At 74.1% G+C, this 57,671-nt stretch carries 44 protein-coding genes (2 of these 44 running past the window's edge); 36 read left to right on the top strand and 8 right to left on the bottom strand.

Annotated features, from left to right (window positions below):
- The 20 genes from ACIGXM_RS02125 to ACIGXM_RS02030 all read left to right on the top strand — a co-directional run.
- Positions 1–105, top strand: partial view of a hypothetical protein gene (locus tag ACIGXM_RS02125; RefSeq protein WP_396555869.1) — the 3' portion only. It extends 96 nt beyond the left edge of the window; 105 of the gene's 201 nt are visible here — the last part of the coding sequence; its start codon lies off the left edge, out of view; its stop codon occupies positions 103–105.
- A 59-nt stretch (positions 106–164) separates the two neighbouring features.
- Positions 165–950, top strand: coding sequence for a thioesterase II family protein (locus tag ACIGXM_RS02120; RefSeq protein ID WP_396555867.1), 786 nt, complete (start codon positions 165–167; stop codon positions 948–950).
- Between the two features lie 48 nt (positions 951–998).
- Positions 999–1,844 (top strand): isocitrate lyase/phosphoenolpyruvate mutase family protein, encoded by an 846-nt coding sequence (locus tag ACIGXM_RS02115; protein ID WP_396555865.1) that lies wholly within the window; start codon positions 999–1,001, stop codon positions 1,842–1,844.
- On the top strand, positions 1,841–2,782 hold the full coding sequence (locus tag ACIGXM_RS02110; protein WP_396555863.1) for a 3-oxoacyl-ACP synthase: 942 nt from the start codon (positions 1,841–1,843) through the stop codon (positions 2,780–2,782). Before ACIGXM_RS02115 ends, ACIGXM_RS02110 begins: the two co-directional genes overlap by 4 nt.
- Positions 2,783–2,809: 27 nt before the next feature.
- Positions 2,810–4,987: an iron-containing redox enzyme family protein gene (locus tag ACIGXM_RS02105; RefSeq protein ID WP_396555861.1), complete on the top strand. Its 2,178-nt coding sequence runs from the start codon at positions 2,810–2,812 to the stop codon at positions 4,985–4,987.
- Complete coding sequence (locus ACIGXM_RS02100; protein ID WP_396555859.1) at positions 4,987–6,237, top strand: acyl-CoA dehydrogenase family protein; 1,251 nt, start codon at positions 4,987–4,989, stop codon at positions 6,235–6,237. Before ACIGXM_RS02105 ends, ACIGXM_RS02100 begins: the two co-directional genes overlap by 1 nt.
- 46 nt (positions 6,238–6,283) lie before the next feature.
- On the top strand, positions 6,284–7,411 hold the full coding sequence (locus ACIGXM_RS02095) for a cytochrome P450 (RefSeq protein WP_396555857.1): 1,128 nt from the start codon (positions 6,284–6,286) through the stop codon (positions 7,409–7,411).
- A gap of 52 nt (positions 7,412–7,463) precedes the next feature.
- Positions 7,464–8,528, top strand: a complete 1,065-nt coding sequence (locus ACIGXM_RS02090) for a saccharopine dehydrogenase (protein WP_396555855.1) — start codon at positions 7,464–7,466, stop codon at positions 8,526–8,528.
- A complete protein-coding gene (locus ACIGXM_RS02085; RefSeq protein WP_396555853.1) occupies positions 8,521–9,687 on the top strand; it encodes a saccharopine dehydrogenase family protein in 1,167 nt (388 codons plus the stop codon). Before ACIGXM_RS02090 ends, ACIGXM_RS02085 begins: the two co-directional genes overlap by 8 nt.
- 98 nt (positions 9,688–9,785) lie before the next feature.
- Positions 9,786–11,105 carry a lysine N(6)-hydroxylase/L-ornithine N(5)-oxygenase family protein gene (locus ACIGXM_RS02080; RefSeq protein ID WP_396555851.1) on the top strand — a complete coding sequence of 440 codons (1,320 nt, stop codon included), beginning with the start codon at positions 9,786–9,788 and terminating at the stop codon, positions 11,103–11,105.
- Positions 11,106–11,110: 5 nt separating this feature from the next.
- Entirely contained in the window at positions 11,111–12,178 is a 1,068-nt protein-coding gene (locus ACIGXM_RS02075) for an NAD(P)/FAD-dependent oxidoreductase (RefSeq protein ID WP_396555849.1), read from the top strand.
- Positions 12,165–14,426, top strand: a complete 2,262-nt coding sequence (locus tag ACIGXM_RS02070) for a class I tRNA ligase family protein (protein ID WP_396555847.1) — start codon at positions 12,165–12,167, stop codon at positions 14,424–14,426. The genes ACIGXM_RS02075 and ACIGXM_RS02070 overlap by 14 nt, the downstream gene beginning before the upstream one ends.
- Complete coding sequence (locus ACIGXM_RS02065) at positions 14,423–17,785, top strand: amino acid adenylation domain-containing protein (RefSeq protein WP_396555845.1); 3,363 nt, start codon at positions 14,423–14,425, stop codon at positions 17,783–17,785. Before ACIGXM_RS02070 ends, ACIGXM_RS02065 begins: the two co-directional genes overlap by 4 nt.
- Positions 17,782–19,308 (top strand): AMP-binding protein, encoded by a 1,527-nt coding sequence (locus ACIGXM_RS02060; protein WP_396555843.1) that lies wholly within the window; start codon positions 17,782–17,784, stop codon positions 19,306–19,308. Before ACIGXM_RS02065 ends, ACIGXM_RS02060 begins: the two co-directional genes overlap by 4 nt.
- Complete coding sequence (locus ACIGXM_RS02055) at positions 19,298–19,564, top strand: phosphopantetheine-binding protein (protein ID WP_396555841.1); 267 nt, start codon at positions 19,298–19,300, stop codon at positions 19,562–19,564. Before ACIGXM_RS02060 ends, ACIGXM_RS02055 begins: the two co-directional genes overlap by 11 nt.
- Positions 19,565–19,566: 2 nt before the next feature.
- Entirely contained in the window at positions 19,567–20,181 is a 615-nt protein-coding gene (locus tag ACIGXM_RS02050) for a GNAT family N-acetyltransferase (protein ID WP_396555839.1), read from the top strand.
- Entirely contained in the window at positions 20,178–21,242 is a 1,065-nt protein-coding gene (locus tag ACIGXM_RS02045) for a C45 family autoproteolytic acyltransferase/hydolase (RefSeq protein WP_396555837.1), read from the top strand. Before ACIGXM_RS02050 ends, ACIGXM_RS02045 begins: the two co-directional genes overlap by 4 nt.
- Positions 21,239–21,943: a 4'-phosphopantetheinyl transferase family protein gene (locus tag ACIGXM_RS02040; protein ID WP_396555835.1), complete on the top strand. Its 705-nt coding sequence runs from the start codon at positions 21,239–21,241 to the stop codon at positions 21,941–21,943. The genes ACIGXM_RS02045 and ACIGXM_RS02040 overlap by 4 nt, the downstream gene beginning before the upstream one ends.
- 27 nt (positions 21,944–21,970) lie before the next feature.
- Positions 21,971–22,912: a hypothetical protein gene (locus ACIGXM_RS02035; RefSeq protein ID WP_396555833.1), complete on the top strand. Its 942-nt coding sequence runs from the start codon at positions 21,971–21,973 to the stop codon at positions 22,910–22,912.
- Between the two features lie 36 nt (positions 22,913–22,948).
- Positions 22,949–24,307 carry an aminotransferase class I/II-fold pyridoxal phosphate-dependent enzyme gene (locus ACIGXM_RS02030; protein ID WP_396555831.1) on the top strand — a complete coding sequence of 453 codons (1,359 nt, stop codon included), beginning with the start codon at positions 22,949–22,951 and terminating at the stop codon, positions 24,305–24,307.
- A 51-nt stretch (positions 24,308–24,358) separates the two neighbouring features.
- Here the strand turns inward: ACIGXM_RS02030 and ACIGXM_RS02025 are convergent, their stop codons facing one another.
- Entirely contained in the window at positions 24,359–25,081 is a 723-nt protein-coding gene (locus tag ACIGXM_RS02025) for a maleylpyruvate isomerase family mycothiol-dependent enzyme (RefSeq protein ID WP_396555829.1), read from the bottom strand.
- A gap of 27 nt (positions 25,082–25,108) precedes the next feature.
- Positions 25,109–25,960: a polysaccharide deacetylase family protein gene (locus ACIGXM_RS02020; protein WP_396555827.1), complete on the bottom strand. Its 852-nt coding sequence runs from the start codon at positions 25,958–25,960 to the stop codon at positions 25,109–25,111.
- A 483-nt stretch (positions 25,961–26,443) separates the two neighbouring features.
- Between ACIGXM_RS02020 and ACIGXM_RS02015 the strand changes: the two genes are divergently transcribed.
- From ACIGXM_RS02015 to ACIGXM_RS01975, 9 genes are all read left to right on the top strand, one after another.
- On the top strand, positions 26,444–28,390 hold the full coding sequence (locus tag ACIGXM_RS02015) for an ATP-binding cassette domain-containing protein (RefSeq protein ID WP_396555825.1): 1,947 nt from the start codon (positions 26,444–26,446) through the stop codon (positions 28,388–28,390).
- Between the two features lie 387 nt (positions 28,391–28,777).
- A complete protein-coding gene (locus tag ACIGXM_RS02010; protein ID WP_396555823.1) occupies positions 28,778–30,493 on the top strand; it encodes an ABC transporter transmembrane domain-containing protein in 1,716 nt (571 codons plus the stop codon).
- Positions 30,490–32,250 (top strand): ABC transporter ATP-binding protein, encoded by a 1,761-nt coding sequence (locus ACIGXM_RS02005; protein WP_396555821.1) that lies wholly within the window; start codon positions 30,490–30,492, stop codon positions 32,248–32,250. Before ACIGXM_RS02010 ends, ACIGXM_RS02005 begins: the two co-directional genes overlap by 4 nt.
- Before the next feature lie 208 nt (positions 32,251–32,458).
- Entirely contained in the window at positions 32,459–34,240 is a 1,782-nt protein-coding gene (locus ACIGXM_RS02000; RefSeq protein WP_396555819.1) for a beta-galactosidase family protein, read from the top strand.
- A gap of 116 nt (positions 34,241–34,356) precedes the next feature.
- Complete coding sequence (locus ACIGXM_RS01995) at positions 34,357–34,923, top strand: methylated-DNA--[protein]-cysteine S-methyltransferase (RefSeq protein WP_396555817.1); 567 nt, start codon at positions 34,357–34,359, stop codon at positions 34,921–34,923.
- Positions 34,924–35,144: 221 nt separating this feature from the next.
- Positions 35,145–36,572 (top strand): family 2B encapsulin nanocompartment shell protein, encoded by a 1,428-nt coding sequence (locus ACIGXM_RS01990; protein WP_396555816.1) that lies wholly within the window; start codon positions 35,145–35,147, stop codon positions 36,570–36,572.
- A 131-nt stretch (positions 36,573–36,703) separates the two neighbouring features.
- Positions 36,704–37,885, top strand: a complete 1,182-nt coding sequence (locus tag ACIGXM_RS01985) for a family 2 encapsulin nanocompartment cargo protein polyprenyl transferase (protein ID WP_396555814.1) — start codon at positions 36,704–36,706, stop codon at positions 37,883–37,885.
- 78 nt (positions 37,886–37,963) lie between these two features.
- Positions 37,964–38,722: a hypothetical protein gene (locus tag ACIGXM_RS01980; RefSeq protein ID WP_396555812.1), complete on the top strand. Its 759-nt coding sequence runs from the start codon at positions 37,964–37,966 to the stop codon at positions 38,720–38,722.
- A gap of 229 nt (positions 38,723–38,951) precedes the next feature.
- Positions 38,952–40,460, top strand: a complete 1,509-nt coding sequence (locus tag ACIGXM_RS01975; RefSeq protein WP_396555810.1) for a DUF1254 domain-containing protein — start codon at positions 38,952–38,954, stop codon at positions 40,458–40,460.
- Between the two features lie 153 nt (positions 40,461–40,613).
- Here the strand turns inward: ACIGXM_RS01975 and ACIGXM_RS01970 are convergent, their stop codons facing one another.
- Positions 40,614–42,611, bottom strand: coding sequence for a sigma-70 family RNA polymerase sigma factor (locus tag ACIGXM_RS01970; RefSeq protein ID WP_396555808.1), 1,998 nt, complete (start codon positions 42,609–42,611; stop codon positions 40,614–40,616).
- 126 nt (positions 42,612–42,737) lie between these two features.
- Between ACIGXM_RS01970 and radA the strand changes: the two genes are divergently transcribed.
- Together radA and disA are read left to right on the top strand one after the other, a co-directional pair.
- Entirely contained in the window at positions 42,738–44,243 is a 1,506-nt protein-coding gene (gene radA / locus ACIGXM_RS01965; protein WP_396555806.1) for a DNA repair protein RadA, read from the top strand.
- Between the two features lie 168 nt (positions 44,244–44,411).
- Positions 44,412–45,470 (top strand): DNA integrity scanning diadenylate cyclase DisA, encoded by a 1,059-nt coding sequence (gene disA / locus ACIGXM_RS01960; protein WP_396557334.1) that lies wholly within the window; start codon positions 44,412–44,414, stop codon positions 45,468–45,470.
- Between the two features lie 42 nt (positions 45,471–45,512).
- Here the strand turns inward: disA and ACIGXM_RS01955 are convergent, their stop codons facing one another.
- The gene (locus ACIGXM_RS01955; protein WP_396555804.1) at positions 45,513–46,373 is read right to left on the bottom strand and encodes a hypothetical protein; all 861 of its coding nucleotides are present in this window, start codon (positions 46,371–46,373) and stop codon (positions 45,513–45,515) included.
- Positions 46,374–46,566: 193 nt separating this feature from the next.
- Between ACIGXM_RS01955 and ACIGXM_RS01950 the strand changes: the two genes are divergently transcribed.
- Positions 46,567–47,484, top strand: coding sequence for an A/G-specific adenine glycosylase (locus tag ACIGXM_RS01950; RefSeq protein WP_396555802.1), 918 nt, complete (start codon positions 46,567–46,569; stop codon positions 47,482–47,484).
- Positions 47,485–47,627: 143 nt separating this feature from the next.
- Here ACIGXM_RS01950 and ACIGXM_RS01945 read toward each other — a convergent pair whose 3' ends face one another.
- Positions 47,628–49,232 carry an MDR family MFS transporter gene (locus ACIGXM_RS01945; protein WP_396555800.1) on the bottom strand — a complete coding sequence of 535 codons (1,605 nt, stop codon included), beginning with the start codon at positions 49,230–49,232 and terminating at the stop codon, positions 47,628–47,630.
- 244 nt (positions 49,233–49,476) lie between these two features.
- Between ACIGXM_RS01945 and ACIGXM_RS01940 the strand changes: the two genes are divergently transcribed.
- On the top strand, positions 49,477–50,154 hold the full coding sequence (locus ACIGXM_RS01940) for a TetR/AcrR family transcriptional regulator (protein WP_396555798.1): 678 nt from the start codon (positions 49,477–49,479) through the stop codon (positions 50,152–50,154).
- On the opposite strand, the gene ACIGXM_RS01935 is transcribed toward ACIGXM_RS01940, so the two are convergent.
- Positions 50,121–50,768 carry a M23 family metallopeptidase gene (locus ACIGXM_RS01935; protein ID WP_396555796.1) on the bottom strand — a complete coding sequence of 216 codons (648 nt, stop codon included), beginning with the start codon at positions 50,766–50,768 and terminating at the stop codon, positions 50,121–50,123. The genes ACIGXM_RS01940 and ACIGXM_RS01935 overlap by 34 nt on opposite strands.
- A 306-nt stretch (positions 50,769–51,074) precedes the next feature.
- Between ACIGXM_RS01935 and ACIGXM_RS01930 the strand changes: the two genes are divergently transcribed.
- The 3 genes from ACIGXM_RS01930 to ACIGXM_RS01920 all read left to right on the top strand — a co-directional run bounded on the left by ACIGXM_RS01930 (position 51,075) and on the right by ACIGXM_RS01920 (position 56,291).
- Entirely contained in the window at positions 51,075–52,217 is a 1,143-nt protein-coding gene (locus ACIGXM_RS01930; protein WP_396555794.1) for a threonine aldolase family protein, read from the top strand.
- 76 nt (positions 52,218–52,293) lie between these two features.
- Positions 52,294–52,620 carry a trypco2 family protein gene (locus ACIGXM_RS01925; RefSeq protein ID WP_396555792.1) on the top strand — a complete coding sequence of 109 codons (327 nt, stop codon included), beginning with the start codon at positions 52,294–52,296 and terminating at the stop codon, positions 52,618–52,620.
- Complete coding sequence (locus ACIGXM_RS01920) at positions 52,617–56,291, top strand: tetratricopeptide repeat protein (protein WP_396555790.1); 3,675 nt, start codon at positions 52,617–52,619, stop codon at positions 56,289–56,291. The genes ACIGXM_RS01925 and ACIGXM_RS01920 overlap by 4 nt, the downstream gene beginning before the upstream one ends.
- A gap of 16 nt (positions 56,292–56,307) precedes the next feature.
- Here ACIGXM_RS01920 and ACIGXM_RS01915 read toward each other — a convergent pair whose 3' ends face one another.
- Together ACIGXM_RS01915 and ACIGXM_RS01910 are read right to left on the bottom strand one after the other, a co-directional pair.
- Complete coding sequence (locus ACIGXM_RS01915; protein WP_396555788.1) at positions 56,308–57,117, bottom strand: DUF3050 domain-containing protein; 810 nt, start codon at positions 57,115–57,117, stop codon at positions 56,308–56,310.
- A gap of 164 nt (positions 57,118–57,281) precedes the next feature.
- Positions 57,282–57,671: the final stretch of an ATP-dependent Clp protease ATP-binding subunit gene (locus ACIGXM_RS01910; RefSeq protein ID WP_396555786.1), read on the bottom strand. Its footprint extends 2,127 nt past the window's final position; only the last 390 of its 2,517 coding nucleotides appear in the window; the start codon falls outside the window, past its right edge; its stop codon occupies positions 57,282–57,284.

Raw genomic sequence — 57,671 nt, 5'->3', positions numbered from 1 at the left:
GGCCTCGGTGGCGCGTCGACCGCCCCTAACTCTCAGGTGCACCGGGTGGCCGGTGACGTCGGCTGGAACAACGTGCCCCCGCAGTCCACGGTTCCCGGCGTCTGATCGGCGCCCGCCGCGCCAGGACCGCCCATCGCAGATCGTCGGAGAGAGCGAGTACCCGCATGCTGGACTCACCGTGGTTCGTCTCCCGGGCCGCAGGCGACCGCCGGGACCCCAGGATCTTCTGTTTTCCGCACGCCGGAGGCAACGCCCGCACCTTCCTCGGCTGGCAGCGCCTCCTCGAGCCCGACGCCGAGCTGATCGGGGTCACCCTGCCCGGGCGGGGACGCCGAGCGGCCGAGCCCGGTCCGTCGACCGTCGCCGAACTCGCCGACCGCGCCGCCGAGGCCATCGCCGCCGTCGCGGACCGGCCCTGTTACCTCTTCGGGCACAGCTTCGGCGCGGTCGTCGCGTTCGAGGTCGCCCGCCGGCTGCGCGACCTGCCCGAGCTGCGCCACCTGGTCGCCTCCGGCTGCTCCGCGCCCGCCCTGCTGCCCACCGAGCGCGTGGTGCGCACCGCCCGGTTGGAGGGTCGCGACTTCACCGAGGCGGTGGGCTTCTTCGGCGGGCTGCCGCCCGAGGTGGTCGCCGACGAGGAGCTCCAGGAGCTGCTGCTGCCCGGCCTGCGCGCGGACTTCCGGCTGGTCTCGGGCTACGAGTACCGGCCCGCGGAGCCGCTGGCGATCGGTGTCTCGCTCATCAACGGCCGGACCGACCCGCACATCGGCGCAGCCGAACTGCGGCTCTGGGAAAGGGAATGCGCGGACGAGCCGCGCTACCACTGGGCCGAGGGCGGCCACTTCTACTTCGACCCCGATCCGGCCCCGGCCGTGGACCTGCTGCGTCACCTCGTTCGGAGTGACTCCGGCGCGTCCCAGCAGCACGCCGAGCACGTTGAACTTATCTAGGTTGTGCCGCACTTCGACGGCGTAGGCACAACAGAGAGGACCCCTCCGATGCTCCTGGCCGCAGAGGACCAGTACCGGCGTGGCGTCGCCTTCCGTGAACTCCACACCGGCCCGGGCGCGTTCGTCATCCCCAACCCCTGGGACGCCGGAACCGCCAAGCTGTTGACCGGACTTGACTACCACGCGCTGGCCACCACCAGCGCCGGCCTGGCCTTCGCGCTCGGCCGCGCGGACGGCGCCAACCTGGTGGACCGCGACGAGACGCTGGCCAACGCCCGGGCGATCGTCGGGGCCACCCACCTGCCGGTCGCCGCGGACCTGGAGAGCGGCTTCGGTCCGACCCCCGCCGACGTGGCCACCACCATCCGGCTGGCCGCCGAGGCCGGGTTGGTCGGCGGTTCCGTCGAGGACGCCACCGGCGAAGGGGACCGGCCCGTGCACGACTTCAAGGAGGCCGTCGAGCGCGTCGCCGCGGCCGTCGAGGCGGCCCGTGGCCTGGACTTCCCGTTCACCGTGACGGCCCGCGCCGAGAACTTCCTCTACGGGCGGCCGGACCTCGACGACACCATCCGCCGGCTGCAGGCCTTCGAGGAGGCGGGCGCGGACGTGCTGTACGCGCCGGGACTGCCCGACGCGGCGGCGATCCGCGCGGTCTGCGAGTCGGTCGGCCGCCCGGTCAACGTGCTCGCCGGCGGGGCGGGACCGCGGCTGTCGGTCGCCGAGTTGAGCGACCTCGGGGTGCGCCGGATCAGCCTCGGCTCGGCGTTCCCGAGGGCCGCCCTGGCGACCGTGCTGCGCGCCGCGCGCGAGATCCAGCAGGACGGCACCTTCGGCTTCGCCGCCGACGCGCTGCCGTACGCCGAGGCCAACCGACTGATGCGGAGGACGACATGAACCAGGCGAGCGTCCTGCTGCGGGAACCGCACTACGTGCTCGGTGAGGTGACGCAGCACCACACCGAGGTCGAGGGACTGGCCGACCGGGCCAGGGAGCTCGGCATGGTGCCCAAGGCCGCGCTGTGGGGCTGGGGATCCGTGCGCCGGACCGAGCGCGGCCTGGAGGAGCTCGCCGTCGAGGCCGGCACCGCCTGCCTGCGGGCCGCCGGTGTGGACCCGGCGTCGGTCGACGCCCTCGTGCTGTGCTCGACCCGGTTCCCGGGCGGCCCGCGGACCCACGGGCAGTTCGTGGAGCGGATCGCCACCGGGATCGGCCTGGCCCGGGCCGCCTTCCTGGGCCTCACGCTCAACCGCTGCACCAACCTGCTGGCCGCCATCGACACCGCCCGGGCGCTGGTGGCGGCCGGCCGGCACCGGCGGGTGCTGGTCGTCACCACCGACCGGGTGGAGGACGAGTCCGAGCGGATGGAGGGGTTCGCGCTCTTCAGTGACGGTGCCGCCGGCTGCCTGGTCACCGCCGCGGACGGGTCGGCGCCCGAGGACGGTTACGAGATCGTGTCCACCGCGAGCGCACAGGACACCGCAGCCCTGGACTGGTCGCACGAGATCAGCGCCGACCTGGCCCGCGAGGCCAACACCCGGCTGTTGGAGCCGGCCGGCCTGAAGGTCGGCGACATCGACGGCCTGATGCACGCCAACCTCTTCCTGCCCATCGTCTCCATGAAGGAGCGCCAGGCGGGCTTCACCGCTGAGCAGCTCTACACCGCGAACATCACCCGCTTCGGGCACTGCTTCGCCGCGGACCCGCTGATCAACCTGGTCGACCAGGAGGCCGACGGCCGGGTGAGGGAGGGCGGGCACTACGTCCTGGCGGTGAGCGTCCCGGGATCGCGGATCGCCGTGCTGCTCCGCCGCCTGCCCGCCTCCGGCCGCTGACCCCCGCCCACCGATGTGGAGTGCCCCGTGAACGCGTACCAGAGTCATCCCCATGCCGATCTGATCGTCTCACTGCCACCGCGCCCGTTCGAGGTCGGCCAGGCCGCGCAGGCCGAGGCGGAGCAGCTGCTCGGCGGGCCACCGACCGAGCTGTTCCAACGGTTACTGGCCGACCAGGAGTCCGAGACGGCGCTGCTCCTCGCCCGTCGCGTGCTCGCCGCCTTCCTCCCGGCCGACGACGCCGACCAGGAACTCCCCGTCGAGCAACTGGTCGCGGAGGTGGCCGCGGCCCGCGCGGAGCTCGCGGCGGCGGTCGGGCGGATCGCGCCCGAGCCGGGCGAGGTGCGCGAGGCGGTACTGAGCCAGCGCGCGCCGCTCGCCCTGCTCGGCGGTTGCTGGCTGGACACCCTCTCGCAGCCGGCCACCCAGCCGGCGGTCATCGTGAACCGCCTCTTCGCCCATCACTTCTCGCTCAAGGGCGCGGGCCAGCCGCCGCGTTCGCTCCACCACCTGCGGCGCCGGGCCCTGGAGGACGCCGGGGTCCTGCTCCCGGAGATCGAGGAGGCCGACTTCCTGCGCAAGGCCGGGGCCCGTCCGCTGACCGCCCTGCACGGCGCGTTCTACCTGGCGCTCTCCCGGCTGCCCGCCAGCCACCTGCCCGAGGTGGTCGGCGTCCACTACGCCTTCCACGCGCTCGGCGTCGACGAGCTGCTGACCGACGCGGCCGAATCGCCCCTCAGTGCGGACGAACTCCGTTCCGTACTGGCCGAGTTCGCCGAACTGTCCGGTGCGCCGGAGTGGCAGCGGCTGGTGCGGGCGGTCCGACTGGTCGTCCGGCTGGAGCGCGAGCAGGTGGCGCTGCTGGCCGAGCTGGCCGAGTGGCGGCGCGGCCTGTCACTGGACGCCAGGGTCGCCGAGATCGTCGAGCGCCACCGGCTCTTCGCGGGCCGGCAGCACCGTGCGGTCCGGATCGGCGGGCAGCTGCTCTCGGAGCTGCTGGCGGACCCGGACTTCGAACCGGCGGCCTTCGTCAAGGAGTTCCGCGCCTCCCGCCAGCTCCGACCGCTGCGCACCGGCGGCTGCCCGTTCACCCGGGCCATCAAGTTCGGCGGCCCGATGTTCGGGATCTTCGACGAGCGTGAGGCGGCCGTCTTCAAGGCCTGGGCGGAGGCGGTGGCCGAGGGCGAGCCCGCCGACCTGGACTTCGTCCCGGACCGCAGCGGCGAGGCGCGGGCCGCGCACTGGCAGGCGGCGCTCGCCGGTCCGGCACCGGCGGACCTGGTGACCGCCGAGCCGGCGCCCAGGGACGACCGTGAGCTCTTCCACCGCCTGGTGAACATCGAGACGTACCCCAACACGCTGCCGCTGGCCCGGAAGCTGGCGCTGGCCGGACTCGACCGCGCCGAGCTGCTCTTCGCGCACGGCACCGGCGGCCGCTACACCGACGCCAGCTACTTCGACTACAGCGCACCGGCGTTGTACGAGCGGGTCGACCGGATCTACTGGGACAAGCTGGTCGAGCCGTACCGGCCGCTGGAGGAGATCCCCGACCGCGAGGAGGTGATCTTCCACCAGAAGACCTTCGCGCTCGGCAGTCTGATCGACGGCACCTGGGCCCACCGGATCGGCAACCTCGGCCGGTACCACCGGCAGAGCGACGCCATGCTCTTCTCGATCTACGCGGACGAGATGGGCCGGGGCGACCTCGCCAAGAACCACATCACGCTGATCCGGCAGGTGCTGGCCAGCATGGACGTCCTGCTGCCGCACATCCGCTCCGCGGACTTCCTCGACCAGGGCGAACTGCCGGACGAGCTCTACGGGTTCTCGATCCACCAGCTCTGCCTGTCGCTGTTCCCGGACAGCCTCTACAACGAGATCCTCGGCTACAACCTCGGCATCGAGATGTTCGGGCTCGGGGAGATGCGGTTGCACGAGATCCAGAAGCTGCGCCGGCACAACCTCGACACCGGCTACGAGGAGGCGCACCTGTCGATCGACAACGTCTCGGCCGGCCACGCCCGGCAGTCCGCCGACATCGTCGTCAGCTACCTGGACGGGGTGCGGCGCGACTCCGGGGAGGCGGCCGTGCAGCAGGAGTGGCGGCGGATCTGGCGCGGCTACGCCTCGTTCGCCTGGTTCGTGGAACACCAGCTGGTCAGGTCGCTGGCCGACCAGCCGCAGCCCGCGGACCTGGTGATCTGATGGGAGACGACACCGTGCGGCCCGCCCCGCGGCCGGCGTCCTCGGCCGGATCCGTCCCCCTGGACCGGGAGATCCTCGACCTCCCCTTCTACGAACCCCGGCACCGCGCCCGCGCACTGGCCCTGGGGCAGTGGTGCGAGGACCGCGCCGAGTTCTGGGAGCAGGCCCGCCAGGAGACCCCGGACAAGGCCGGCCGGCACATCCTGCGGGTGCTCGGCGAGGCCGGCTGGCTGGCCTTCCTGGACCAGTCGGCGGCGGGAGCACCGGAGTCGGGCGGAGCCGACCCGGCCGACGGCGACTTCCGATCGCTCTGCCTGGCCCGGGAGGCCCTCGCCTACACCGAGGACCTGGCCGACTTCGCCTTCTCCATCCAGACGCTGTCGGCCACGCCGATCCTGCGCTACGGCACCGAGGAGCAGCGGCGGCGCTTCCTGCCCGCGATGGCGAGCGGCACGCTGGCCGGGGCCTTCGCGGTCTCCGAGGAGCAGGCCGGCTCGGACGTCGCCGCGCTCGCCCTGCGCGCCGAGCGGGACGGCGACGAGTACGTGCTCAACGGGCACAAGGCGTGGATCGCCAACGGCACGATCGCGGACCTGTTCGTGGTGATCGCCCGCACCGGCGAGGGGCCCGGGCCGCTCGGGCTGACCGCCTTCCTGGTCCCGGCGGACACCCCCGGCCTGCGGGTCCGTGAGCCGCTGGAGGTGATCGCCCCGCGCTCGTTCGCCCATCTCGCCTTCGAGGACTGCCGGTTGCCCGCCGGGAGCGTGCTCGGCCGGCGCGGCGGTGGCTTCGTGGTCGCGATGGACCTGCTGGAGCGGTTCCGGATGACGGTGGGCGCGGCGGCCGTCGGCTTCGCCCGCCGGGCGGCGGACGCCGCCCAGGGCCGCGCCCGGCAGCGCTCGATCTACGGTGGCCTGCTGTTCGACCTGCCGACCGTCAAGGCCGATCTCGCCGACATGGAGGTCGAGTTGAACGCCGCCTCGCTGCTGGTCGCCCGGGCGGCCTGGGAACTCGACCGGGGCAGCCGGGGCTTCGCCAAGCACTCCAGCATCGCCAAGCTGCACGCCACCGAGGCGGCCCAGCGGATCGTCGACCGCTGCGTGCAAATGTTCGGGGCCGCCGGGCTGGTCCAGGGCAGCCTGCCGGAGCGGCTCTACCGGCAGATCCGATCGCTGCGTGTCTACGAGGGCACGTCAGAGGTTCAACAGTCGACGATCGCCGGCGCGCTCGACGCGCGCCGCGCTCGCTGAACCGTCCGCCCCGCCGAACCTGAACCATCCGAGGAGAACGACCCTCATGCTCACACCGGTCGACGCCGTCCGGCATCCCGATCCCTACCCCTACTACGCGACCCTGGTCTCCGAACGGCCCTTCGCCTACGACGAGTCGGCGTCGGCGTGGGTGGCGAGTGACGCGCGAGCCGTCACCGCCGTGCTGCGGTCCGCCGAGTGCCGGGTACGCCCGCCGGCCGAGCCGGTGCCGACCGGTCTGCTGGGAACCGCCGCCGGCGAGGTCTTCGGCGACCTGGTCCGGATGACCGACGGCCCGGTCCAGCAGCGGCTCAAGCGGGTGGTGGTCGAGGCGCTGCTGACGGCCGACCTCGGGCGCACGGCCGCGCTGGCCGCCGAGCGGACCCGGCGCGTGCTGGCCGCCGGGGGCGAACCCCAGCTGGGGGAGCTGATGTTCGCCGTCCCCGCCCAGGTGGTGGCGGCGCTGTGCGGGCTCGACGAGGGCGCCGACGCGGAGGCGGCCCGGCTGATCGGCGACTTCGTCCAGTGCATCCCGGCCTCGGCGACCCCGGAGCAGCAGCGGGCGGCGGCCGTGGCCGCCGAGCGGCTGCGGCTGCTGCTCGGGCCCCGGCTGGCGCAGGAGCCCACCGGGCTGCTCGGGGCGCTGGTCGGCGCGGCCGGCCGGCACGACTGGGCCGAGACCGGGCCGCTGCTGGCGAACGCCGTGGGGTTCCTCTCGCAGACCTACGACGCCACCGCCGGCCTGATCGGCAACAGCATGCTGGCGCTGCGCGACGCCGCGTTGCCGCGCTCGGCCGACCAACTGGCGGACGTGGTCCGCGAGGTGGTCCGGCACGACGCGCCGATCCAGAACACCCGGCGGTTCGCGGCCGAGCCGTTCAAGCACGGGGACGCCCTGGTCGAGCCGGGACAGCCGATCCTGCTGCTGCTGGCGGCGGCCAACCGCGACCCCGCGGTCAACGCCGATCCGCACGCGTTCCGCCCGGGCCGCCCGGCGCCGGCGGTCTTCACCTTCGGTGCCGCCGCGCACCGCTGCCCCGGCGAGAACCTGGCGGTGGCCATCACCGCCGGTGTGCTGGGCGAACTGCTGGCCGGCGGATTCGACCCGTCGTCGGACCTGCCCGCCGAGGTGGCGTACCGGCCGCTGGCCAACGCCCGCATCCCGGTGCTCTGAACCCGCCCGCCACCCGACCCACCACGCGACACACGCAGGAAGGAACGACCCGATGGCGAACATGCCACGGCTGTGGATCCGGCACGAGGTGCGCTCGACCGAGCGCCGTGCCCCGATCGTGCCCGACGACGCCCGACAGCTGGTCGAACACGGCGTCCAGATCACCGTCGAGGAATCCCCGCAGCGGGTCTACCCGCTCGACGAGTACGTCGCGGCCGGCTGCGCCACCGCGGCGGCCGGCTCCTGGACCGCCGCCCCGGCCGACACCCACATCCTCGGCCTGAAGGAACTCCCCGACGGGCCAGCCAGGCTGACGCATCGTCACATCTTCTTCGGGCACGCCTACAAGGGCCAGGACGGCGCCGGCGAGCTGCTCGGCCGGTTCGCGGCGGGCGGTGGCACGCTGCTCGACCTGGAGTACCTGGCCGACGCCGCCGGCCGCCGGCTCGCGGCCTTCGGTTACTGGGCCGGGTACGTCGGCGCGGCGCTCGCCGTGCTGCACGGCCGGGGTCGGCTGCGGACCCCGCTGGAACCGCTCGGCAAGGCCGAGTTGGACGCGGCGCTGGGCGAGCCGCACGTCGCGGAGCCGCCCGCCGCGCTGGTGATCGGGGCGCTCGGCCGCTGCGGCCGGGGCGCGGTCGACGCGCTTCGAACCGCCGGGCTGACCCCGACCGAGTGGGACGTCGCGGAGACCCGACAGCTCGACCGGGCGGCGCTGCTCGACCACGACATCCTGCTGAACACCGTGCTGGCCACCCGGCCGATCCCGCCCTTCCTGCGCCCCGCCGACCTGGACGATCCGCGCCGCCGGCTCTCCGTGGTCGCCGACGTCACCTGCGACGTGACCTCGGACCTCAACGTGCTGCCGGTGTACGACGCGGTCACCGACTGGCGGCAGCCGGTCCGGCGGCTGCGCGAGGCCAAGCCGCTCGACCTGATCGCGATCGACAACCTGCCCTCGCTGCTGCCCGCCGAGGCCAGCCGCGCCTTCTCCGCCGAGCTGTCGCCGCAGTTGCCGCTGCTCGGCGACGACGACCCGGCCTCGCCCTGGCGGCGCTGCGCGGACGACTTCGTCGCCGCCTGCCGCGCGAACGACCTGGAGGTTCACCATGTCTGATGCGACAGCCGCGATATCCACCGCCAGCGGAACGGTCCACTGGGTCGGCACCGGCCTGTCCACCGGCACCAGCGGCCTGCGGCTGGTCTGCGAGCAGGCCGCGAAGGTGGTCCTCTGGGGCCGCACCGAGGAGCGCGCGGAGCGGCGGCTGGCCGAACTCGGCCTGCTGGGCCGGGCCGCCGTGCGCGCCTTCGACCTCGACGCGCTGGCCGCCGAGCTGGCCCCCGGGGACGTGCTGGTCTCGATGCTGCCCGCCGTCCGGCACCCGGAACTGGTCGAGCTGTGCGTCCGCCGGGGCGCGCACTTCGCCTGCTCCAGCTACGTCTCCGCGGAGCTCCGGGCAGCTGCCGGGGACGCCGCCGCGAGCGGGTCCGTGGTGCTGACCGAGGCGGGACTGGACCCGGGCATCGACCACCTGATGGCCCACCTGCTGGTGGCGCGCGGGCAGGCCGCGCTGCCCGGCGTGGCGGTGGACGCCGACTTCACGTCGTACTGCGGCGGCGTCCCGGCGGTGCCCAACGACTTCCGTTACCGGTTCAGTTGGGCACCGAACGGGGTGCTCTCCGCGCTGCGCTCGCCGGCCCGCTACATCGGTGAGGGGGCGGAGCGGACCGCCGAGCGCCCGTGGGAGGCGACCAGCACCCACCTGCTGGACGGCGAGCCGTTCGAGGTGTACCCGAACCGGGACAGCCTCCCGTTCGTCGCCCAGTACGGCCTGCCGTCCGGGTGGCGGCTGGCGACCTTCGTCCGCGGCACGCTCCGGCTGGAGGGCTGGCGGGCGGCCTGGGAGCCGGTGTTCGCCACGCTCACCGGCGGGGACGACGCACGGATCGGCGCGCTGGCCCGGGACCTCGCGGCCCGCTACCCGATGACCGACACCGACCGGGACCGGGTGGTGCTGGCCGTCGCCCTGAGCCTGCGGGCGACCGACGGCCGGAGCTGGTCCGGCGAGTACCTGCTCGACCTGGTCGGGAGCGAGACCGAGAGCGCGATGGCGCGTTGCGTCTCGCTGCCGCTCGCCTACGGGATCACCCGGATCCTGTCCGGCGAGCTCCCGGCCGGGCTGCACCGGGCGGCCGAGACGCCCGAGGAGGCCGAGCGCTGGCTGGCCTTCCTGGCCGAGCGCGGGATCGGCTTCCGGTTCCGCGAGACGGCCTGAGTCGAGACGGCCTGACCGCCGCCCGGGCCCGCCTGACGCCCCACCCTTCCCGCACACCCCGGTTCTCCCGAATCGCCACCCGAGTAAGAGAGGCCGACATGTCCCAGCAATCCACCCAGTTCGAACCCGCCCACTTCACCTGCGTGGGCGTGGGGGCCGGCCCGGCCAACCTCAGCCTGGCCTCACTGCTGCACGGTCATCCCGAGGTGTCGAACCTCTTCCTCGACCGGAGGGCGAGCTTCGGCTGGCACGACGGGCAGCAGATACCAGGGGCGACGCTGCAGGTGTCGCTCTTCAAGGACCTGGTCAGTCTGACCGAGCCGACCAACCCGTTCTCCTTCCTGTCCTACCTGCACGACCAGGGCCGGATCTACCACTTCCTGAACGCCCAGTTCTCGGACGTGCCACGGCTGGAGTTCCGCAACTACCTGGAGTGGGCCAGCCGGCGGAACGAGAACGTGGTGTTCGGCGAGGAGGTCCGGTCGGTCGACTTCGCGGACCGGTTCGTGGTCCGGACCAGCCGCCGCACGGTGACGGCCGACAACCTGGTGCTCGGCGTCGGCACCCGGCCCTGGGTGCCGGCGCTGGCCGAAGGCCTGCTCGGCCCGACCCAGTTCCACATCAGCGACTTCGTGGAGAAGGCGCGCGGCCTGGCCGGCAAGCGGGTCGCGGTGGTCGGTGGCGGGCAGTCCGGCGCCGAGGCCTTCCTCGACCTGATCTCCCGGCCGGGCCACGAGCTGCCCCGCCGAGTCACCTGGATCTCCCGCCGGCGCAACTACTTCCCGATCGACGACTCGCCGTTCACCAACGACTTCTACATGCCCGACCACTCGGACTACTTCCACGGCCTGGCCCCCGAGGCTCGCGAGCGGTTCAACCGGGAGCACACCCTCACCAGCGACGGCGTGTCGGAGTCCACCCTGCGCGACATCTACCAGCGGATCTACGTGCACCGCTTCATCGAGGGCACCCAGGACCTGGTCGCGCTGGCGCCGAACCGGGAGGTCACCGAGGTGAGCCCGGGTGCCGTCGGCGGCTGGGAGCTGCGGGTGCGGCACAACGACCACCCGGAGAGCGCCGAGCGCTACGACGCGGACGTGGTCATCTGGGCGACCGGCTACCGGCCGGCCCCGACCGACTTCCTGGCGCCGATCGCCGACCGGCTGGAGCGCGAGGGGGACGAGCTGCGGATCGACCAGGACTACGCGGTCCGCTGGGACGGCCCGGCCGACCGGAACATCTTCGTGCAGAACGCCGCCAAGCAGCAGCGCGGCCTGGCCGACCCCAACCTGAGCCTGAACGCCTGGCGCAGCCGCCGGATCATCGAGCGGCTGCGCGGGGTCCGGGACCAGGAGCAGCTGGAGTCGTTCATCGACTGGTCCGCCAAGGCGGCCGCCACCGCGCAGTGGGAGGGGTGAGCGTGATGACCGAGGTCGACATCGCCGTCGTCGGCGGGGGGATCATCGGCTGTCTGACCGCCCGGGAGATCCACTCCCGCGCCCCCGAGCTGTCGGTCGCCGTGCTGGACCGCGACGCGGTCGGCGCGGGCGCCAGCCGCCGCTCGGCGGGCCTGCACTTCCCACGCGGCTCCACCGAGCGGGTGCGCCGGATGGCCGCCTACAGCCAGGACTACTACGCGGAGCTGCTCGGCCGCCACCCCGAGCTGCCGATCCACCGGCTGGCCATGTCGGTGGTGGCCCGTTCCGGGAGCCTGGTGCGGGAGAACTTCCTGGACAGTGCCAAGCCCACCGAGACCGCGGGGCTGCCCGGTGGCCTGGTCGAGGTGCCCGCGGACGCCGGCGTCTGGGAGGTCGAGGGCGGCCAGTACGCGGACGTGCACGGGCTGAGCCGCGGCCTGCTGCGGGAGTTGCGGCCGCAGGTCGAGGTCCACGAGGGGATCGAGGTCACCGCGTTGCGGCTGGGCCCGGAGGAGATCGTCCTCCAGCTCGGTCCGGAACAGCAGGTGGTGGCACGTCAGGTGGTGCTCGCGCCCGGCCCGTGGCTGGCCGCCCCCGCCTGGCGGGAGCTGGTCGCACCGCTGGGCGCCCGGGTCAAGAAGATCGTCGCGCTGCACGTCGAGCGGCGGCCCGAACCCGGCGACCGGGCGATCGTGTTCCAGGAGGAGGACGCCTTCCTGCTGCCCCTGCACGAGGAGGGGTACTGGCTGTTCAGTCACACCTGTCGGCAGTGGGACGTCGATCCCGACGCCCTCAACCACGGCCTGTCCGATCGCGACCTGCGCGACGCGCTCGCCGAACTGCGGGCGCTGTCACCTGAGTTCGCCAAGCACTGCGACTCGGGCCGGGTGTTCTGCGACGCCTACAGCGGTACCGGCGAGCCGCTGGTGCGGACCCTGCCGGCCGACCCGCGACTGGTCTTCGCCGGCGCCGCCAACGGCTCCGGCTACCGGCTCGCCCCGGCCATCGCCGCACAGGCCGCCGACCTGCTCAACCTTCCGTCCACGCCAGGGAGTCACCGTGATCATCAGTAGTTACGACGAGGCCGTGCTCCACGAGGCGTTCGGCATCGACATGAGCAGCATCGACGGCATCGAGGGCGTCCAGGGCTCCGGCGCCGGCTGGGGGCGGGTCGCCCCGGGGGTCAGCTCGCAGCTGCACCACCACGACGAGACCGAGTTCTTCGTGATCGTGGCCGGTTCGGGCGAGTTCGTCGTCGGCGACCAGCACCACCCCGCCGTGCCCGGCACGGTGGCCCTGTTCGAGCCCTTCGAGTCCCACGTGCTGCACAACACCGGCGAGTCGGACCTGCTCTTCGTCACCCAGTACTGGCGTGACGCGCAGCGGGCGCTGAGCGCCTCCCAGCGCTCCGACCGCACCGGTTTCGCGGACCGTCCGGTCTTCGTCTTCTCCACCCCGCCCACGCCCAACGGCGACCTGCACCTGGGCCACCTCTCCGGGCCGTACCTGGGCGCCGACGCCTTCGTCCGCTACCAGCGGATGAACGGCACCCGGGCCTTCCACCTCACCGGCAGCGACGACTTCCAGAGCTACGTGGTCGGCGCGGCCGACCGCGAGGGGCGCACCCCGGCCGAGACCGCGGCGCACTACAGCGCCGAGATCGCCCGGACGCTCGAGCTGATGGACATCCCGCTCGACCAGTACACCGTCACCAACGACGACCCGTCCTACCCGGACGGACTGCGGGCCTTCTTCTCCCGGGTGGTCGACTCCGGGCGGGTCGACACCGTGCAGGCCCCCGCGCTCTTCGACGCGGAGTCCGGTGCCTACCTCTACGAGGTCGACGTCAAGGGCGGCTGCCCCACCTGCGGCTCGGGCACCAGCGGCAACATCTGCGAGGAGTGCGGCGAACCGAACGCCGTGGTGGACCTGGTCGAGCCCCGCTCCAACCGGTCCGACGCCCCGCCGCGCACCGGCACCGCCAACCGGTACACCCTCCCGCTGCACGAGTTCGACGCGGAGATCGCCGCGCACCACCGGGCCGGCCGGGTCCCCGCCCGGCTCCGCGACCTCGCCGGGCGGCTGTTCGGCCGCTCCCGGCTCGACATCTCGCTCACCCACCCGTCGAGTTGGGGCGTCAGCCCGGCCGAGGCGGCCGGCGCCGGCCAGGTCATCTGGGTCTGGCCGGAGATGAGCTACGGCTTCCTGCACGGCATCGAGGCGCTCGGCCGCCGGCTCGGCCAGGACTGGCGGGCCGCCGAGCCGCAGCCGGACTGGAAGGTCGTCCACTTCTTCGGCTACGACAACAGCTTCTACCACGCGATCCTCTACCCGGCCCTCTACCGGCTGGCGCACCCCGGCTGGGACGCCGACATCGACTACCACGTCAACGAGTTCTACCTGCTGGAGGGCGCCAAGTTCTCCACCAGCCGGCGGCACGCGATCTGGGGCAAGGAGATCCTCGGCCCGGACACCGTCGACTCGGTCCGCTACTTCCTCTCCCTCACCCGCCCCGAGGGCCGGCGCACCAACTTCCGCCGGGACGACTACCAGACGGTGCTCCGGGAGACCCTGATCGACGGCTGGCAGGCCTGGCTGAACGACCTCGGCGAACGGGTCCGCAAGCACCACGACGGCCTCGCCCCCGACGCCGGCAACTGGACCCCCGAGCAGACCGCCTTCCTCGGCCGGCTCGGCGCCCGGCTCACCGCGCTGACCGGCAGCCTGGGCAAGGACGGCTTCTCGCTCAACCAGGCCGCCGCCGAGCTGAACGGCATCGTCCAGGACACCGTGCGCTTCGCGGCCCAGGAGAGGACGCTGGCGGACGCCGCCGGCTGGCGCGACGAGGCGCGGACGACGATCGCGCTCGAACTCGCCGCCGCCAAGCTGCTCGCCCACGGCGCCGCGCCGGTGATGCCCCGGTTCGCCGGCCGCCTCGCCGCCGCGCTCGGCCTGCCCGTGCCGGACCGCTGGCCGACCGGCCCCGAGCTGCTCGCGCCGGGCAGCCGGGTCGAGCTCGCCGGTCGGGTGTTCTTCGGCGCCCCGGCCGCCTCCGCCGAGCCCGCGCTGCTCGGCTGGTTCACCGACCTGGTCACCAGCTCGCTGCAGATCGAGCAGGCCCCGGCCTCGGCCACCCTGATCGACCTCGGCGCCAGCTCACTGCAGACCGTCTCGCTGCAGTACCAGATCCTCGACGCGCTCGGCGTCGACCTGCTGGTCGACGAACTGCTCGGCGACCACGACCTCGGCACCCTCGCCACGCTGCTGGAGCAGCGCGCCGACGCCGGCGCCGTGGCCGAGGTGATCGGAGCCACGGCATGAACCACCTCGACGTACTCCGCGACATCGAAGCCAGCGGCCTGACCATCACGGTCAGCGGCGGCGACCTCCGGCTGCAGGGCATGCGGGACCGGATGGACCCCCAACTCATCTCGCGCATCAAGCAGTTCAAGCCGGAGCTGGTCGCCCACCTGAGCGTGGCGGCACAGCAGGAGCCCGGCAGCTTCCCCCTCACCCCGCTCCAACACGGCTACCTGCTCGGCCGCGGCGGGATCTTCGAGATCGGCACCGTCGCCAGCCACGTCTACCACGAGATCGAGGGCTCCTGGGACCTGGACCGGCTGGAGACCGCGCTGCTGGCCGTGGTCGATCGGCACGCCCCGCTGCGCAGCCGGTTCCGCGAGGAGGGCCGGCAGGTGGTCGAGGCCGCGGTGGACCTCCGGATCGACCGGCTCGACCTGCGCGGCAAGCCGGCGGACGAGCAGGAGCGGATCCGGCTCACGCTGCGCGAGGAGCGCTCGCACCGGGTGCTGCCCGCCGACCGGGCGCCGCTGGTCGCCGTCGAGGTGACCATCCTCACCGACGACCTGATGGTGCTGCACGTCAGCCACGACGGCCTGGTGATGGACGGCATCAGCTCCTTCCTGTTCTTCCGCGCCTGGTGGGACGAGTACCGGGGCGAGCCGGCCGGGAGCTGCCGGGAGCTGCCGTTCGAGGACTACATCGCGGCCCTGGACTCCGCCCGCGCCAAGGCGCCCGCCGAGCGCTCCCGCACGTACTGGGCGGGGCTGCTGGACGACCTCGCGCCGCACCCGGACCTGCCGCTGCGGACCAGCCCGGCCGCGATCACCGAACCGCGCTTCACCCAGCGCCAGGTCCGGCTGTCGGCCGAGGCCTGGGCCAGGCTGAAGGAGACCGCCAAGCGCGCCGGCCTCACCCCGTCCGCCCTGCTGCTCGCCGCCTACGGGGAGGCGCTCTCCTGTTGGGGCGCGGGCTCCCGGTTCACCCTCAACACCACGGTCGCCAACCGGCCGCCGATCCACCCGCGGATGAGCGCGGCGATCGGGCCGTTCTCGGACACCATGCTGGTCGAGGTCGAGATCGACCGCGAACTCCCGTTCCGCGAGCGCGGCAAGGCGCTCCAGGCGCGGCTGCGCAGCAACCTGGACCACCGGCACCACTCCGGTATCGAGGTGCTGCGCGAGCTGGGCCGGCGGCGCGGCGGCGCGGCCGAGGCCCGGATGCCGTTCACCTTCAACAGCGCGATCGGCTACGTGCACGACGAGGTCGACGGCTCGGCGCTGGAGCTCTTCGGCGCCGAGGTGTACTCCGTCAGCCAGACCCCGCAGGTGTGGCTGAACGCCTTCGCGATGGAGCAACACGGCGGCCTGGTCGTCCAGTTGGACGGCATCGACGAGCTGTTCCCGGAGGGCCTGCTGGACGCCCTCACCGCCGGCTACCAGCAGCTGCTGGAGACGCTGCTCGACGAGTCCGCCTGGTCCGCCACCACCTTCGACCTGCTCCCCGAGGACCAGCGCGAGCGCCGTCGGGCGGCCAACGACACCGAGGTCGAGCGGCCGGACCAGCTGCTGCAGGAGGCCTTCACCGCCCAGGCGCTGCGCACGCCCGAGGCCGTCGCGGTGATCACCTCGCGGGGCTCGATCAGCTACGGCGAGCTGCACCGGCGGGCCGCCCGGGCCGCCGGCTGGCTGCGGGAGCGCGGGGTCGGGCGGGACGAGCTGGTCGGCCTGGTGATGAGCCGCGGGCCGGAGCAGCTCGTCGGGATCATGGCCACCGTGCTGGCGGGCGCGGCCTACCTGCCGGTCGACGCCGGGCTGCCGGCCGAGCGGCAGCGGTACCTGCTGACCGACGGCCGGGTGCGCTGCGTGCTCACCAACGCGGCCTGGCAGGAGGACGGACGGGACGTCCTGGCCCTGGACGCGTGGGACGAGCCGCCGGTCGGCGAGCCGGCGCCGCTGGCGGTGCTGCCCGGCGCGAACCCGGACGACCTGCTCTACGTGCTCTACACCTCCGGGACGACCGGTACGCCCAAGGGCGTGATGGTGACCCACCGCAACGTGGCCAACGTGGTCGCGGACTGTCGCGGCCGCTTCGGCATCAACCCCGCCGACCGGTTCTTCGCGATCAGCGCGTTCAACTTCGACCTGTCGGTCTGGGACGTCTTCGGCGCCCTCACCGCGGGCGCGGCCCTGGTGATGCCGGATCGCGACAAGGCGGTGGATCCGGCCCACTGGCTGCGGCTCTGCGAGAGCGCCGGGGTGACGGTGTGGAACTCGGTGCCCGCCATCGTCGCGCTGATGCACGACCAGGCCGTCGCCGAGCGGGCCGCGCCGCCCGCGCTGCGGCTGGTGATGATGAGCGGCGACCGGTTGCCGCCGGCCCTGCCGGCCGCGCTGCGCCGGCTCCGGCCGGGCCTGGAGGTGGTCTCGCTCGGCGGTCCCACCGAGACCACCATCTGGAACATCCTGCACCCGGTGGGCGAGGAGGAGGACGGCAGCGAGAGCATCCCGTACGGCCGGCCGAACAGCAACAACCGCGCCTACGTGCTCGACCAGCACGGCCAGGACGCGCCCGACTGGGTCACCGGCGAGATCGTCGCGGCCGGCACCGGCCTGGCCCGCGGCTACTGGCGGGACGAGCAGCGCACCGCGGAGCGGTTCCACACCGACCAGCGGCGCGGCGAGCGGCTCTACCGGACCGGCGACCTCGGCCGCTACCTGCCCAGCGGCGAGATCGCCATCCTCGGCCGCAGCGACTTCCAGATCAAGGTGAACGGCTACCGGATCGAGGCCGGCGAGGTCGAGACCCGGCTGGCCGCCCGGGACGCCGTCCGGCAGGCCGTGGTGGTCCGGCAGACCGGCGCCCGGGGCGACCGGCTGGTCGCCCACCTGGTCCCGGCCGGGGCCGACCGACCGGACGTGGCGGCGCTGCGCCAGGAGCTGCGGGCCGAACTGCCCGACTACATGATCCCGTCCGTCGTGGTCTGGCACGACGAGCTGCCGCTGACCAGGAACGGCAAGGTGGACCGGAGCGCGCTGGTCGACCAGGCGCCCGCCGCCGACCAGGAGCCGGCCGCGCCCGCGCCGCTGGACGACGGGCCGGCCACCGAGACCGAGCTGGTGCTCGGCGGGATCTGGTCGGAGGTGCTGCGCGGCGCCACGGTCGGGCCGCACGACAACCTCTACGCGCTCGGCGGTGACTCGATCAGCGCCGCCCGGATCCTGACCGCGGTGCGCAAGCGGTTCGGGGTGGGCATCCCGCTGGACCGGCTCCCCGAGCTGGAGACGGTCCGGCTGATGGCCGCCCACATCAGCGCCGTCCAGGTGCCCCCGGCCGGCGCGACGGCCGCCGCTTCGACCACCGGGGAGGCCTCCCGATGACGGACTCCGTGCTGGACCACGTGCTGGACCACGTGCTGACCGTCCCGCCCGCCACCGGCCGGATCTCCTTCGCCCGGCTGGACGGCACCGAGACCCTGGAGCTGGCCGAACTCCACGCCCGATCGGTGAAGTTGGCCGCCGGGCTGCACGCGAGAGGGATCGGCGCCGGCGACCGGATCGGGATCCTCTCCGCCAACCGGCTGGAGTGGGTGCTGCTCGACCTCGCCGCGCTCCGGCTGGGCGCGGTGACCGCCGGCCTGGAGCCCGGCAAGTTCGCGCCGGACGACGCGCTGCTCGCCCGCTACGGGCTCAAGCTGCTCTTCACCGACCAGCCGTCCGAGGCCGCCGGCGCCGTGCCGATCGCGGAGGTCGGCCGGATCGCCGACGCGGCGGACCCGGCCGACGCCCCGGCACCGGTGCGGTACGCGCCGGACCAGGTGACCACGATCAAGTTCACCTCGGGCAGCACGGGCGAGCCCAAGGGCCTCGGCGCGACCGCGGGCAGCATCGAGAGCTCGCTGCGCGCGGTGCAGCAGATGTTCCACCACGCCCCGGACGACAACCTGTTCGTCTTCCTCCCGCTCTCGCTGCTGCAACAGCGGTACTGGATCTACTCGGCGCTGCGGTACGGCCACGACGTCACCGTCTCGACCTACGAGGCGGCCTTCTCCACGCTGCGCCGGGCCCGCCCGACCGTGGTGATGGGCGTGCCGGCGTTCTTCGACACCGCCCGCCGGCACATCGAGGGCCGGGCCCGTCGAGCGGGGACCGGGATCCGGGCGGAGGCCCAGCGGTTCTTCGGCGACCGGGTCCGCTACCTGTGGACCGGCTCCGCCCCGGCCGACCCCGCCATGCTGCGCTTCTACACCGAGGCCGGAGTGCCGATCTACGAGGGCTACGGCCTCAACGAGACCTGCATCGTCGCCAAGAACCACCCCGGAGCGTTCCGTGAGGGCAGCGTCGGGCGGGTGGTGCCGGGCAAGCAGGTGCTGTTCGACGAGGACGGCGTGGTCAGCGTCCGTAGCGACCACCCGGTCAACGTCCGCTACGAGTTCGCCGCCCCGGGCGTCTCGGAGCGGGTGTTCCGGCCCGGCGGGATCGTCCGCACCGGCGACCTCGGCTACCTGGACGAGGACGGTTTCCTCTTCATCCGGGGCCGGGCCGACGACGTGATCGTGCTGGACAACGGCAAGAAGGTGATCGTCCGGCCGATCGAGGAACGCCTGAAGTCCGGCCCGGCGATCGAGGAGTGCGTGCTGTTCTGCCCCGCGCAGACCGACCTCGTCGCCGTCGTCTCACCCGCCACCCTGCCCGCCGACGAGGCGGCGATCGCCGAGCAGCTCGCCCGGACCAACGCCGCGCTCGACCGGGACGAGCGGATCAGCCGGGTGGTGGTGGCCCGGGAGCCGTTCACCATCGAGAACGGCCTGCTCACCTCGCAGTTCAAGCCCAGGCGCCCGCAGATCCGGGCCGCCTACGCCGACCAGCTCGACCAACCCCAGGAGGGTATCCATGCACACTGACCACCCCGAGACGGAGACCGCGGCCCGGGAGAACCTCTCCCTGGTCCTCACCACCCCGGTCGACCCGGACGCGATCGACCCGGACGCGGACATGGCCGGAGCCTACGGGCTGACCTCGCTCAACAAGGTGCTGTTCCTGACCTCGCTGTGCGACGAGACCGGCACCGAGCTGTCCCGGTTCACCGAACACGACCTGGCCCGGATGACGACCCTGCGCGAGGTCGTCGAGGCCATCACCACGGCAAAGGCGGTCTGAGCATGAGCTGGGCAGAGAAGGCGGCGGCGGTCCTGGAGAACGAGCACGTCCGGCTGCGGCCGATCACCGCCGAGGACCGCTCCTCACTGCGCGCGATCGCCCTCGACGAGACGATCTGGCGCTACTTCGTCAGCAGGATCGAGAACGAGGCCGACTACGAGGCCTTCTTCGACGCGACCCTGGCGGACCACCAGGCGGGCCGGCGGGCGGTCTTCCACATCACCGACAAGCGGTCGGGCCGGGCGGCCGGCAGCATGAGCTTCGGCAACATGGCCGAGGCGGACCGCCGGTTGGAGATCGGCTGGTCCTGGCTCGGGCTGGACTTCCAGGGGCAAGGCATCAACCGCTGGGCCAAGTACCTGCTGCTGGAGCACGCCTTCGAGCAACTCGACGCCGAGCGCGTCGAGTTCAAGACGGATGTGCTGAACAAGCAGGCTCGCAAGGGCCTGTTGAACATCGGTGCCAGTGAGGAGGGTGTGCTGCGCAGTTTCAATCCGATGCCCGGCGGGCGCCGTCGGGACGCCGTCTTCTACAGCGTGCTGCGCGCCGAATGGCCAGAGGTGAAGGGCCAGTTGGCCGCCCGGCCGAAGGTCGCCCGCACGGAGCCGGTCGGATGAGCGGCGGCGGGAGCATCCCCTTGGTCCGCGTGGCCGGTGACCCCTTCACCGCCGGCCGGCTGCACGGCGGGGCTCTTGCCGCACCACTGCGGGCCTTCGTCGACGACTCGCTCGCCCGGCTCAACCGGGTGCTGGCGACGCCGCTGTCGATGACCGCGCTGCTGCCGACGATCGCCGCCTACCAGGCGGCGGTCGCGGCGGCCGCGCCGGACCTGGCCCAGGAGGTGCGCGGCCTCGCCGAGGGCGCCGGGATCAGCGAGCCGGAGGCCTGGCTGCTGCAACTGCGCCGGGAGATCATGGGCTACCAGAAGGTGCCGACCGCGGGCGACTGCACCACCTACGCCCGGGCCGGCGGCCCGTTCGCCGGCCACCCGGTGCTCGCCCAGACCATCGACCTCAACAGCGACCTGGACGACCAGATCAGTGTCCTGGAGGTGAGCCGAACCGGTGGCTCGCGCCGGTCGCTGGTGCTGAGCTTCGCCGGGCTGCTCGGCTACCTCGGCCTGAACAGCGACGGTCTGGCGATCGGCCTGAACCTGGTGCTCGGCGGCGACTGGCGGCCCGGTCTGCCGCCTTACCTGGCCATCCGCGAGCTGCTGGACAGCACGTCCAGCGTGGACCAGGCGGTCGCCGCGCTGCGCGGGATGCGGCTGGCCAGCTCGCGCTCGCTGACCCTGTGCGACCGGGAGAAGGCCGTCTGGGTGGAGGTCCTCGGCGACGAGCTACGGGTGACCGAGGCCGTCGAGACCCTGCACACCAACCACTTCCTGCACCCCGACCTCGCCCCGGGCGACGAGCTGAACGTCTTCGCCCGGAACTCCTCGGTGCGCCGACTGAAGGCCGTCGAGGCCGGACTGGCCGAGCTGGGCCCGGCGGCCGACCCCGAGCAGCACTTCGCGCTGCTGTCCGAGCCGCCGATCTGCGTCCCGGACGAGGGCGACATCCGCCGTGAACGCACGGTCGCCGCCGTGGTCATGCTCCCGGACCGGGGGGAGCTGCACGTCCGGCCCGGTGACCCGTCCCGGTCGAGCACGCAGGTGTTCAGCCTGCGCCCGACGTGACGGGCGTCCAGCCGGCGTACGGCGTGGAGGCCTGGCTGGCGGACCTGGCGAGCGACGTCGAGCCGCTCTGCCCGGCCCGCTACGCCAGCGACCTCACCGAGGGCGAGCGCCGCCGGGCCGCCGGCTACCGGTACGAGGGCGACGCCCGGCTCTTCCTGCGCTCCCGGCTGGCCGTGCGGGCCCTGCTCGCCGACCGGCTCGGCGAGGCCCCGGCGGCGGTCCGGCTGGCTCGCACCGCGAGTGGCAAGCCGTACCTGCCGGACCACCCCGGGGTGCGGGTGAGCTGGTCCCGGTCGGAGGACCTGCTGCTGCTCGGGATCACCGAGGACGGGCCGCTCGGCGTCGACCTCGAACGGCTCCGGGTGATCCCCTCGGCCGGGCACGTGCTGGCTTCGGTCTACCCGGCGGTGCCGCCCCGGGCCCACCGCGCCGGTCCCGAACTCTTCTTCTCCGCCTGGACGTTGCTGGAGGCGGCGGTCAAGGCGACCGGGCGTGGTCTGGCCGCCGGCGCGCCCGACGTGACACTCACCTTCCCCGCCGCGGGCCGGGCGGCCCTGCTGGGCATCGCCGGCAGCGGGGCCGAACCGTGGTCGGCCCGCACCGACCTGCTGGAGGGCCCGACCGCCGGTCAGGGGCTGATGGCCTCCTTCGTCTCCCGCGGTTGCCACCCGGGCGTCCGACTACGGCGCTGGCCGACCTGACCGCACCACTTCGACCGAGGTTCCGTCTTGATCCCACGACACCGTCCCGCCCGCGCCCAGTTGCACGCCATCGTTCCGCGGCTGGGTGCCGAAGAACTCCGCCACCAACTCCGCCACCGGCTGGGCGTTCTGCTCGGCGCGGGCACCGACTGGACTTCCAGCAGCGATGGTTGGCTGCTGCGGGGTGGTCCGTTCACCCTCCTGGTGCACGACTCCTGGGACGGCCCTGAGCTGCGCCTCGGCCGGGCCGCCACCCAGGACGCCGCCGAATCCGTCGAACGACTGCTGTCGGGGAGGGAGTCGACGGCCACCCCGGCCGCCACCGACCCGACCGACCCAACTCTCACCGATCCGAGCCTCACCGATCCGAGCCTCACCGATCCGACCCTCACCGATCCGAGCCTCACCGATCCGAGCCTCACCGATCCGCCGTCCGTCACCCCGGAGCCGTCCCGCTCGCGATCCGCTCGGCTCCCGGCGGCGGTCCGCCCGCTCGCCGAGGCCAGCGGCCTGCCGCCCGCCGAAGTGGCCGCCTTCGCCTGGCGGTCCCTGCTCCACGGCTGGGGTGTCCCGGCGACGGCGTGGGCCGAGATCGGCCCACCCGCCACCCGTCCGTTCCAGGCCCCCGCGCCGGCCGGGAGCGTCCGCGAGGCCCTGCTCACCCCCGTCGCCCGCCACCCGGCGGCCCGCGCGCCGGAGGTCATCCTCGACCGCACGGCACCACCCGCGCTCCCCGCCGGCTGGCAACTGCGCTCCTGGTCGAACCCGGTGGCGGGGCGGGTGCAGTGCTCGGTCCGCGCGCAGGCGGCCGGCCACCGCCTGCACGTCGAGTCGCCCGGCCTGGCGACGGCGGAGGAGCTGTCGGCGCTGCTGGCGGCCTGGACCGCCGTCCTCACGGCGGTCGCCGAGCAGCCGGACCGGCCGCTGGCCGACCTCCCGACCCCGCCGCCGGTACTCCTCGGCGGCTGACCGCCCCCAACCGACCCCGACCGCCGAGCCTGGAGAGTGCCCGTGCTGCCCGAGCCGCACCGGATCCGTGGGCGGCGTGCCGTCGAGATCGCCGCCGACGTCGAACGCGCGGTGGAGGCCGGCCGGTTACCGCCGGGAACGGCCCTGCCCCCGCTCCGCGAGCTGGCCGTGGACCTCGGCGTCAACGCCAACACCGTCGCCGCCGCCTACCGGACGCTCCGGGACCGCGGTGTGATCGAGACGGCCGGCCGGCGGGGCAGCCGGGTGCTGCCCCGGCCGTCCGGTACCTCCTGGGGCCAGGTGCCGCTGGAGGTGCCGGCCGGCGTGCACGACCTCTCCGACGGCAACCCCGACCCGGCCCTGCTGCCCTCGCTGACCGAGGCCTTCGCGCACGCGGCGGCCGAGCACACCCGCCGGCCGGTGCGGTACGGCGGGAGCACCGGCGACGAACGCCTGCTGGCGCTCGCCCGCGACGCCTTCACCGCCGACGGCGTGCCGGCCGGGCCGCTGGCCGTCACCTCCGGCTCGCTCGACGCGATCGAACGGCTGCTGTTCGCCCACCTGAGACCCGGGGACGGCGTCGCCTGCGAGGATCCGGGCTGGGCGAGCCTGTTCGACCTGCTGCCGGCCCTCGGGCTGCGCCCGATCCCGATGGGCATCGACGACGAAGGTCCGCGCCCCGAGGAGGCGGCGCGTGCCCTGGCCGCCGGCGCCCGCGCGTTCGTGCTCACCTCCCGGGCGCAGAACCCCACCGGGGCCGCGCTGAGCGCCGACCGGGCTGGTGCGCTCAGCGCGGTGCTGGCCCGGCACCCCGAGGTGCTGCTGATCGACGACGACCACGGCCACGGCCTGGTGGATCTGCCCTACCACCCGGTCTGCGTCAACGGCGGTCGGCCGACCACCCGCCACTGGGCGGTCGTCCGCTCGGTGGCCAAGGCGTACGGCCCGGACCTGCGGCTGGCGCTGCTCACCGGCGATCCGACCAGCCTGGACCGGGTGCAGCGACGGCAACGGCTGGGTGCGGGGTGGGTCAGCCACGCGCTCCAGCGGGCCGTCGGCCACCTCTGGGCGACCGGCGCGGTGCCCGTCGACCGGACGGCGGCCTCCTACCGCGACCGTCGGGACGCCCTGCTCCGCGCGCTGTCCGAGCACGGGGTCCGGGCCCACGGCCGCAGCGGTGTCCACGTGTGGATCCCGGTCGGTGACGAGGCGGCGGCCGTCGTCGCCCTGCTCGGCCGGGGCTGGGCCGTCGCCCCGGGCGCCCGGTTCCGGCTGCGGTCCGCGCCGGGGTTGCGGCTCACCGTCTCCACCCTGCGGCGCGAGCACATCCAGCCGCTCGCCGACTCGCTCGCCGAGGTCCTGCACGCCCAGCCGGACCTCACCCGCCGGGCCTGACCGCCGCTCCGACGGTCGGGGCGGTGGCGGCCCGTTCGCTCGCGGTCGGGGTCAGGACCAGCCGGGGTACGGCGGAAGGGGCCAGGCCGGCGGGGCGGGCAGGTCCGGGCCGGGCGCCGGCGCGCGGCCGGCGAGCCAGCCGAGGAGCGCGTGCCCGGGCGCGGCCACGCCGGGCCCGCCGGGTGAGAGCTCCCACCGGCGGCCCAGGTCGGTGGCCTCGACCCACCCGGCCGCGAAGCCGCGCGCCCGCAAGCCGTCCAGCGTGTCGTCGAGGGCCCAACGCACGTACGCGTCCGGCCAGTCGGCCGGCCGCCGGCCGAGGTCCAGGTCGACGTGGTGGGTCTCCAGCTCGCGCCAGCAGCGGTGCAGGGTGAACCACGCCGGGTGCCGCCAGCCCGCCAGCGCCGGGACCAGGGTGTCCCACGCCGCCGGGGGCATCGCCGCGGCCTCCTCGGCCAGCCGGGCCAGCCGGCCGCGGAGGTCGCCGGCCAGCTCGCCGGCGGAGCGCGCCGAACCCCGCTCGACGGCCTCGGCGAGCGACGCCGCGTCGCCCCGCGGCCCGGGTGCCTCGCCGGTGCGGGCCAGGCCGAGCAGCCAGACGTACGCGTCCACGGCGCCGGCGACGTGGGTGATGACGTGCCCGCGGGTCCAGCCGGGCAGCGTCGAGGGCGCCCGGACGTCCGGGTCGGTCAGCCGGTCGAGAGCCGCGGTGAGCCGGTCGCCGGAGCGGGCGACGTGGGCGAGCAGGGCGGGGACGTCAGGTGGCGGCGTCAAGCGAACTCCCGGTCAGAGGCTGGTGGGTCAGAGGGTGATGAAGGAGTAGCCCTTCGCCTTGAGGGCCGGCAGCACCGTCCGCAGCGAGGCGATGGTCTCCGAACGGTCGCCGCCACCATCGTGGCAGAGCAGGATGTCGCCGGGCTTGGCGGCCAGCAGCTTCTCGGTGATCTTCGCGGTCCCCGGACGCGCCCAGTCGCGCGGGTCGATGTCCCAGTCGATGGGGGTCAGGCCGTTCTGGGCGGCGACCGAGAAGATGGTCGACGACCAGTCACCGCCCGGGGAGCGGAAGAGGGTGGGCGCCGGGGCGCCGGCGTCGACGATGACGGACTGGGTGTCCTCGATCTCCTGCCGGATCTGCGCCTCGGTCTTGCGGGAGAGCGGCTGCGGGTGGTGCATGGTGTGGTTGGACAGGGTGTGGCCGTCGGCGGCGATCCGCCTGATCAGGTCCGGGTGGGCGTGCGCCTCGATGCCGACCACCGAGAAGGTGGCCTGGATGTCGTACTGCTTCAGCAGCGCCAGGACCTGCGGGGTGTAGGTCGGGTTGGGCCCGTCGTCGATGGTGAGCGCGACGGTGTCGGCGGGCGCGTTCGGGAAGAGGTCGTGCACCTTGAAGATGGGCTTGCTGCGCAGCGTGGCCGGTGACGCCGAGGCCCCGCCGGGCAGCGGGGATATCGACGGTTCGGCCGTGGCGCCGGAGGAGAAGGAGTCGGACGCGCTGTTGGGGGTGGCGTGCGACGGACCGGAGCAGGCGGCCAGTGCGGCGGTCCCGAGGGAGGCCGCGCCGAGGCTGCCCCAGCGGAGCAGGCGCCGCCGGGAGACGCCCTGGTCGCGCTCGTCCGCCCACTCGTCCGTCCGGCCCGTCCGTCGCTCTGCCATGTGAGCCCCCTCAGTTGTACGTGTGCTGACCGATCCGTCGCGGGCCTGCCCGACCGACGGCCGCCGGGGTGTGGCGGGCGGCCGGTGCAGTCCGTTCTCATCGACGCGGCGGAGCCCTCCGCCGGTTGCGGAGATTCGAGTCGGTGTTCGCATGAGAATAGGGGAGCCAGGGAGGGAGTGCGTGGGGTGGGTGGGGGCCCGGTGGTGCGCCGGGCGCACATGAGCGCGCCCGGTACCGCCGCGCGGGTCGGACGACCCGCGCGGACGACCCCGAAGCGGTCCTCGCTGTCTGCCAACTCGCCGGTGCGACACAGTGATTGGCACGAACGAGTGAGGTCGGCTCCGACACGCCGAGGGGTCCGCGGAGCCGCTGCCAGGATCGGTGCCGCGCCGGTCCGACCGGCCGCGGTCACTGCCACCGCCTCCCTCCCGCGCGCCCGCCACCCACCCGGGGTGGGCACGCCTGTCCGCCAGGAGCCGACCATGCCATCGATGCTCTCCCCGACCGCCGAACCGGAGGACGGTGCCCAGCCGCCCGGTGCCGAACCGCCCGGCCCCGGTGAGGAGCTGCGCTTCCAGGCCCCCGGCGACCACCGGGCCACCAGGGTGGCCGCCATGACCACCACCGCGATGCTCCGCCGGCTGCCCCAACTGGTCCGCCGGGCACTGGCCCTGGGCTGGCAGGTGGACCGGACCTCGCTGCTGGTGCTGCTCGGCTGCCAGCTCCTCGCCGGCGCGCTGGGCGCGTTCGGTCTGCTGGCCACCACCCGGACGCTGGCCGCCCTGGTCGCCGCCGGCCACATCGCCGCCCGGCTGCACCAGGCGGCGCCCTCGCTGGTGCTGTTGGCGGTGGCGGCCGGCGTCCGGGCGGTGCTGTCGATCGCGGTCGGCAGCCTGGCCCAGCGGATCGGCCCGAAGATCAGCCGGCAGGCCGAGCTGATGCTGCTGGACGCGGGCACCAACGCCGAGCTGGCCGCCTACGACCACCCTGGCTTCAACGACCGTTGGGACGCCGCCGACCGCGGCGCGGAGGTCGCCCGCGACCTGCTGCCGCAGACCCAGAACCTGATCGCCGCCACGCTCTCGCTGGTCGCGGCGGCCTCGGTGCTCACCCTGCTGCACCCGTTGCTGCTGCCGCTGCTCCTGTTCGGCGCCGTGCCGCGGGCGTTGGCCTCGGTGCGGGCGGCCCGGATCGGCTACCTGGCGATGCTGCGCACCCACCAGGACCGCCGGCTGCTGTCGATGCTGCGCTGGTACCTGATGGACAAGCAAGTGGCGGACCAGGTCCGCTCGGACACCGTGGCCGGCTACCTGCTGGGTCGCTACCGGGCCGCCGGCGACCGGATCGACCGGACCAGCGACCGCGCGGTCTGGGAGGCGGCCCGGGTCTCGCTGCTCGGCGCGGCGCTGGCCGGCGCGGCCGCCGGGCTGCTCTGGCTGGCGCTCGGGCTGCTGCTCGCCGGCGGCCGGCTCTCGGTGGCCTCGGCCGGGACCGCCGTGATCGCGGTGACCGCGGCGGCCCAGGCGGTGCAGGGCATCACCGGCTACGGGACCGACCTCTACCGGACCGGCCTCTACCTGGACGACTGGTCGAGCTTCGTGGACGAGGCGGCCGGGCAGCGGCTGGCCCGTGGCACGCGCCGGCCCGGGCCGCCGGAGGTGGTCGAGCTGCGGGACGTCAGCTTCGCCTACCCGGGCACCGACCGGCCGATCCTGAACCGGGTCTCGCTGACCGTGCGGCGCGGTGAGATCGTCGCCGTGGTGGGGGAGAACGGCGCGGGGAAGAGCACCCTGATGCGGCTGCTCTGCGGCCTCAACCTGGCCACCGAGGGCAGCGTGCGGTGGGACGGGGTGGACATCCGGGAGCTGGACCCGCACGAGGTCTGGCGGCACACCGCGGTGGTTCCGCAGAAGTTCGCCGAGTGGCCGGACACCGCGCGCGAGAACATCCGGCTCGGTCAGCCGACCGCCGGCGGCGACCGGGACGTGCTGGCCGCCGCGCGGGCCTCCGGCGCACACGAGGTGATCGACCGACTCCGCTCCGGCCTGGACACCCTGCTGGCCCGCGAGTGGTGGGGCGGAGTGGCGCTCTCCGGCGGGCAGTGGCAGCGGATCGCGGTGGCCCGGGCGTTCTTCCGCAGCGGCGGGCTGCTGGTGCTGGACGAGCCGACCAGCGACCTCGATCCGCGTGCCGAGCACCGGATCTTCGGCGGGCTGCGGCGGTTGGCGGCGGACCGGGCGGTGGTGCTGGTCACCCACAACCTGGCCAACACGGTGGTCGCCGACCGGATCGTGGTGCTGGAGCGCGGGGAGATCACCCAGCTCGGCCGGTTCGACGAACTCACCCGGCAGCCGGGACTGTTCCGCGAGCTGTGGCAGCTGTCGCAGGACCGCCGGCCGGTTCCCGGCCAGCGCGACGACCGGGACTGACGGATCGTCCCCCGGTGCGGCGACCGAGTCCGCCGTACCGGGGGACGGCCGCAAAAGGGGTTGACCGGCGATGCCGCTCGGTGAGACCGTCCGGGCGCAGGGCGGTTCCGCGGACTCGGGACGGCGCGAGGGCGAAGGCCCCTCGGTCGTCTGCCGGGCCCGCGCCTTCGGCATGCCCTGACGACCGCGCGGATTCCTGCACGGCGGGCCCCTCCCGCACGGCGGGCCCGCGCGACACCGGTCGGCCGGGGGGTGTGCCCGGCCCGTCCGGCGGACCGGGCTGCCCATGGCCAGTCCGTCCGTATACGCATGACCCGTTCGGAGCAACGGTCTGACGATCGGAAGGGTGTGGTGGCGGTGGAGCGGTCCTGGGGACTGGGCGCGGCGATGAGGTACGACCCGGGCGAACCGGAGCCGGTTGCCGACCGCCGCTCGCCCGGGCACTTCCTGCGCGGGCTGGCCCGGCGCTTCCGGGTCCAACTGACCTGGGCCGTACTGCTCGGGGTGGCCTGCCTGCTGGCGGAGGCGATGATGCCCACCGTGCTCGGCCGCGCCATCGACGCCGGGATCGCGGCCCGGGACCAGTCCGCGCTGCTGCTCTGGGGTGGCGCCCTGCTGCTGCTCGGGCTCGGTCAGGCGGCCTTCGGCATCCTGCGCGACCGGTGCGCGCGGGCGGCCCGGCTCGGCGCGACGTACTCGACGGTGTCCCTGGTGACGCGTCAGGTGAGCTCGCTGGGCGACGCGTTGTCGGTGCTGGTCCCGGCCGGTGAGGTGATCAGTGTGGGTGTCGCCGACCTCACCACGCTCGGCCGGGGGCTGGAGGTGCTGCCGCGCGGGGTCGGCGCGGCCGTCTCCTCGGCCGTGGTGGCCGTCGTCATGCTCGACGAGTCACCGGAGCTGGGCCTGCTCGTGCTGCTCGGGGTGCCGCTGCTGGCCTGGACGATCGCCCGGCTGCTCCGGCCACTGCACCGCCGGCAGGAGCGACTGCGCACGCGGCAGGGTGAGCTGACGGGCCTCGCGGTGGACATCGCGGCCGGCCTGCGGGTGCTGCGCGGGATCGGCGGCGAGGAACTGTTCCTGGCCGGGTATCGCGCCGAGTCCCAGCGGGTCCGTCGGGCCGGTGTCCAACTCGCCCGGGTGGAAGCCCTGTTGGATGCGGCCAAGGTGCTGCTGCCGGGGCTCCTGGTGGCCCTGGTGGTCTGGCTCGGCGCCCGGGACGTGCTGGCCGGACGGTTGACCGCGGGTCAGTTGGTCGCCTTCTACGGCTACGCGGTCTTCCTGGCACCGCAGTTGCGCCGGCTGACCCAGCTGGCCGACCTGACGGCGCGGGCCCGGGTGGCCGCCGCCCGGGTGGTCGGACTGCTCACGCTGACACCGGGGTTGACCTCGCCGGCCACCGCGACGGCGGAACCGCCGCTCGGTGCCGCCGCGTTGGAGGAACCCGGGGCCGGACTGCTGCTCCCGGCCGGCCGGTTCACCGCGATCGCCTGTGCCGCGCCCGGCGACGCCCTGCTGCTGGCCGACCGGCTGGGGCGCTACACCGACTCCGCCGCCCGCTGCGCCGGCGTCCGGCTGGACGAACTGCCGCTGGACGAGGTGCGCCGCCGGATCCTGGTGCTGCGCAACGACGCGCTGCTCTTCAGCGGCCCGCTGCGCACCGAACTCGACCCCGCCGACCGCGGCGCCCCGGGCGACCGGCTGCTGACCGCGGCCCTCGGCACCGCCGCCGCCCACGACATCGTGGCCGCGCTGCCCGACGGCCTGGACGGCGTGGTGGCCGACTCCGGTCGGGAGTTCTCCGGCGGCCAGCAGCAACGGCTGCGGCTGGCCCGGGCGTTGATGGCCGACCCCGAGGTGCTGGTGCTGGTCGAGCCGACCAGCGCGGTGGACGCGCACACCGAGGCGCGGATCGCCCGGCGGCTGGCCGCCGACCGGGCCGGCCGGACCACCGTCGCGTTCACCACCAGCCCGCTCCTGCTGGACCGGGCCGACCGGGTGCTCTTCGTCGCCGACACCAAGGTGCTCGCCGAGGGGACGCACGTCGAACTGCTCGCGGACCAGCGCTACCGGTCCGTCGTCACGAGGGGAGTCGATCAGCCATGACCGCCGCCACCGTACCGACCGCCACCGTCCTGCCCGTCGCCAGCGTGCGCGAGGTGCGCCGCTACGCCCGGCGGCTGGCCCTGCGCCACCCCCGTCGACTGGCCGGAGCGCTGGCCCTGCACGGGCTCGGCGCGGCCTGCGGGCTGGTGGCCCCCCGGCTGCTCGGCGACCTGGTCGAGGAGACCGGGCGCGGCATCGACCGGGCCGCCCCGACCGCGCTGCTGATCTGCGCCTTCCTCGTCCTGCAGGCCGCGCTGGTGCGCTGCGCGGTCCACGCCTCGGCCCGGCTCGGCGAGCAGGTGCTGGCCGAGCTGCGCGAGGACTTCGTCCGCGAGGTGCTCGCCCTGCCGCTGGCGACGGTCGAACGAGCCGGCACCGGCGACCTGGTGACCCGCAGTACCCGGGACGTCGAGGCGCTCTCCGGCGTGGTCCGGACGGCCGTGCCGGACGTGCTGATCTCGAGCACCACCGTGCTGCTCACGCTCGGCGCGGTGGTGCTGCTCGGCCCACTGCTGGCGCTGCCCTGCGTGGTCGCGGTGCCGCTGCTGTGGGCCGCCACCCGCTGGTACCTGGCCCGGGCCCGGGACGGCTACCTGGCCGCCGGCGCCTCGTACGCCGAACTGACCGCGGGGCTGGCCGAGACGGTCGAGGGCGCGCGCACGGTGGACGCGCTGCGGATCGCGCACCGCCGGCTGGCCCGCGCCGAGCGGGACAGCGCCGGCTCGTACGCGGCGGAACGCCACACCCAGCGGCTGCGCACGGTGCTCCTGCCGATCGCCGACATCGGGTTCCTGCTGCCGGTGGTGGCCACCCTGGTCATCGGCGGTCTGTACTACCTGCACGGGCTGGCCTCGCTGGGTGCGGTGACCGCCGCCACGCTCTACGCGCAGCAGACCATCGCGCCGGTCGACCTGCTGATCGCCCAGCTGGACTCGTTGCAGAGCGGCGGTGCCTCGCTGGCCCGGCTGCTGGGCGTGGCCGGCCGGGACGAGCGGCCGGCTCCCGGCCCGGCGCGGCGCCCGCGGCACTCCGGCATCACGGTCTCCGGCGTCAGCTACGGCTACCGGCCCGGGCAGAACGTGCTGCACGGGGTGGACCTGGAGGTCCGGCCGGGCGAGCGGCTGGCCGTGGTGGGCGCCTCGGGGGCCGGCAAGTCGACGCTCGGCAGGCTGCTGGCCGGCATCCACACCCCGGGCACGGGCCAGGTCGCGATCGGCGGGGTGCCGCTGGCCTCGCTGCCACTGGGCGAACTGCGCCGCCGGGTGGCCCTGGTGACCCAGGAGCACCACGTCTTCCGCGGCACCCTGCGGGACAACCTGCGGCTCGCCCGGCCGGACGCCACCGACCCCGCGATCGAGCGGGCGCTGCGCACGGTGGACGCCTGGGACTGGGCCGCCGACCTCGGGCTGGACGCGGCGGTGGGCTCCGGCGGGTACCCGCCGACCCCCGCCCAGGCGCAGCAACTGGCGCTCGCCCGGCTGGTGCTGGCCGACCCGCAGGTGCTGGTCCTGGACGAGGCGACCTCGCTGATCGACCCGCGCTCGGCGCGCCTGCTGGAACGCTCGCTGGCCGCGGTGCTGGCCGGCCGGACCGTGGTGGCCATCGCACACCGGCTGCACACCGCTCGGGACGCCGACCGGATCGCGGTGATGCACGACGGCCGGATCATCGAACTCGGCCCGCACGACGAGCTGGTGCGCCGGGGCGGGGTCTACGCCGGCCTCTGGGCGGCCTGGTCGGGCCCCGAACCGGCGTGACCCGGGCCGGCGCGCCTCCGGCCGGGCCGACCCGGCCGGGGTGACGAGGCCGGGGTGACGGGGCCCACCCGCCGGCGGCCGTCGAGCCGCGCCCGCCGGGTGGGCCCGCTGTGCCAGAGTCGTGCCAGGGCCGGACCCGCCGAGGGCCGGGCCGCCGAGTCCGCCGACCCCGCCGACCGGTCGGCACGATCCGAGGAGCCTGCTGCCGATGCCCAGCCTCGCCCACGACCGGGACGGATTCACCCTGCACGGACAGCCGTTCCGGATCCTCTCCGGAGCCCTGCACTACTTCCGGGTGGTCCCCGAGCAGTGGGAGCACCGGCTCGGCCTGCTGCGCGCGATGGGGCTGAACACCGTCGAGACGTACGTGCCGTGGAACCTGCACGAACCGCGCCCCGGCGAGTACGAGTTCGGCGGCCGGCTGGACCTGCTCCGGTTCGTCGAGGCGGCCGCCGGGCTGGGGCTCAAGGTGCTGGTCCGGCCCGGCCCGTACATCTGCGCGGAGTGGGAGTTCGGCGGGCTGCCGGCCTGGCTGCTCAAGGACCCGGCGATCCGGCTGCGCTGCGCCCACCCGGGCTTCCTGGCCGCGGTGGACAGCTGGTTCGACGAGTTGCTGCCCCGGCTGCTGCCGCTGCTGGTGGAGCGGGGCGGCCCGGTGCTGGCCCTCCAGGTGGAGAACGAGTACGGCAGCTACGGCAACGACGCGAGGTACCTGCGCCACCTGGCCGAGGGCCTGCGCCGGCGCGGCGCGGACTGCCTGCTCTTCACCTCGGACGGTCCGGACGATCCGTCGCTGCAGGGCGGCACGCTGCCCGGGGTGCTGCCCACCGTCAACTTCGGCGGCCGGCCGGCCGAGGCCTTCGAGGTGCAGCGCCGCTACGCCCCGGACGGACCGCCGGTCTGCATGGAGTTCTGGAACGGCTGGTTCGACCAGTGGGGCGCCCCGCACCACACCCGGGACGCCGAGGACGCGGCGCGGGTGCTGGACGAGATGCTCGCGGCCGGCGCCTCGGTCAACCTCTACATGGCGCACGGCGGCACCAACTTCGGCCTGCTGAACGGCGCCAACCTGGAGGACGGCCGGCTGCGGCCGACCGTCACCAGCTACGACTACGACGCGGCGATCAGCGAGTCCGGCCGCCCCACCGCCAAGTTCTGGGCGTTCCGGGAGGTGCTCGGCAAGTACACCGAGCTGCCGCCGGCCCCCGCCCTGGAGCCGGCCGAGCCGCTGCCCTCCCGGGTGCTGCCGCTCTCCGCGCCGCTGCCGCTGCTGGAGTCGGCCGCGGTGCCGGCCGAGCCGGTCCGCTCGGCGGCGCCGCTGGCGATGGAGGAGCTGGACCAGGCGTACGGCTTCGTGCTCTACCGGACCAGGGTGAGCGGCCCGCGGGAGGCGGCCGCGCTGGCGGTGGACGGGCTCGGCGACCGGGCCCAGGTCTTCCTGGACGGCAGGCCGGTGGGCGTGCTGGACCGGACCGCGCCCGAGCGGGGCTGCGAGCTGGCGGTGCCGGCCGATGGGGCCCGGCTCGACCTGCTGGTGGAGAACCTCGGCCGGGTCAACTACGGTCCGGCATCGCTCGAGCGCAAGGGCATCGCGGGGGGTGTGCGGCTCGGCCAACAGCTGCTGCTGGACTGGGAGATGTACCCGCTGCCGCTGGACGACCCCGGGGTGCTCGACTTCCCCGGCGAGCCCGGTGGGTCGGGCGCGCTGCCCGGGCGGCCGGTGTTCCGCCGGGCGGAGCTGGAGGTCGAGCGGCCGCTGGACGGCTTCGTGCTCACCGAGGGGCACGGCAAGGGGCTGTGCTGGGTGAACGGCTTCCTGCTCGGCCGGTTCTGGGACATCGGTCCCCAGCAGACCCTCTACCTGCCGGGCCCGCTGCTGCGGCCGGGCGTCAACGAGCTGGTCCTGCTGGAGCTGCACGGGCCGTCCGGGGACGGGCTGCGGCTGGTGACCGAGCCGGTACTGGACCGGCTGGGCGGGTGGACCGACTGAGGGCCCGGAGCGGCTGACCGGCCGGACCCGGCCGAACCTGACCGAACCCGACCGAACTCAGCAGGACCCGACCGAACCCGGCCGGCCTGTCGGTGCGGGCGCCTACCCTGGGTGCCATGACGGGCTCACCGATCAGCTGGATCACCGTGCCGACCCCGCTGCCCAGCGGTCCGATGGCGGTCGGGGTGACCGATCTCGGGGTGGCCGTGTCGCTCTTCACCCCGGGCGCGGCCGGCGGGCTGCCCTCGCCGGCCGACGGGCCGCCGTGCTCGGACGAGCGGCGCCGGGCGCTGGTGACCGGGCGGTTCGCGGAGTACTTCGCCGGGCGGCGGCGGGCCCTGGAGCTGCCGTTGGACTGGCGGCTGACGAGCGGGCCGCACCGGGTGGTGCTGGAGACGCTGTACCGGACGGTCCCGTACGGCGAGACCATCGCGTACGGCCGGCTGGCCGAGCGCAGCGGGGTGTTCGAGCAGGCCGAGGAGGGCCCGGGGCTGGCGGCCCGGGCGGTCGGGCAGATGATGGGCGCCAACCCGCTACCGGTGCTGGTGCCCTGCCACCGGGTGGTGGCGGTGGCGGGGCTGGGCGGCTTCGGGTCGGGCCGGGTCGGGCTGGACGTCAAGCGCTGGCTGCTCACCCTGGAGGGATGGCTGCCGCCGACCCTGGACTGGGACGGCCCGGCCTGAGACCGGTCCTCGACTTATTCGAACACCGGCGGATCATCGGACAGTGTATTTTCATTCCCGGTCACGATTCGACGGAAATCGCGCGCAGGTCGCGCATAGGGTTCATTCATACTAATTATCCCAGGGCTTCAATCACCCATCCGAGTGATTGCCCCACCCGTACCTCCGGCCGCACTCTGAAGACACCAGCCGGAATACACCATGTGGGGGAGAGGCCAGCCATGACGACTGAGACCAATGTGGGGATTCCCGGGCCGGGAAGTCAGCCGCAGCAGAGCCAGCAGCTGAGCCTCGGCACGGCCGCTGCGAAGAACCTGGCGACGACCACCAAGTCCGAGCCCCAGATGCAGGGCATCAGCTCGCGGTGGCTGCTTCGTATGCTGCCCTGGACCCAGGTGGCGGGTGGCACCTACCGGGTCAACCGGCGCCTGACGTACGCGGTCGGGCGCGGGCGGGTGAGCTTCGTGAAGACCGGTGCCGAGGTCCGGGTGGTCCCGCCGAGCCTGTGCGAGGTCCCGGTGCTGCGCGGCCTCGAGGACGGCGCGCTGCTGGAGCAGCTGGCCGCGCGCTTCGTCCAGCGCGACTTCCGGGCCGGCGAGGTGCTGGTCGAGGAGGGCCAGCCGATCAACGAGGTCCTGCTGATCGCGCACGGCAAGGTCAACAAGATCGGCGTCGGCAAGTACGGCGACCGGGCGGTGATCGGCGTCCTGGCCGACGGTGACCACCTCGGCGACGAGGCCCTGACCGAGGCCGACGGCGTGTGGAGCTACGGCGTCAAGGCCGCCACCTCCGGTGTGGTGATGGCGTTGCCCTGGCCCGCCTTCCAGGAGCTCGCGGACCGCTCGGAGGCGCTCCGGGCGCAGATCCTGCAGTACCTCTCGGACTCGCAGCAGCTGCAGAATCGTCACGGCGAGGCCGAGATCGAGATGTCCGCCGGCCACGAGGGCGAGTACGAGCTGCCCGGCACCTTCGTCGACTACGAGCTGGCCCCCCGCGAGTACGAGCTGAGCGTCGCCCAGACCGTGCTCCAGGTGCACACCCGGGTCGCCGACCTCTACAACAAGCCGATGAACCAGATCGAGCAGCAGCTCCGACTCACCATCGAGGCGCTGCGCGAGCGGCAGGAATACGAGCTGATCAACAACCCGGAGTTCGGCCTGCTGCAGAACGCCGAGTACGAGCAGCGGATCCAGACCCACTCCGGCCCGCCCACCCCGGACGACATGGACGAGCTGCTGACCCGCCGGCGGGGCACCAAGCTCTTCCTGGCCCACCCGCGGGCGATCGCCGCCTTCGGTCGGGAGTGCAACGAGCGCGGCCTCTACCCCGACACCGTCGAGGTGCAGGGTCACCGCATCCCGGCCTGGCGCGGGGTCCCGATCTTCCCCTGCAACAAGATCCCGATCGTGGACGGCCACACCACCTCGATCATCGCGATGCGTACGGGTGAGGACAACCAGGGGGTGATCGGGCTGCACCAGACCGGCATCCCGGACGAGTACCAGCCCAGTCTCTCGGTGCGTTTCATGGGCATCAACGAGAAGGCCATCATCTCCTACCTGGTCAGTGCCTACTATTCCGCGGCCATTCTGGTGCCGGACGCCATCGGCGTGCTGGAGAACGTCGAAATCGCCCGCTCCCGAGGCTGATTGTTTCTCCGCTGGTCGGCGCGGATTCATTTCCGCGCCGACCGCCACGGAATGGCCGGGTGCGCGTGGCTCCGACTCCGGAGGTCGTGCGGCGGGCCGGGATCACACACCGACACTGGGGGGACCAGCCGATGGCCACAGAGACGCTGAGCCGCGATGACCACGACGACCAGAGCCGCGACACTCCGGCCGCCGCGATCCGTTCCGGCGGGGCGCTGCCCTGCCAGACCGCCCCGCACTCGGAGGAGCAGGCCGCGGCCGAGGTGCTGACCCGGGCCCGGGCCGCGGTGGATCCGGTGCTGCGGGGCGCGATCGAGTCCATGCCGGCATCGATGGCCAGGGTCGCCGGCTACCACTTCGGCTGGCGCGAGGCCGACGGGACGCTCTCCTCGGCGGACCCGGGCAAGGCGATCCGTCCCGCGCTCGTCCTCGCCGCCGCGCAGGCCTGCGCCGGCGTCCCGGCCACCCTGACCGGCAGCCTGGTTGCCGCCACCGCCCCGGCCACCGCGCCCGCCCGGGCCGCCGTCAAGGCCGCCGCCGCCGTCGAACTGGTCCACAACTTCACCCTGCTGCACGACGACGTGATCGACCGCGACGAGACCAGGCGCCACCGGCTCACCGCCTGGCGGGTGTTCGGCACGACCGAGGCCATCCTGGCCGGTGACGCGATGCACTCGTTGGCGCTGCGCACCCTCGCCGAGGACGCCCACCCGGCCGCCGCCCCCGCGATGCGTCGACTCGCGCACTGCGTGGTCGAGTTGTGCGACGGTCAGCAGGCCGACTGCGCCTTCGAACGGCGCAGCACGGTCTCGCTCGCGGAGTGCCTGGCGATGGCCGAGGCCAAGACCGGCGCGCTGCTCGGCTGCGCCTGCGCGATCGGCGCGCTCTACGGCGGCGCGGGGGAGGCCACCGCCGACGCGATGGACGCCTTCGGCCGGGAGATCGGCCTGGCCTTCCAGTTGATCGACGACCTGATCGGGATCTGGGGCGATCCGGCCGTCACCGGCAAGCCCGCCGGAGCTGATCTGCTCGCCCGGAAGAAGTCGCTGCCGGTGGTGGCCGCGCTCTGCTCGGGCACCGGGGCCGGTGCCGAGCTCGCCGAACTCTACGCGCTGGAGCGGCCGTTGGCCGACGTCGAGGTGCGCCGGGCGGCCGACGCGGTCGACCGGGCCGGGGGTCGTGCCTGGGCCCAGGGCGCGTCCTGCGAGCGGATGGCGGCGGCCATCGACCACCTCGCCGAGGCGGTCCCGCTGCCGGAGGCGGCCGACGACCTGCTGGCCCTGGCCGAGCTGGTGACCCGCCGCAACCGCTGAGCCCCCACTCCTGACCCCAGCCCACCCCGCCCCACGCTCGACAGCCCGTCCCCGGCACCCCTCAAGGACCGAACCCCCATGAGTTTCCTGGACATCGGGATCATCGTCATCGTGCTGGTCGTCGTGGCCGCCGCACTCGCCCTCCTCCAGCGCTACGTCCCGCACCACCTCCGCGAGGCGCACAACGACGTCGCGGGCTTCATCTACGCGGCGGTCGGCGTGATGTACGCCGTGCTACTCGGCTTCGTGGTCGTCACGGTCTGGACGAACATCGACGCGGCCCGCAAGACCACCTTCCAGGAGGCCGACGCGCTGGCCGGCGTCTACTGGATCGCCCGTGAGCTTCCGCCCCCGCTCGGGCCGCAGTTGGAGCAGCAGTCGCTGAGCTACGCGCGGACCGTGCTGGACACCGAGTGGCCGCTGATGGCCAAACACCAGAGCAGCCCGGAGGCCACCCAGTTGGTCTACCAGATCCGGGACACCGCGTTCCAGTTCAACCCCACCAACGCGCAGCAACAGGTGCTCTACCAGAGCGCCGTGAGCCACGTGGAGGACCTCGCCTCCGAGCGCCGTCAGCGGCTGAACGAGGTGGACGACTCGGTGCCGGTGCTGCTCTGGGTGGCGCTGATCGCGGGCGCCGTGCTCACCGTCGGCTTCACCTTCCTCTTCGGCCTGCCCAACACCCTGGCGCACAGTCTGATGGTGCTGTCGCTGGCCGGGTTGATCGTGCTCTCGCTGGTGGTCATCAAGGAGATGAACTACCCGTTCCACGGGGTCACCGCGGTCAAGCCGACCGCCTTCGACGTCTTCCTGCAGCGGCTCCCTCCGCCGCGCTGAGCGCGTCACCCACCTTGCGGGCCCGTCGGTTCTCCGGCGGGCCCGCCGCCATGTCCGTCGGCTCGCGGACCGGCCCGCCGCCGCGTCGATCAGCGGATCTCCGCGTACCATCGCTTGCCAGCTGATTGTCCGGATATGGCCGATTTGTGAGAGTTGGGTCCCTTGCTGTCCCGTCCCTCCCGGCTCCGGCTCCGGCTCCGCCCGACCACCGCCGTCCGAAGGGATCAGGATGCCCGTGTCCTCCGCCCACGCCAACGACCAGGCCGCGCAGGCGGCTCTCACCGCGCTGGCCGCCGACGCGTACGTCTACGGCCTCCCGCTGGTGCGCGGCCTCGGCACGGTCGAGCGGCTGCTCCGCCAGGGCCTCGGCTCGCTCCAGCCGGGCCCGCCGAACCAGTTCCGGCACGCGACCCGGCTGGCCGGCCCGGACAGCGACTTCGCCTCGGTCAACAGCGACACCGTCTACTCGCTCGCCCTGCTCGACCTCTCCGAGGGCCCGCAGCTGCTGCACGTCCCCGACACCGGGGGCCGCTACCACGTGCTGCAGTTCATCGACGCCTGGACCAACGACTTCGCCTACCTGGGCCGGCGGGCCACCGGCACCGGCGAGCAGACCTGGCTGGTCGTCCCGCCGCACTGGCCCGGCACCCCGCCCGCGGACGTCCGGGTGATCGCATCGCCGACCACGGTGGCCGCCGTGGTCGGCCGGATCGCCTGCGCCGGCCCGTCCGAGCTGCCCCGGGTGGCGGCCCTGCAGCAGCAGCTGACGATCACTCCGTTGGAGGTCGGCGGGGTCGCCGCCGGCCTGCCGCAGCCCGACCCGGTCGTCCCCGAGGAGCTGCGCTTCCTCGAACAGCTGCGGCTCTGGATGGCCGCCTTCCCGCCCGCCGCGCCCGACGTCGAGTACCAGCGGCGGTTCGCCCCGCTCGGCCTGCTGGACGAGGGCCCCTCGCCGTACGCCGCGGCCGAGCCGGGCTGGGCCGCCGCGCTGGCCAAGGGGCTGACCGCGGGCCAGGAGCACGTGACCGCCGCGGCCCGGCCGCCGGAGGGCCACCCGGAGGGCGAGTGGACCGCCGGCCTGCACCTGTTCGACTACAACCTCGACCACCTGGGCCCCGGCACCCTGGACGAGCCGGGCTGGCGGATCCCGGACCGTCGGGCCGCCTACCTCACCCGGGCGGTCGCCGCCCGGACCGCGCTCTGGGGCAACCACGCCTACGAGGTGGTCCACGCGACCACCGCCGAGGACGCCGAGGGGGAGCCGCTGAGCGGCGACCGGGCCTACCAGCTGCGGTTCGACAACGCGCCGCCGGTCAACGCCTTCTGGTCGCTCACCGTCTACACCCTGCCGGAGTTGCGGCTGGCCGCCAACCCGATCGACCGCTACAGCATCGGCGACCACACCCCCGGGCTGGTGCACGGCGAGGACGGCTCGCTGGTCCTCCGGCTCCAGCACACCCGGCCGGCCGACCCGGAGCGGGCGGCCAACTGGCTGCCCACCCCCGCCGGCGCCTTCCGCGCGATGATCCGGCTCTACCAGCCGGGTGACGCCGTGCTGGACGGTTCCTACCGGCTCCCGCCCATCCATCCGCGGCACGAGCCGGGCGAGGATCCCGGTCACGGCGGCGTGCCGGAGGGCCAGCCGGAGGGACACCTCGGCACCCGCCGGGTGCTGCACCGGGCCGAGCACGGCATCGAACACGGTGTCGCGCACCCCGTCCTGCCCGGGGACGGCTGAGCTGACGGCCGGGCAGACGGCTGGCAGACGGCCGGCGTGACCCAGCCGAACACCTGGGAATCCCAGGGCAAATCTCATCTTTTCGGCGAAACGACCCGCTTGCTGAGGGAGTCATAGAAGGAGGAGCGGGCAGGAAAGGTCGGGGCAGCGGTGTCAGCGGGCCGGCGAGGAGGAGTGGGACGTGGTGGAGGTCGGAGCGGGGCTGGGCGGCAGCTCGGAGGGTGTGCTGGACGGGCGGGCGGACGGGACGGCCGACGTCCCGGACGTCGGGCTGGCGCTCGGGCTCACGCTGTTGCTCGGCGCGCTGCTGGCGCTGCTGCCGGAGCTGGGCGACACCGAGGGCGTGCTGCTGGCGCTGCCGCTCGGGTTCGCGCTGGCGCTCGGGTTCGAGGTCACCGGCGAGGAGGGGGCGGCCGTGGGCGGCGTGGGCTGCTCGGTCGGCCCGCCGGCCAGCGTCACCACCGCCTCGGACGGGGGCAGCGAGATCTGGGCGGTCCACTGAGTCTGTGGCGCGCGGTCCTCGTCGACGGTCACCGTCACGGTGATCCGCTGACCGGGCGCCAGGGTGCCGGAGTCGCGGCTGAGCCGGAGCCAGTCGCAGCTCGGCACGGCCTCCCAGTCGATCGGGGCGTTCCCGCTGTCGATCAGGGTGATCACCGTCCGGTTGCCGTACGGCGCGGCCTGGACGGTCAGTTGGGCGCCGGCGGTCGACGGGGGCGGCGGAACCGGCGCCGGCCGTAGCACCGGGCTGCTGAGCGGGACGGCGCCGAGCGCCGGCACCGGTACCGCCGCCCCCTGTACCGGCGGCAGCAACGTTTCTGCGGGTGTCCGCCCGACCAGTGCGGCGGTGAGCGTGCCACCCGGCCCGACCGTCCCGCCGCGGCTGACCAGCGCTCGCGCCGGGGCCGCGCCGCCACTCCCGGGCGTGGGGAGCGGGCCGGTCCCCGGCCCGGCGGTGGTCGGCCCACCGACCGGGCCACCCGCCGGGTCGTCGTCCACCCGGACCGAGGAGACCGTGGCCGCGGGGTCGGACCCGGTGCCGTCCCGGTGGGCCAGCCAGAACGCGCCCAGCGGCGCGGCCAGCACCGCCGCCAGCACCCCGGTCGTGACGGTGCGCTGACGGACCAGGACGGCCCGCTCGTGCAGGTCGCCGCCGGCCCGGTGGCGGTCCAGGAAGCCCGGTGCGCGGTGCCGGGGGAAGCCCCGGCGGTCGAAGTGGAGCGCGGCGCGGCCGGTCGGCGCGGGCGCGGTGGCGCGGCTCGCGGCCGCCCGCCGGCCGGCCGCCGCGCCGGTCAGGAAGGCGACCCCGGGGGAACGTCCCAGGCGCGGCGGCGGCACGTGACCGGACCAGCCGTCCGCGCCCTCGGCGTCGGCGTCGAGCCGGACCGTCACCGGCGCGGGCAGCAGGGTCGGGCCGGCCGGGCCGGTCAGGCCGTCGCCCAGCGCGCCGGCCACCCGCTCGGCGGTCCCGCGACAGGTCGGGCACTGGGTGACGTGCCGCAGCAGCTCCCGGCGCAGCGCCGGGCCGAGCACCCGGGCCGGCCAGTGCTCGGTCCCGGCGCCGCCGAGCCGGGTCAGCTCCGGACAGCTGCCGTCGCGCAGCACCAGCAGCGCGGTCCGGGTCCGGGTCAGCTCGGCGGCGCCCGCGGCGAGCAGCTGCCGGGCCGCCGCGTCGTCGAGGCCGAGCACCGCGGCGACCTCCAGCGGGGTCAACCCGTGCCGGACCGCCAGCTCCAGCGCCTCGCGCTGCTCGGCCGTCGTCCCGGCCGCCTCCGGCCAGGTCAGCTCGGTCAGCTCGCGCTGGCGCCGGGCCGCCTCGGCGGGGGAGGGGCACGCCTGCGCGTCGGGAGCGTGGTCGCAGGGTGTGTCGCCGGCGGGTGTGTCGCCGGCGGGGGCGAGCCGGCCGAGCACGGTGTACCGGGCCAGCGAGTACAGCCAGGCCCGGAGCAGCCCGGGGTCGGCCAGCCGGTCCCGGTTGGCCAGCGCCAGCGCGCGCACCTCGCGCACCGCGGCCACCGCCGGGTCGTGCGCGCAGAGCGCCGAGAGGCAGTAGGTGAACAGGCCGTCCGCCAGCTGCTCGAAGGCGGGCAGGACCGCGTCGGCCCGCGGGTCGGTCGCGGCCCGTTCGTGGGGGTGGGTACGGGGGGTCACCCGTCCGACGGTAGGGAGGACCGCCGAGTAGGCCGGGCGGAAGGTGCGGCTTGTCCTCCTTTCGGGTAACAACACCGCCCACCGCCTGACAACGGACTGTCCGACCCACCCGCTACGGTGGCCCCCATGGCAGCCCGTACCTCGAAGACCACCGCCAAGCCCCGCCCGGCCTACCGCTGCACCGAGTGCGGCAACCAGCTCCCCAAGTGGGTCGGCCGTTGCCCGGAGTGCAACGCCTGGGGCACGGTCGAGGAGTACGGCGCCGTCCCGATCCGGACCACCGCGGCCGGTCCGGTCAGCGCGCCGGCCCGCCCGATCGCCCAGGTCGACGGCCAGGTGGCGACCGCCCGCTCGACCGGCGTCAGCGAGCTGGACCGGGTGCTCGGCGGTGGCCTGGTGCCGGGCGCGGTGGTGCTGCTGGCCGGCGAACCCGGCGTCGGCAAGTCCACTCTGCTGCTGGACGTCGCCGCCAAGGCCGCCACCTCCCAGCACCGCACGCTCTACGTCACCGGGGAGGAGTCGGCCGGCCAGGTCCGGCTGCGCGCCGACCGGATCAACGCGCTCTCCGACCACCTCTACCTCGCCGCCGAGTCCGACCTCGGCGCGGTGCTCGGCCACATCGAGCAGGTCAACCCCGGCCTGCTGATCCTGGACTCGGTGCAGACCATCGCCTCCGCCGAGCTGGACGGCGCGCCCGGCGGTCCGGCCCAGGTCCGCGAGGTGGCCGGCGCGCTGATCCGCGCCTCCAAGGACCGCGGCATGGCCACCCTGCTGGTCGGCCACGTCACCAAGGACGGCTCGATCGCCGGCCCCCGTCTGCTGGAGCACCTGGTCGACGTGGTGCTGAGTTTCGAGGGCGACCGGCACGCCCGGCTGCGGATCATCCGCGGCATCAAGAACCGCTACGGCGCCACCGACGAGGTCGGCTGCTTCGAGTTGCACGACGAGGGCATCGCCGGCCTGGCCGACCCGTCCGGCCTCTTCCTGACTCGCCGTGACAGGCCGGTCCCCGGCACCTGCCTGACCGTCACCCTGGAGGGACGCCGGCCGCTGGTCGCCGAGGTGCAGGCGCTGATGGTGGATTCGCAGATCCCCTCGCCGCGGCGCACCACCTCCGGCCTGGAGTCACCGCGGATCGCGATGATCCTGGCGGTCGTCGAGCGGCACGGCGGGGTCAAGCTCGGCAAGCAGGACATCTACACCGCCACCGTCGGCGGGGTGAAGCTGACCGAGCCCTCCGCCGACCTGGCGGTCGCGCTGGCCGTCGCCTCCTCCTCGTCGGACACCCCGCTGCCCAGCAACCTGGTGGCGATCGGCGAGGTCGGCCTGGCCGGTGAGGTCCGCCGGGTGACGGGCGTGCAGCGGCGGCTGGCCGAGGCCCACCGGCTGGGCTTCACCCACGCCCTGGTCCCGCCGGACCCGGGCAAGGTGCCGCCGGGCATGAAGGTGGTCGAGGTGGCCGACATCGGCGAGGCGCTGCGGGCGATCCCGGGTCGCCGCCGGGCCGCCGCCAAGCCCCGGACCGAGTCCCGCACCCCTGCGCCGGTGCCCGCCGCGGTACCCGCGCCGGCCGCCCACCCGGACGAGCTGATGGCCGGCTGGGAGCCGCTCGACTCCGACGAACTGGGCTGACCGAGGCCCCGTCACCGCGCCCGCACCGTAGACTCTGCCTGTCCGGTACCTGATCGGACAGTAGCGAACGAGGGACCGGAAACCCCCGCGGAGGCGGACCGGGCCGGCCGGAGGAGTCACGTGGCAGCGAGCGACCGGGCGGAGAAGTCCCCCCGCGAGGAGGCCCTGCTGCGCGCCTCCCTGATGGCCATCGCCCCCGGGACGCCGCTGCGCGACGGCTTGGAGCGGGTGCTGCGCGCCAACACCGGCGGCCTGATCGTGCTGGGGTTCGACAAGACCGTCGAGTCGGTGTGCACCGGCGGTTTCGTGCTGGACGTCGAGTTCACCGCGACGCGGCTGCGCGAGCTGTGCAAGCTGGACGGCGCGGTGGTGCTCGACAAGGACATCACCAAGATCGTCCGGGCCGGGGTGCACCTGATGCCGGACGCCTCGATCCCCACCGACGAGACCGGCACCCGCCACCGCACCGCCGAGCGGGTGAACCGGCAGACCGGCTTCCCGGTGGTCGCGGTCTCGCACTCGATGCGGCTGATCGCCATGTACGTGAACGGCACCCGCCGGGTGCTGGAGGACTCCACCACCGTGCTCTCCCGCGCCAACCAGGCGCTGGCCACCCTGGAGCGCTACAAGCTCCGGCTGGACGAGGTGGCCGGTACGCTCTCCGCGCTGGAGATCGAGGACCTGGTGACCGTCCGGGACGTCACCGCGGTCGCCCAGCGGCTGGAGATGGTCCGGCTGATCGCGGCCGAGATCGCCGGCTACGTGCTGGAGCTGGGCACCGACGGCCGGCTGCTCTCGCTCCAGCTGGACGAGCTGATCGCGGGCGTCGAGCCGGAGCGCGAGCTGGTCGCCCGGGACTACTTCCCCGAGCGGGCCGCCAAGCGCGGCCGGACGGTGTCGGAGGTGCTCGCCGACCTGGAGGCGCTCACCCACGCCGAGCTGCTCGACCTGCAGACGGTGGCCAAGGCGCTCGGCTACTCGGGCTCGCCGGAGTCGCTGGACGCGGCGGTCTCGCCGCGCGGCTACCGGTTGCTGGCCAAGGTGCCGAGGCTGCCCAACACGGTGATCGAGCGGCTGGTCGAGCACTTCGGCGGCCTGCAGAAGCTGCTCGCGGCGAGCATCGACGACCTGCAGGCGGTCGAGGGGGTCGGCGAGACCCGGGCCCGTTCGGTCCGTGAAGGGCTCTCCCGGCTCGCCGAGTCGTCCATCCTGGAGCGCTACGTCTGACGGGCTTGCCCGAACTCGAGCGGTGCGGGCGGTGGTTGTGCCTCAGCCCGCCAGGTTGGTGGAGGTCCGGGCGGGCACCGGCCCACCGGCCGGGCCGGTGAGCTCGGCCTGCACCAGGTAGTTGCCGTCCGGCGCCGGGGTGGTGTCCGAGGGGGTCGCGCACTGCGGCTTGCTGCGGCTGCGGTCCCAGACGAAGGTCTCGGTCAGCGCGGTGGCGGGCGAGACCTCCACCCAGCGGCTCTGCTTGTCGGTCACGCAGTCCGCCGAGGACCAGATCCGTTGCCCGCCGGCCGAGTTGACGGTGATCGCGGAGGCGGCCTGGCTCAGGTCGACCCGGCAGGGCGTGCCGGAGGCGTTGCGGACCTTCAGCTCGAAGGTCGGCTTCTGGTCGGGCTGGTAGGAGGCCTGGCTGCCGGCCAGCTCCAGGGTGAGCTGCGAGGCGGTGCAGACCGGGAGCGCCAGGACCGCGCCGGTGTTGATCGGCGGGGCGCCGCTGCCGCTGCCCGAACCGCCGCCACCGCCGGCGCTGTTGCCGCCACCAGTCGACCCACCACCGGTGCCGCCCGAGCCGACGGTTCCACCGGAGTCGTCACCGGCCGCCGTGCTCCCGCCGGCGCCGCCGCCCGAACTCCCGCTGCCCGAACCGCCACCGCTCGAACCGGTGGAGCCGCCGGGCACCGTGCTGATCGCCGGGCCGGTCGGGGTCGCGCCGGGCGTGATCGAGCTGACGGCGGTCGGGGTCGGGGCCGGCGACGCGCTCCTGACGTTCTGCTTGCCGCCCTGACCGACCGTCAACCACAGCGCCACGATCACCACCAGCGCGAGCGCGGCGAGCACGACAAGGCGCCGCCGCCAGTAGATCGAGGCGGGCAGCGGTCCGACGGGCTGACGCAGAGAAGGCACGATCAAACTCTACGAGAGGCGGAGCACCGCTCGACGCACCAACACCGGTCTCGGAACCTGATCGTTCACATGATGTGCCATTTGCTCCGTCGGGGCGAGCATTGTGCCGCCGTCCGGTGCGTGGTTCCGCCGTTCGGCGGAGCCCGGCCGAGCGGCCCGGCGGTTCGCGGACTGTGCGAGGATCGGAAACGCCATGCCGACCACCACAGACACCCCCGCCGCCGGCACCGGGCGCGTCCCCGCTCCGGTGCTGCACTCGATCGTCCTCGACTGGTACCGGGAGAACGCCCGCGACCTGCCCTGGCGGGCCCCCGGGGCCTCGCCGTGGGCGGTCATGGTGAGCGAGTTCATGCTCCAGCAGACCCCGGTCAAGCGCGTGCTGCCGGCCTACGCGAGCTGGCTGGAGCGCTGGCCCACCCCGGCCGAGCTGGCCGCCGACGCGCCCGGCGAGGCGGTCCGGATGTGGGGGCGGCTCGGCTACCCGCGTCGCGCGCTGCGCCTGCACGCCGCCGCGACCGCGATCACCGAGCAGCACGGCGGCCTGGTCCCGACCGACCACGCCGAGCTGCTCGCACTGCCCGGGGTCGGCGAGTACACGGCGGCCGCGGTGGCCTCGTTCGCCTTCCGGCAGCGGCACGCGGTGCTGGACACCAACGTCCGGCGGGTCTTCGCGCGGGCGGTCAGCGGCGTCGAGTACCCGGCGCAGGCGACCACCGCCGCCGAGCGCCGGACGGCCGGCGAACTGCTCCCGGACGACCCGGAGACCGCCGCGTCCTGGGCGGTCGGTGTGATGGAGCTGGGCGCGCTGGTCTGCACCGCCCGCGGCCCGGAGTGCGGCGGCTGCCCGCTGCGCAGCCGGTGCGCCTGGCAGCGGGCCGGCTGCCCGCCGTACCAGGGGCCGGCCCGGCGCGGCCAGACGTACGAGGGGACGGACCGCCAGGTGCGCGGCAAGCTGCTCGCCGTCCTGCGCGAGGCGCACGATGAGGTCCCCCAGCACCGCCTGGACGCCGTCTGGCCCGAGCCGATCCAGCGCGCCCGCGCCCTGGACGGCCTGGTCGCCGACGGCCTGGTGGAACCGGTCGCCCCCGGCGTGTACCGCCTCCCGCGCTGACCCGCCACGGCCGCGCGGCCCCCAGCCATTCCCCCAGCCGTCCCACCGCACCCGGCCCGCCCGAACCCGAACCGGCCCGGACGCCAGATGGCATCCGGGCCGGGCCGGTTCGCGACGCGCCGCCCCCGCGAGGGGACCGCGGCTCAGATCGCCGCCGCCTCCAGGGCGCTCTCCTTCTGCTGGGCACCGCCGCGCAGCGGGATCTCGCGCAGGAAGAGCGACGCCACGATCGCCAGTACGGTGACCCCCGCGCCCCACACGAACACCGTGTGGATGCCGTTCGTCACCGCGTGGTGGAACGCGTCCTGCGCCGCCGGCGGCATGGTCCGCAGCCGCTCCGGGGTGAGCTGCTCGCTGCTGCTGCCCGACAGCCCGGGGGCGCCGTGCATCCGCGCGGACAGCGTCGAGGTGATCCGGTTGGTGTAGAGCGAGCCGAACAGCGCCACGCCGAACGAGCCGCCGATGGTGCGGAACAGCGTCGCGGTCGAGCTGGCCACGCCCATGTCCTTGAGCTCCACGCTGTTCTGCGCCACCAGCATGGTGATCTGCATCAGGAAGCCCATGCCGGCGCCGAGCACCAGCATGTACAGCGCGGAGGTGGTCCGGCTGGTCTCGGTGCCCAGGGTGGCGAGCAGCAGCGAGCCGCCGGTCATCACCACGGTCCCGATGATCGGGAAGATCCGGTACTTGCCGGTCCGGGTGACGACCTGCCCGACCACCAGCGAGACCACCAGCAGGCCGAGCATCATCGGCATCAGCAGCAGGCCGGAGTTGGTCGCCGAGGCGCCCTGCACGATCTGCTGGTACTGCGGCAGGAAGGTGACCGCGCCGAACATCACGAAACCGACGATGAAGCCGATGATCGAGACCATCGAGAAGTCGCGGTTGCGGAACAGGCTGAGCGGCAGCATCGGCTCCTTGACCCGCTGCTCGACGTAGCAGAAGCCGAGCAGCGCGGCGACCGAGAGCACGATCAGGCCGATGACGTGCTTGGAGCTCCACGCGTACTGGGTGCCGCCCCAGGTGGTCATCAGGACCAGCGAGGTGATGCCGACGGTGAGCAGCAGCGCGCCGAGGTAGTCGATCCGGGCGTTGGAGCGGACCTTGGGCAGGTGCAGGGTCACCGTCACCACGGCGAGCGCGATGATGCCCAGCGGCAGGTTGATGTAGAAGATCCAGTGCCAGCTGAAGTGGTCGGTGATGAAGCCGCCGATCAGCGGGCCGCCCACGGTGGCCACCGCCATGACGGCGGCGAACATGCCCTGGTACTTGCCGCGGTCGCGCGGCGCGACCAGCGCACCCATGATCGACATCACGCCGACCATCAGACCGCCGGCGCCCAGACCCTGCAGGGCGCGGAAGGCGATCATCTCGTTCATGTTCTGCGAGAGGCCGGACAGCGCCGAGCCGACCAGGAAGATCACGATCGAGGTGAGGAAGGTGCCCTTGCGGCCCACCAGGTCGCCGAGCTTGCCCCAGATCGGGGTGGCCGCGGCGGAGGCGAGGGTGTAGGAGGTGACCACCCAGGAGAGGTGGTTGGCCCCCTTCAGGTCACCGACGATGGTCGGCATGGCGGTGCCGACGATCAGGTTGTCGAGCATGGCGAGCAGCATCGCGATGACCAGTCCGACCATCACCAGCCGGATCTCCCGCGGTGAGCGGTGCGGTACCTGCTCCTGGGCGCCGGCCGGCCCCCCGACTGCGCCCGGCGGGTTCTCCGCCGTCGCATCGACCTGCTGTTGTGACATGGTGCGTCTCCCGGAAGCGTGCGGTCCGCGGCTCGGCGGCCCCCTTGGGCCGGGTGCTTACTTGCCGACCGGCTAGTTATTCGTCCGTTGGCACGGTAAGGTCTGCGTAAGCCAGGCGTCAAGCCGGTTTCGGAAGTACCGCCCTGGGCAGGGAGAATGCCCCGGGTGGAGTCCGTGGCCGGAGGGTCGTCCGTGGGCCTCCATGCCCGCACTCCGAAGCTCTACCAAGGCAGGCCGTGAAGCCATGAGTACGTCGCAGCACCCTCGCAGTGACACGCGGGCACGCATCATCGCGGTCGCGCTGGACCTCTTCGCGGAGCAGGGCTACGAGAAGACCTCGCTGCGCGAGATCGCCGACCGGCTGGGTGTGACCAAGGCCGCCCTGTACTACCACTTCAAGACCAAGGACGACATCGTCCACGGCATCGTGGACAGCATGGCGGCACCGATCGACGAGGCCATCGCCTGGGGCGAGCAGCACCCGTGGTCACCGAAGGTGCGCGACGAGCTGGTCCGCCGGTTCGCGGCCGGGATGGCCGAGCGGGCCCCGCTGCTCCGGTTCTTCCACGAGAACCAGCCGGCGCTGCGGGACTCCGCGGCCGGGCTGGCGTTCAAGGACCGGATGATCCGGATGATCCAGCTGGTGCACGGACCGCAGGCCTCCTTCGAGGACCGGTTGCGGGCCACCATGGCGCTCTTCTCGGTCAACACGGCGTTCTTCCTGCTCAAGCACGACTCCACGGAGACCGCGGGCCGGGAGAGCGAGCCGTGCGGCGGCGCGCCGGTGCCGGAGAGCGCGATGAACCAGGCGATGAACGCGGCGCTCACCGTCGCGCTGGAGATCGCCGAGCGGGTCGGCCCGGCGGACCGGCCCGGGACGGTGCCGGCTCAGAAGTCCGAGACGCCGTGCTCTGACAGGTAGTGCACCGGGTCGGTGACCTTGCCGTAGCTGTTGCTGGTGCGGATCTCGAAGTGCAGGTGCGGACCGGTGGAGTTGCCGGTGCTGCCGGAGGCGCCGATCCGCTGGCCGGCCGTCACCCGCTGCCCGGCGGTGACCTCCAGCGCGGAGAGGTGCGCGTACTGGGCGAACCGGCCGTCGGCGAGCCGCAGCACGACCTCCTTGCCGTAGGCGCCGTCGTAGAAGGCCGAGACCACCGTCGCGTCGCCGACCGCGAGCACGGGCGTGCCGGGGGCGACCGCGAAGTCCACGCCGGTGTGGTAGCCCGCCGCGTAGGCCCGGTTCGGCTTGCCGTACGGGTTGCTGATCGGCGCGCCGGGGACCGGGGCGGACCAGTCCGGCGCGGGCGGGGCCGGCGGCTCGGCGGGGTGGCCGGCCGCCTCCGGGACGTGCGGCTCGTCGTGCGCGGCGGCGGACGCCGCCACCGGAACCGCGCCGTGGCCGCCCGGGATCGCCGCCAGTAGCGCGCCGGCCAGCAGGGCGGCGCCGGCGGTCGCGGTGAGGGCCGTCCGCCGGTACGGGCCGCGGAAGGCGGCGGACGGGTCGAACCGCCGGTACCCGGACGGTGGGGATGGCACGGCAGGCACGGTGGACTCGACCTCGCAGCGGGTTCGGGGATGTTTCGGGTGGGCCCGCTCGGCGGGGGACCCTTCAGGTGTAGCGGCCGATCGGGCCGGATCGAAATCGGACGCTCTACTACGCCGTCCAGTAGTCGCGCCGCCGGACCCGCCACACCGCCGTCGCCGGCCGCCCCCCGCCTCCTACCGCCGGTCGTACCGGCCTCCCGGCCTGTGACCAGTGCCACCCCCACGGCGGGCCGCGTGGCGCAGAAAGCTTTCGGCACGACCGACGACATTCCGCCACTCCTGAGGGACCATCAGGGGATGAGCTATGAGCAGACCGCTGCCGCCGGCGCCCAGCGCTTCACGCTCTGGCGCGACTGTCGGCGGATCCTCTCCGGGCGGCGGCCGGAGACCCCGCGGGAACGGCTCGCGGAGCTGACCGCCGACGCGGCCGCGCTGGCCGGCCCGGCCGAGCGCCCCGACTTCTACGGCGACGGCATCGTGGCGACCCTGGAGCGCCGAGTGGCCGAGCTGCTCGGCAAGCCCGCCGCGCTCTTCTTCCCCACCGGCACGATGGCCCAGCAGGTCGCGCTGCGCTGCTGGGCCCGCCGCCGCGGCACCCGCGCGGTCGCCACCCACCCGCTGGCCCACCTCGAGACCCACGAGCGCCGCGCCTACCAGCGGCTGTCGGGTCTGCACGGTGTCTGGCCCACCACCGCCCACCGGCTGCCGACCGCTGCCGAACTGCGCGACTTCGACGAGGAGTTCGGCATCCTGCTGCTCGAACTCCCGCTGCGCGAGGCCGGGTTCGTGCTGCCCGAGTGGCCGGAACTGGTGGCCGCGGTGACCGTGGCCCGGGACGAGCGGCGGGCGGTGGTCCACCTGGACGGCGCCCGGCTCTGGGAGTCCGCGGCCCACTACGCCCGCCCGTTGCCCGAACTCGCCGCGCTCGGCGACTCGGTGTACGTCTCGTTCTACAAGGCGCTGGGCGGCCTGAGCGGCGCCGCGCTGGCCGGACCGGCCGACCTGGTGCGGGACGCCAGGGCCTGGCGGCACCGCTACGGCGGTCTGCTCTACCAGCAGTGGCCCACCGCGCTGGCCGCGCTCGCCGGGCTGGACCGCGAACTGCCCCGGCTGCCCGGCTATCTGGCGCACGCCCGGGTGGTGGCGGAGGGTCTGCGGCGGGCGCTGCGCGACGTCCCGGGGGCCCGGCTGCATCCGGACCCGCCGCACACCCACCAGTTCCAACTCTGGCTCCCGTACCCGGCGCGGGAGTTGAACGAGGCCGGGCTGCGGCACGCCGCCGAGAGCGGCGACGGCCTGTTCGGCACCTGGTCGGACGGTCCGCTGCCGGGGCTGGCGGTCACCGAACTCAGCGTCCTGGCACCAGCGTTGGAGTGGCAGGTGGAGGACGTCAGGCAGTCCGCCGTCGACTTCCTGGCCCGACTTCCCACGCGGCCTTGATATTTGACCTTCCCGGCCGAAAGGGCTGCACTACTGTCGGAACGAGCCGACCGCGTGGATCACCCTGGGGGAGCCCGTGAACGAGCACGTCCCGGACATCGAACTGGCCGACGCCATCGAGGCCGTCCGGCAGCAGCTGGCAGCCGCCGCCGAGCGGGGTGCCGGCCACCGGATCCAGTTCGAGGTCGGCCCCGTGGAGCTGGAGTTCGGGGTCGAGCTGCGCCGGGACGGCAAGCTCTCCGGCGGAGTGCGGGCCTGGGTGCTGTCGGCCGACGCGGAGGTCTCGGCCGGCCGGACCCGGGCCCACCGGGTGACCGTCACGCTCACCCCGAAGGACTTCGTCACCGGCGGCAGCCCGCTGGTCGGCAACCCCGACCTCGGCAGCCGCGAGGGCTTCCATTGAGCCTGCCCGCACCGCGGGCCGCCGCCGTCCGGGCCGCCGCGCAGGGCAGCGGCGTGCTGCTCACGCCCCGGCTCATCCTCACCGCCGCCCACCTGCTGCCGCCCACCCCGGCCGGGGCCGCCGTGCCGGTCGAGCCCGTACCCGTCGAGGCCGCCGTACCCGGCGGCCGGGGCTGGGTGCGCTGCACCGTGCTCTGGCGCGCCGACCCGCCCGCGCCGGGGGAGCCGCCCGGCGCCGAGCCCGCCGCCGGTGCCGACGTGGCGCTGCTGCTGGCCACCGCCGACCTGGTCCGCCCCGGGACCGTCCGCCGCCTCGAACCGCTCGGCTGGGGCCGGCTGGACAGCACCGAGCCGGTCCCGCTCTGCCACGCCACCGGCTACCCGGCGGCCGGCCGCGAGGACGGCACGGTGCTGCGCAGCCACCAGCTGGTCGGCACCCTGGCCCCGGCCAGCGGCCTGGGCACCGGCCGGCACGTGCTCACCACCCAGCACCAGCCGCCCGGCCCGGTCCCCGGCGCCGCGTCCCCGTGGTCCGGCATGTCCGGCGCCCCGGTGGTCTTCAACGGCCTGTTGCTCGGCCTGGCCACCGCGGACCTGGCCCCCGGCGTCTGGCACCACTCCCAGCTCGGCCTGGTCCCGCTCGCCCCGCTGCTCGCCGACCCGGACTTCGCCGGTCTGCTCGCCCGGCACCTCGGCGCCCCGGTCCGACCGCGCGGCATCTCGCCGCGCGAGCGAGCGGACGCCGAGTTCGAGGAGGCCTACGCCCGCTCGATCCGCCGCGAGCACGGCCGGCTGAAGATCTTCGGCCTGCCGATGTCCCGCCCCTGGAACCTGGACACCGCCTACCTCAGCCTGGAGGCGGTCCCGGCCGCCGACGCCGACCCGGCGCAGCCGTGCCACCCCGCGGCGACCGGCACCACCGCCCTGCTCGGCCGCCCGGCGCAGCGCCGCCGGGTGGAGGGCATGCTCAAGGGCCGCCGCCGGGTGCTGCTGCGCGGCCAGGCGGGCTCCGGCAAGACCACCCTGCTGCAGTGGCTCGCGGTCACCGCCGTCTCCGGCGGCTTCGCCGGCGAACTCGCCGAGCTCAACCACCGGGTGCCGTTCTTCCTGCGCCTGCGCACCATGCTCCAGCTGCGCAACCTGAGCCCGCGGCCGGCCGAGTTCCTCGCCATGGACCGCAGCCGGGTGGCCGACGGCCAGCCGCACGGCTGGGCCGAGCGGCTCTTCGAGAGCGGCCGCGCCGTGCTGCTGGTGGACGGCCTGGACGAGGTGCCGCGGCAGCACCGGGAGGAGGCCGAACTCTGGCTGGCCGAGCTGCTCGACGACTACCCGCGGGTGTTCACCCTGGTCACCGTGCGCCCCTCGGCCGTGCCGGCCCGCTGGCTGCGCCACCTGCGCTTCGACGAGCTGCTGCTCTGCCCGATGAACGAGTGGGACCGCACGCTGCTCATCGAACGCTGGCACCAGGCCGCGCTGGCCGCCGAACTGGCCGACGTCGACGAGCCGACCGAGGCCGAGCGGTCCGCTCAGGAGCTGCGCTTCCGGGAGATGAGGAGCACCCTGCTGCGCACCCTGGACCGTTCCCCGGAGCTGGCCGCGCTGACCGACAGCCCGCTGCTCTGCGCGATGATCTGCGCGCTGCACCGGGAGTGGGAGGGCGCGCTGCCGCACCGCAAGATGGAGGTCTACGAGTCGGCGCTGGACATGCTGCTGGTCCGGCGCGACAAGCAGCGCCGGGTGGTGGTCGTGCCCGCCGAGCAGCAGCTCGGCCGTGAGGAGCAACTCGCCGTGCTGCAAAGGGTGGCGGCCTGGCTGGTCACCAACGGCCAGCACGAGGGCGGTCGTTCGGACGCGCTGCGGCAGATCGACCGGGTGCTGCCCAGCCTGCCCGCGCGCCGCCGCCTGGACGCCGAACAGGTCTACCGCCAGCTGCTGGAACGCACCGGCCTGCTCGCCGAGACCAGCACCGAGACCTTCGAGTTCGTCCATCGCACCTTCCAGGACTACCTGGCCGCACGGGAGTTCGTCCAGGACCGGGACTTCGGCATGCTGGCCCGCCGCTCCGGCGACGAGACCTGGGCGGACGTGGTCCGGATGGCGGTCGGCCACTGCTCGCGCCGCGACCGGGCGGTGTTGCTGCTGCGGGTGCTGGCGGTCGCGGACGAGTCCGCCGACCCGCGCGAGGCCCGCTGGATCCGGCTGGTCGCGGCCACCTGCCTGCCGTACGCCTCGGTGCTCGACGCCGAGGTGACGGACGAGGTGCTGGGCCGGCTCCGCCCGTTGCTGCGGCTCTTCCCGGTGGAGGCCGCGCAGGCCTACGAGGACCGCGAGTGGCACTGCCTCTACGCGATCGGCGAGGACCTGCTGCCGTTGCTCACCCCGGACAGCGACCTGCCGCTCTGGCTGGTCTGCCGGCTGCTGGAGAAGATGGGCGGTGAGCAGGCGCTGGCCCGGCTCGCCGAGCTCGCCGAGAACACCGGCCGGGTGGCCGACGGTGACGAACCCTCGGCGCTGGCCTCCCGGGAGATCCTGGCCCGCGCCTACCAGCAGGCCGGCGACCTGGACCGGGCGATCCCGGCGCTGGAGCAGCTGGTCACGCTCTCCGAGCAGGTGATGGGCGAGGGCCACCCCGACACCTTCGCGCCCCGGCTCCGGCTGGCCGACGCCTACCTGGAGCTCGGCGCGCTCTCCGGCGCCGTCCCGCGCTACGAGCGGCTGCTCGGCGACGCCGAGGAGTGGGCCGGGCCGGCCGACCTGCTGCTGATCCGCAGCCGGCTCGGCAACGCCTATCTGCAGGCCGGGGCGGTCTCCCGGGCGATCCCGCTCTTCGAGCAGCTGCGGGAGGAGGCGGAGACCCTGTTCGGCCCGGACAGCCGGCACGCGCTGGCCGCCCGCGGCGGCCTGGCCGCCGCGCTGCGCGACGCCGGTGCGCTGGCCCGGGCGATCACCATGTTCGAGTGGCTGCTGATGGACGCCGAGCGGGCACTCGGCGAGGACGACCCGGAGACCGTGGTCATCCGCACCGACCTGGCCGCCGCCTTCGCCGAGGCGGGCGACCTGGCCCGGGCCATCGCCGTGCTGGAGCAGCTCCAGGCCGACGCCGCCCGCGCGCTCGGCGAGGACTACCCGGCCACGCTCACCGTCAGCCTCCGGCTCGCCAACGCCTACGCCGAGGCCGGCGACCTGTACCGGGCGGTGCCGCTGCTGGAGACCGTCCAGCTGGCCCGGACCCGGGTGCTCGGCGAGGACCACCCGGCCACCTTCGCCGCCCACCGTCACCTGGCCGTCGGCTACCTCGGCCAGGGCGACCACGGGCTCGGGCTGGCCCTGCTCGGCTCCGCCCTGGACCGGGCCCGCGGCGTGCTCGGCGACCAGCACCCGGAGCCGCTGGCGCTGCGGCACGAGCTGGGGGCGGCCCGCCGTCGGACGGGCGAGCCGGGGGCCGCCGCGCAGCTGCTGAAGCAGGTCCTGTGGGACCGCTGGAGCCTGCTCGGCGAGGCCCACCCGGACACCCTGCGCACCCGGCACGAACTGGCCGAGGCCTACTGGGCGGCCGGCGACCCGCGCCAGGCCGCCGCGCTGGCCGGTCAGACCCTCGCCCTCTGCGAGGCCCACCTCAGCCCGGGCCACCCGCTCACCGTGACCGTCCGCCAGAGCCTCGACCGCCGCTGAGGGCCGGCTCGTGCGCTCAGGAGCGCACGCAGACCGGCAGCTCCGCGAGGATCGCGTCCCACAGCTCCGCCCGGGCCCGCAGCGCGGTCCGTACGGTGCTGGCGCACTCGACCCAGCGGGTCCGGTCCGTGCCGCACAGGTCGATCAGCATCTGCATCGCCATCGGGGTGTGCTGCTCGCCGTCCACCTCGATGTGCCGGGCCAGGTAGTCCTTGAACGGCTCCAGCCGGCCCTCCGTGTCCTCGATGCCGATCACCTGGTGGAACATCTCGGGGATGAGGTCCTCCCGACCGAAGGCGAACGCGGCGGCCTGGCAGTGCACCGGGGCGTGCTCGATGATGTCCCAGGTGGTACCGATGAACGCGGCCGCCGCCGGCGGTACGTCCGCCCGCCGGGCGGCCTCCCGGACCGGGGTGCCGGCCCGCAGCAGCTCCAGGAACGCGGTGACCGGCCCGGTGTCCGCGCCGGCCCGGTCCATTCCGGCCAGGTAGAGCTCGAAGTGGCTGGTGTAGCCCTCGCCCAGCTCGTCGCTCTCCTCGGCCAGCACGATCTCGTTGATCAGCCGCCGGCTGGCGGTCGGACCGGTCGGCACCCAGGGCACCTCGACGCAGGTCAGCCGCCGCTGCAGGGTCTTGAGCAGCGACATGAAGTCCCAGACCGCGTAGACGTGGCTGCCGAGGAAGGTCCGCACCCGGTCGAGGCTGGTCAGCTCACGGTAGACCGGGTGGGTCACCACCTCCTGGCGGACCGGTTCGATCGCCCGCTGCAGTCCGGTCAGGCCCGGGTGGGTGCGGTCCCAGTGGTAGCGGCTGGTGGCAGTGGTCATGGCGACTCCGATCGGGGGCGGGGTACGTCTCGCACTGGAGAACTGGCCCGCCGCCCTCAGGACACGCCCGCCGGGCCCCGGTCAGCCGAAAAGGCCTGCCAACGAAAGGGCGCCGGCCCCGACCGTAACGGTCGGGGCCGGCGCCTCTTCCTGCCTGCCGCCGCCTACTTGGTCAGGTCCGGGCCGGCGGCCGCCACCGCGGCCGGGGTGTCGGCCACGGCCGACTTCTCCTCGCCACGGAAGGTGAACTTGGCCTCCTTGCCCTCACCCTCCACGCCGACGACCACGATGTGGCCGGCCCGCAGCTCGCCGAAGAGGATCTTCTCGGAGAGGTGGTCCTCGATGTCGCGCTGGATCGTCCGGCGCAGCGGGCGGGCACCCAGGATCGGGTCGTAACCGCGCTTCGCCAGCAGCTTCTTGGCCTCGACACTGAGCTCCAGGCCCATGTCGCGGTCCTTCAGCCGGGCGTCCACCTTGTCGATCATGAGGTCGACGATCTGGATGATGTCGTCCTCGGACAGCTGGTGGAAGACCACGATGTCGTCGACACGGTT

This window comes from Kitasatospora sp. NPDC052896 (assembly GCF_044547075.1).
GTDB lineage: Bacteria > Actinomycetota > Actinomycetes > Streptomycetales > Streptomycetaceae > Kitasatospora.
Note: the sequence above shows the minus strand (reverse complement) of the source record. Positions and strands in the feature narration are given on the sequence as shown.

Excerpts from the sequence above, each read along its gene's own strand:
- ACIGXM_RS01945 (WP_396555800.1), bottom strand. The coding sequence starts at position 49,232 with ATGTCACAACAGCAGGTCGATGCGACGGCGGAGAACCCGCCGGGCGCA.
- ACIGXM_RS02120 (WP_396555867.1), top strand. The coding sequence starts at position 165 with ATGCTGGACTCACCGTGGTTCGTCTCCCGGGCCGCAGGCGACCGCCGG.
- ACIGXM_RS02090 (WP_396555855.1), top strand. The coding sequence starts at position 7,464 with ATGGCGAACATGCCACGGCTGTGGATCCGGCACGAGGTGCGCTCGACC.
- ACIGXM_RS02010 (WP_396555823.1), top strand. The coding sequence starts at position 28,778 with ATGAGGTACGACCCGGGCGAACCGGAGCCGGTTGCCGACCGCCGCTCG.
- ACIGXM_RS01990 (WP_396555816.1), top strand. The coding sequence starts at position 35,145 with ATGACGACTGAGACCAATGTGGGGATTCCCGGGCCGGGAAGTCAGCCG.
- radA (WP_396555806.1), top strand. The coding sequence starts at position 42,738 with ATGGCAGCCCGTACCTCGAAGACCACCGCCAAGCCCCGCCCGGCCTAC.
- ACIGXM_RS02075 (WP_396555849.1), top strand. The coding sequence starts at position 11,111 with ATGACCGAGGTCGACATCGCCGTCGTCGGCGGGGGGATCATCGGCTGT.
- ACIGXM_RS01940 (WP_396555798.1), top strand. The coding sequence starts at position 49,477 with ATGAGTACGTCGCAGCACCCTCGCAGTGACACGCGGGCACGCATCATC.
- ACIGXM_RS02085 (WP_396555853.1), top strand. The coding sequence starts at position 8,521 with ATGTCTGATGCGACAGCCGCGATATCCACCGCCAGCGGAACGGTCCAC.
- ACIGXM_RS02050 (WP_396555839.1), top strand. The coding sequence starts at position 19,567 with ATGAGCTGGGCAGAGAAGGCGGCGGCGGTCCTGGAGAACGAGCACGTC.
- ACIGXM_RS02065 (WP_396555845.1), top strand. The coding sequence starts at position 14,423 with ATGAACCACCTCGACGTACTCCGCGACATCGAAGCCAGCGGCCTGACC.
- ACIGXM_RS02110 (WP_396555863.1), top strand. The coding sequence starts at position 1,841 with ATGAACCAGGCGAGCGTCCTGCTGCGGGAACCGCACTACGTGCTCGGT.
- ACIGXM_RS01930 (WP_396555794.1), top strand. The coding sequence starts at position 51,075 with ATGAGCTATGAGCAGACCGCTGCCGCCGGCGCCCAGCGCTTCACGCTC.
- ACIGXM_RS02045 (WP_396555837.1), top strand. The coding sequence starts at position 20,178 with ATGAGCGGCGGCGGGAGCATCCCCTTGGTCCGCGTGGCCGGTGACCCC.
- ACIGXM_RS01915 (WP_396555788.1), bottom strand. The coding sequence starts at position 57,117 with ATGACCACTGCCACCAGCCGCTACCACTGGGACCGCACCCACCCGGGC.
- ACIGXM_RS02055 (WP_396555841.1), top strand. The coding sequence starts at position 19,298 with ATGCACACTGACCACCCCGAGACGGAGACCGCGGCCCGGGAGAACCTC.
- ACIGXM_RS01980 (WP_396555812.1), top strand. The coding sequence starts at position 37,964 with ATGAGTTTCCTGGACATCGGGATCATCGTCATCGTGCTGGTCGTCGTG.
- ACIGXM_RS02080 (WP_396555851.1), top strand. The coding sequence starts at position 9,786 with ATGTCCCAGCAATCCACCCAGTTCGAACCCGCCCACTTCACCTGCGTG.
- ACIGXM_RS02095 (WP_396555857.1), top strand. The coding sequence starts at position 6,284 with ATGCTCACACCGGTCGACGCCGTCCGGCATCCCGATCCCTACCCCTAC.
- ACIGXM_RS02015 (WP_396555825.1), top strand. The coding sequence starts at position 26,444 with ATGCCATCGATGCTCTCCCCGACCGCCGAACCGGAGGACGGTGCCCAG.
- ACIGXM_RS02000 (WP_396555819.1), top strand. The coding sequence starts at position 32,459 with ATGCCCAGCCTCGCCCACGACCGGGACGGATTCACCCTGCACGGACAG.
- ACIGXM_RS02060 (WP_396555843.1), top strand. The coding sequence starts at position 17,782 with ATGACGGACTCCGTGCTGGACCACGTGCTGGACCACGTGCTGACCGTC.
- ACIGXM_RS01995 (WP_396555817.1), top strand. The coding sequence starts at position 34,357 with ATGACGGGCTCACCGATCAGCTGGATCACCGTGCCGACCCCGCTGCCC.
- ACIGXM_RS01985 (WP_396555814.1), top strand. The coding sequence starts at position 36,704 with ATGGCCACAGAGACGCTGAGCCGCGATGACCACGACGACCAGAGCCGC.
- ACIGXM_RS02020 (WP_396555827.1), bottom strand. The coding sequence starts at position 25,960 with ATGGCAGAGCGACGGACGGGCCGGACGGACGAGTGGGCGGACGAGCGC.
- ACIGXM_RS01950 (WP_396555802.1), top strand. The coding sequence starts at position 46,567 with ATGCCGACCACCACAGACACCCCCGCCGCCGGCACCGGGCGCGTCCCC.
- ACIGXM_RS02115 (WP_396555865.1), top strand. The coding sequence starts at position 999 with ATGCTCCTGGCCGCAGAGGACCAGTACCGGCGTGGCGTCGCCTTCCGT.
- ACIGXM_RS01975 (WP_396555810.1), top strand. The coding sequence starts at position 38,952 with ATGCCCGTGTCCTCCGCCCACGCCAACGACCAGGCCGCGCAGGCGGCT.
- ACIGXM_RS02005 (WP_396555821.1), top strand. The coding sequence starts at position 30,490 with ATGACCGCCGCCACCGTACCGACCGCCACCGTCCTGCCCGTCGCCAGC.
- ACIGXM_RS02100 (WP_396555859.1), top strand. The coding sequence starts at position 4,987 with ATGGGAGACGACACCGTGCGGCCCGCCCCGCGGCCGGCGTCCTCGGCC.